The organism is Nocardioides sp. IC4_145, assembly GCF_011250565.1.
GTDB lineage: Bacteria > Actinomycetota > Actinomycetes > Propionibacteriales > Nocardioidaceae > Nocardioides.
This window is the reverse complement of sequence record NZ_JAANMS010000022.1, coordinates 1-55,647: the sequence shown is the minus strand read 5'-3', so window position 1 is coordinate 55,647 and position 55,647 is coordinate 1. Positions and strand designations below refer to the sequence as shown.

Genomic DNA, 55,647 nt, shown 5'->3' with positions numbered 1-55,647 from the left:
TCGGCCTCGTCCCCGGACTCGTGCAGCCCGCCCCCGGGACGGCTGGGCATCGACTGGATCTTCGGCGCCGGCCCGATGACGTTCTCCCGCTACACCGTGCTCGAGGGCAGCGCCGTGCGCGCGGCGAGCGACCACCCGCTCGTCCGGGCGACTGTCACCCTGCGCCCCCGGCGGCGCTGATCGGGGCGCTGACCCGGGCGCGCCGCCGCACGGCGGGGCGGTTGCTGGACTGGACCACTCGTGGCTACGGTCCCCGGGTGCCCCGAGCCAGGACCGCAGGACCGACCCCACCCGGGGCCAGGTCCCTCGCCGCCTCGCTCGCCGCGGCCCTGGTGCTGACCCTCGCGGCCGGCCTCCTCCCCGGAGCCGCCGCTGCGTCCGCAGGTCCGCCCGCCGGGACCGACGCGCGCCGGTCGGCCGTCTTCGGCTTCAAGATCGCCACGTTCAACGTGCTCGGCAGCCAGCACACGCGCGGCAGGGGCGGGTTCGCCCCGGGCACCCAGCGCGCCCGGTGGACGGCCGGAGCGATCAGCCAGCGCGGCATCGACGTCATCGGCCTCCAGGAGGTCCAGCGCGACCAGCTGCGCGTGCTGCGCAACCGTCTCCCGGGTCACCGGTTCTGGCCCGGCCGCAGCCTCGGCGACCGGGGCGTCCGCCTGCAGATCGCCTTCCGGGCCAAGCGGTTCCGCCTCGTCGACCACGGCGGGATGATGACCACGTTCGACCGCCAGACCCGGCCGATCCCGTGGGTCGAGCTGCGCGACCGGCGCACCGGCCGGTCCTTCTACGTCGTCGACGTGCACAACTCCCCGAGGCGGATGGAGCGCGAGCGCGACCGGGCCACCCGCAAGCAGGTCCGGCTGGTCCAGAAGCTCCGGGCACGCGGTCGACCCGTCTTCGTCACCGCCGACGCGAACGAGCGTCGGGAGTTCTATTGCCGGATGACTCGGCGCACCGACCTCAGGTCTGCCAGCGGCGGCAGCACCCGGGGCCGCACCTGCGTCCCGCCCGAGGGCCGCCTGCGCATCGACTGGATCCTCGGCGGCGGACCGCGCGTGCTGTTCTCGGGCTACCGCGAGGACCGGGGCTACCGGGTGCGCCGCTCCAGCGACCACGCGCTGCTCCAGGCCCGGGTCCGCGTCCGCGCGCCCCGCCGAGGCTGACCCGCCGGCTGTCCGCCGGCTGTCCGTCGGGGCTGGCGACCGCCGCCGCGGCGGTTACCCTGCTCCGGTGCGTCACCGTCCCACCGCCCCCGTCGTCCTCGTGGTGGCTGCGCTCCTCACCGGCCTGGCGGTCGTCGCGGGTCTCGGGCTCGCGCCGCGCGAGGTGCGCGTTCCGATCGCGGTCGGTGCGCCGGTCGAGGTCGCCGGCGCGCAGGTCTCGGCCCGCGGTGAGCGGGTCTCCCGCGACGCCGACCGCACGCCTGCGGCCTCCCGCGCGCGGACCGAGGCGGTGTCCGGGCTGGTCGCGCCGAAGGCGCCGCCGTACCGCCTGGAGCGCGCCGGCGCCCCGCTGCGTCGGGTGCCTGTCCGCGAGATCCCGCCCGGGCCGGTCCCCGGGGACCCGTTCACGTTCCAGGTGGGCACGCTCAACGTCCAGGGCAGCCAGCACCGCCGCAACGGCACCGGTCGCGCCGCCATGCACGCGAGCACGATCCTCGGCCGCGGCGTCGACCTCGTCGGCCTCCAGGAGGTCCAGGACGACCAGCTCGCGGTGCTGCGCTCGCGGCTGCCCGGCTGGACGATCTGGCCCGGCCAGGCGCTCGGCAACCAGGGGGTCCGGCTGCAGATCGGCTGGCGCGACGACCTGTTCGAGCTCGTCGACACCGGCTCGATCATCACGACCTTCGACCACCAGTCGCGGCCGATCCCGTACGTCCTGCTGCGTGACCGCGCCACGACCGGCGAGTTCTGGGTGATCAACCTCCACAACTCCCCGCGCGACCAGGAGGCCGACCGCGACGCCGCCACCGGTGCACAGATCGCGCTGGTCGAGCGGCTCAAGGCGACCGGCAGGCCGGTGCTGCTGATGGGCGACACCAACGAGAAGACCGAGTTCGGCTGCCGGGTCTCAGCGGCCACCGGGATGATCGGCTCGAACGGCGCGACGCCGTCGTCCTGCGTCGGTGCCGGCCCGATCAAGATCGACAAGATCATGGGTGTGGGGGGAGTGGCCTTCAGCGGGCACGTCGTCGACTACGGCGCTCCGGTGCGTGCCGCCACCGACCACGCGTTCATCCGCGCGACGGTCACCGTCACGCCGATGGTCACGCCGGGCGGCTGATCCGCACGACGCAGTCCCAGGCGGTGCGCCCGGGGGCGTCGCCGTGCCCGGGCTCGACCTCCCGCGCGACCCGGCCCGCGCGCACGACCTCGTGCGGCAGGTCGGCCAGGTCCGCGAGCACGTCCTCGGCGGTCATCAGCACCTCCGGGTCCTGCGGACCGCCGGTGCCCTCGGTGAGGTTGGTCCGGTCGTGGGCGACCAGCAGCAGCGTCCCGCCGGGCGCGAGTGCCCCGTGCGCGGCCCGGACCGCCGCCCGGCGCTGCGCGGGCGGCAGCTGCAGGTAGGCGAGCAGCACCAGGTCGTACGCCGTGCCCGCCGGCGGGTGCCAGGTGGTGGCGTCGGCCGGCACCCACTCGACCGGGCCGGTGAGCGGGGTCGCCTCCGCCACGCGGCGGCCCTTCGCCAGCCCGACGGTCGAGAAGTCGACCGCGGTCACCCGCCACCCCCGGGCGGCCAGCCAGAGCGCGTGCCGGCCCTCCCCGGCGGCCAGGTCGAGGGCCCGGCCCGGCGGCAGGTCGGCGCACTCGGCGGCCACGAGCGCGTTGGGTCCGGGCGACCAGACCAGCTCGCTGGCGGCGTACCGCTCGTCCCAGGCGTGCGCGTCCACGCCCCGAGTCAAGCACCGGACTCCGCCGGCGGCGACCCGGGTACCGGGCCCGCGAACCATCGCCGAAGCGGTCGACGACCGCAGGAACGAGGTGACGTCTCGTGGAGGACACGACACAGCAGCAAGACCAGCCGCTGGCGCTCGGCGCCGCCGCCACCGCGTTGGGGGTCGCCCTGACCGTGGCCGCGCCGGCCACGCCCGCCGAGGCCGCGACCGCGGCCGGCGCGGGCGGCTACGCTGCCGACGCCCGGGCCGCGACCAACGCCCAACGGGTCGACCACGGCCGGACGCGCGTGGGCAAGAACGGCTGCTTGCAGCGCAAGGCCGTCCAGCAGGCCGAGCGGATGGCCCGCGCGGGCCGGATGTGGCACCAGGACCTCCAGCGGGTCCTGCGCGACTGCGACATGCGGGTCGTGGGGGAGAACGTCGCGCAGGGCTACCGGAGCGGCAAGGCGACCGTGGACCGCGGCTGGATGCGGTCGGCCGGCCACCGACAGAACATCCTGGAGCCCGACTTCCGCTCCATGGGCCTCGCCGCCCGCAAGGGCACCGGCGGCCGGTGGTACGTCGCGCAGGTGTTCGGCGCGCGCTGACCCGTCAGGCCTCCTGGGCCTGCTGCGCCTGCCGGGCCCGGGACGAGCGGGCCGGGGCGGCCGTCAGGCGGACGCGCCGCCCTGGTCCGCAGCGGCCGCCTGGCGGCGTACGTCCGCCATGTCCAGGCCGCGCACCGCGCCGATGAGCTGCTCGAGGCCCTGCGGCGGGAGGGCCCCGGGCTGGGCGTAGACGAGGATCCCCTCGCGGAAGGCCATCAGCGTCGGGATCGAGGTGATCCGCGCGGCCGCGGCGAGCTCCTGCTGCGCCTCGGTGTCGACCGAGCCGAACGTGATGTCGGTGTGCTGCTCGGACGCCGCCTCGTAGGTGGGCGCGAACTGCCGGCACGGGCCGCACCAGCTCGCCCAGAAGTCCACGAGCAGGATGTCGCTGCCCGCGACGTGCTGCTCGAAGTTCGCGCCGGTCAGCTCGATGGTCGCCATGACCCCACGGTACGTCGCGGGCGGAGGGCGGACGAGCCCGCGTGCGACCGCAGGACGAGACCCACTGGTCCAGACCTGTGGAAGCGTTTCCACGGGAGGCTCCGCGGAATGACGCTCGCGTTACAGAATCGTGACGCGACGCCCCGTCGGTGACCTTGACCACCGGGTGCGCAAGCGCTTGCATCGGGGTCCGGCACGGTCGCCGCGAGTCCGACGCAGGTGACCGACCACGGGACTAGATAGGGAGAACGCATGCGTTCGTTGAAGAGATCCGGCCTCGCAGGCGCGGCCGTCCTGCTGGCCGCCAGCGCGGCGCTCGCGGGCTGCGCCGACGACAGCGAGAACGACGGCGGCGGCAGCGCCGGCGGCACCGCCCCCGGCGACGGCAAGGCCGAGTGCGAGGGCATGACCGAGTGGGGCGACCTCACCGGTCGCGACGTCACGGTCTACACCTCGATCGTGGCCCCCGAGGACCAGCCCCACATCGACTCCTGGAAGGTCTTCGAGGACTGCACCGGGGCCGACGTCAAGTACGAGGGCTCCAAGGAGTTCGAGGCGCAGCTGCAAGTGCGCGTCCAGGCCGGCAACCCGCCGGACATCGCCTACATCCCGCAGCCGGGCCTGCTCAAGACCCTGGTCGGCACCGGCAAGGTCGTCGAGGCGCCCGAGGGTGTCGCGGCGAACGTCGACGAGTTCTTCGGCGAGGACTGGAAGGGCTACGGCAGCGTCGACGACACGTTCTACGCCGCCCCGCTCGGCGCGAACGTGAAGTCCTTCGTCTGGTACTCCCCGAAGATGTTCGCCGACAACGGCTGGGAGATCCCGGAGACCTGGGACGACATGATGGCGCTGACCGACGAGATCGCGAAGGCCGGCGACATCAAGCCCTGGTGTGCCGGCATCGAGTCCGGCGAGGCCACCGGCTGGCCGGCCACCGACTGGCTCGAGGACGTCCTGCTCCGCACCGGCGGCCCGGACGTCTATGACCAGTGGGTCAACCACGAGATCCCGTTCAACGACGACGCCGTCGTCGAGGGCCTCGACACCGTCGGCGAGATCCTCAAGAACGAGGACTACGTCAACGGCGGCATCGGCGACGTGAAGTCGATCGCGACCACCCCCTTCCAGGAGGGCGGCCTGCCGATCCTCGACGGCGAGTGCGCGCTGCACCGTATGGCGAGCTTCTACGCAGCCAACTGGCCCGAGGGGACCGACGTGTCGGAGAACGGCGACGCGTTCGCCTTCTACCTCCCGCCGATCGGTGACGAGTTCGGCAGCCCGGTCCTCGGTGGTGGCGAGTTCGTCGCCGCGTTCTCCGACGCGCCGGAGGTCCAGGCCTTCCAGACCTTCCTGTCCAGCGACACCTGGGCCAACGAGAAGGCCAAGGCCACCCCGGGCGGCGGCTGGGTGAGCGCCAACACCGGTCTGGAGATCTCCAACCTGTCCAGCCCGATCGACCAGCTGTCGGCGGAGATCTTCCAGGACCCTGAAGCGGTCTTCCGCTTCGACGGCTCCGACCAGATGCCCGGTGCCGTCGGCGCCGGCTCCTTCTGGACCGAGATGACCGCCTGGATCGCGCAGGACCAGAGCACCGAGGACTCCCTCACAAAGATCGAGGAGTCCTGGGAGGACTGATCCCAGCAGGTGACACGACTCCTCCCGGTCGGCCGCTCGGCCGGCCGGGAGGGGCCTGTCCCACCAGCTGCGTCCCGCCCCGTCGTACGTCCGGCCGGTGAGCCCTCGGGCCCGGCCCCAGCCCTCCGGAGTGCCCCATGTCCACCGGTGAGAAGTTCACCCAGATGGTGATCGCGGTCGCGGTGTTCTTCGCCGTCGTCGCGCTGATCCTCCTGCTGACCCAGCGCCTCCGGTCGCGCCGCGGCGAGATGGTGCAGTCCGCCGCGTTCGTGCTCCCGGCGATCCTGCTCATCGCCCTCGGCCTGCTCTACCCGGCCCTGACGAGCATCTACCAGTCCTTCCGGGACAACACCGGCAGCGAGTTCGTCGGCCTCGAGAACTACCAGACGATCTTCACCGACGCCGACCAGGTGCGCGTGCTGCTCAACACCGCCGCCTGGGTCATCCTCGTGCCCCTCGTCTCCACCCTCGTCGGGCTGGTGTACGCCGTGCTGGTCGACCGGTCACGGTTCGAGAAGGTCGCCAAGGCGCTGATCTTCCTGCCGATGGCGATCTCGCTCGTGGGCGCCTCGATCATCTGGAAGTTCGTCTACGACTACCGCGACAGCAGCAAGCAGCAGATCGGCCTGGCCAACGAGCTGCTCAACCTGGTCGGGATCGACTCCTACCGGTTCCTGCTCACCGAGCCCTGGAACACCGTCTTCCTCATCATCATCCTGATCTGGGTCCAGGCCGGCTTCGCGATGACCATCCTCTCGGCCTCCATCAAGGCGATCCCCGAGGACATCATCGAGGCCGCGCGCCTCGACGGCGTCGGCGGGCTGAAGATGTTCCGCCACATCACGATCCCGAGCATCCGGCCCTCGCTCATCGTCGTGCTGACCACCATCAGCATCACCACGCTCAAGGCCTTCGACATCGTCCGCACGACCACGGGCGGCAACTTCGACACCAGCGTGCTGGCCTACCAGTTCTACGTGGAGTACTTCCGCTCCTACGACCAGGGCATGGCCACCGCGATCGCGGTGCTGATCTTCGTCCTCGTCATGCCGATCGTGATCTACAACGTCCGTCAGATGCGCAAGCTGGAGGCACGATGACCGTCATCCCGGAGGAGAAGGGCGTCGAGGCGATCGTCGCCCAGGAGTCGGTCGCCGCCACCGCCAAGCGGGGCCTCAGCTCGCCGTGGGCGTCCCTGGCCGCGGTCGTCATCGCGGTGCTGTGGACGATCCCGACGTTCGGCCTGCTGATCACGTCGTTCCGCCCGCAGGGCGACATCACACGCAGCGGCTGGTGGACCTTCTTCACGAACCCGAGCTTCACCCTCGACAACTACGACGAGGTCCTCAACGGGTCGACGACCAACCTGGCGACGTACTTCATCAACTCGATCGTCATCACGATCCCGTCGGTGCTGATCCCGATCAGCATCGCGACGATGGCGGCCTACGCCTTCGCGTGGATGAAGTTCCCCGGCCGCGACTTCCTGTTCGTGGCGATCTTCGCCCTCCAGATCGTCCCGATCCAGGTCACGATGATCCCGCTGCTCAAGCTCTACGTGCAGCCGCCCTTCGACCTGATGCCGCTCGCCGGCTCCGACGCCCCCGGCGGCGGCTTCTACACGATCTGGCTCTCGCACGCGATCTTCGCGCTGCCGCTGGCGATCTACCTGCTGCACAACTTCATGAGCCAGATCCCCGGCGAGCTCATCGAGTCCGCCCGGGTCGACGGTGCCGGCCACGTCCAGATCTTCACCAAGATCATGCTGCCCCTGATGGCGCCGGCGATCGCGGCGTTCGGCATCTTCCAGTTCCTGTGGGTGTGGAACGACCTGCTCGTCGCGCTCGTCTTCGGCAGCTCGGAGAACGCGCCGCTGACCGCTCGCCTCGCCGAGCTCTCCGGCACGCGCGGCCAGGACTGGTACCTGCTGTCCGCCGGTGCGTTCGTCTCGCTGGTCGTGCCGCTGATCGTGTTCCTCGCGCTGCAGCGCTACTTCGTGCGCGGCCTGCTCGCCGGAAGCGTCAAGGGGTGACCGACCTGCGGGTGGGGGCCCGATGACCAGCATCGACGACCTCGCCCGCGAGGTCGGGGTGTCGACCGCCACGGTCTCCCGCGCCCTGCGGGGCCTCCCGCGCGTCTCCGAGCAGACCCGGCAGCGCGTGGTCGAGGCGGCGGTGCGGCTGGGCTACGTGCCGAGCGCCAGCGCGAGCGGGCTCGCGACCGGCCGGACCCGCACCGTCGCGGTGGTGGTGCCGTTCGTGACCCGGTGGTTCTTCGCCACCGTCGTCCACGGCGCCGAGCAGGTGCTCCGCGAGCGCGGCTACGACCTGCTGCTCTACAACCTCGCCGGCGACCCGGCCGCCCGGCAGCGGCTCTTCGGCACCGGCCTGCTCACCAAGCGCGCCGACGCGGTCCTCGTGCTGGGGCTCGCCCCGACCGCCGAGGAGGTCCGACAGCTGCGCAGCGGCGGCCGCCCGGTGGGCCTGGTGGGCGCGTCCGTCGACGGCTGGCCCAGCGTGCAGATCGACGACCACGCCGCGGCCCGCTCGGCGGTCGAGCACCTGCTCGCGCTCGGCCACCGCCGGATCGCGTACGTCGGCGGGCTCGACGACAGCCCGGTCGACGTCGTCGTGCCGACGGCCCGCCGCGACGGCTACCGCGCGGCGCTGCTCGACGCGGGGGTCGAGCCGGACCCGGCGTACGAGGTGGAGGGGCGCTTCACCATGGCTGGCGGGCTCGCCGCGGGCCGTCGGCTGCTCGACCTCCCCGAGGGGCCGACAGCGGTGTTCGCGGCGTCCGACGAGATGGCGATCGGCGTGCTGCGCGCCGCACGCGAGGCCGGCCGCTCGGTGCCCGGCGACCTGTCGGTGATCGGCGTCGACGACCACGAGACGGCGCTGTTCTTCGACCTCTCCACCGTCCGCCAGCGGGTCGACGAGCAGGGCCGTACGTCCGCCCGCCAGGTGCTGGCGCTGCTCGGCGAGACCGACGAGCTCGTGCCGGAACGGGTGGTGCTGCCGACCGAGCTGGTGCTGCGCTCGACGACCGCCCCGCCCGCCTGAGGTCCTGGCCGGGCCGGCCCGGCTCAGCGCAGGGAGTACGTCGCCAGCGAGACGCCGACGTAGTGCGCGGCGAACGCCAGGATCGTGAAGGTGTGGAAGACCTCGTGGAAGCCGAACCACCGGGGCCACGGGTTCGGCCGCTTGAAGCCGTAGACCACGCCGCCGAGCGTGTAGAGCATCCCCCCGGCCACGATCATCACGAAGGTCGCGACCCCGATGCCCATCCCGAGCTCGAGGGCGCCCTCGAGGAGGTCGGGGATGAAGAAGACGGCGGCCCAGCCGAGCGCGACGTAGATCGGCACGTAGAGCCAGCGGGGCGCGTCGGTCCAGAAGACGCGGAAGCCCACGCCGAGGACCGCCCCCGTCCACACCGCGGTGAGCAGCGCGGTGCGCTGGGTGCCCTCGAGCAGCATGAGCGCGAACGGCGTGTAGGAGCCCGCGATGAGCAGGAAGATGTTCGCGTGGTCGAAGCGGCGCAGGAACGCCCAGACCGGCGGTGACCAGGTGCCGGTGTGGTAGATCGCCGAGACCGTGAAGAGCAGCAGGGCGGTGCCCACGAAGACCGCCGACCCGACCCGCGTCGTGGTGTCCGGGGAGAGCGCGACCAGCACGATGCCGGCGGCCAGGGTCAGCGGGGCGGTCGCCAGGTGCAGCCACCCGCGGAGCTTGGGCTTGATCTCGGCCAGGGTGTCCTGGATCGAGTCGCCGAGGTGCTCCAGGCGGTGCTCCAGCCCTGCACGCACGTCGTCCCTCCGGCTCATGGGACGAAAGTTACCGGGCCACCGGGCCGGGCCCCGCGGCCGAGCGGTGTGACGCTCCACGTCACCCGGCACAAGACCCGGTGCGACCGCTCGCCGCGCGGCCCACGGCGCCGCTCCGGCGGCGTACCCTGCTCTGCGTGGCGGACTGGAAGCGTGGGTTGCGCCGGGTGCTCTACCCGGCCTACGAGGCCCGGATGCTCCGCCGGCTGCCGACCGGACAGCTGCCGAAGCACATCGGCGTCATGCTCGACGGGAACCGTCGCTGGGCCCGCGCCGTCGGCCGCGACACCGCCCATGGGCACCGCGCCGGCGCCGCGAACATCGAGCCGCTGCTCGGCTGGTGCGACGAGGTCGGGATCGAGGTCGTCACCCTGTGGCTGCTCTCGACCGACAACCTGAACCGCCCCGCCGCCGAGCTCGCCCCGCTCCTGGAGATCATCGAGGACGCCGTCGACAGCCTGGCCGCCCAGCAGCGCTGGCGGCTCCACCCCGTCGGCGCGCTCGACCTCCTGCCCGCGCGCACCGCCGAGCGGCTCAAGGCCGCCGCGGAGTCGACCCGCGAGGTCGAGGGGATGCTGGTCAACGTGGCCGTGGGGTACGGCGGTCGCCGCGAGATCGCCGACGCCGTCCGCTCGCTGCTCCAGGAGCACGCCGAGCGCGGCACCACGCTGGAGGAGCTCGCCGGCCAGATCGACGTCGAGCACATCGCCGACCACCTCTACACCAAGGGCCAGCCCGACCCCGACCTGGTGATCCGCACCTCGGGGGAGCAGCGGCTCGGCGGCTTCCTGCTGTGGCAGAGCGCGAAGTCGGAGTTCTACTTCTGCGAGGCCTACTGGCCCGACTTCCGCCGCGTGGACTTCCTCCGCGCGATCCGCGCCTACGCCCAGCGCGAGCGCCGCTTCGGCGCCTGAAGCGGCCGGCGGCGCGTACGCCGTTCGGGTGATGTTCACCGAGGTTCACCCGCGCGGACGGGCGTGTCGCCCTCGCCGGAGGGGGCAGCGGCGTACGTTCTGGATCAGTGGCCGGTGGGGAAGCCGGCCGCGTCGGGAGGTCCGCTCGTGAGTGATCACGACTGCAGCGCACGACAGGCAGCCGCCTGCCGTGGGCGAGGGGGCCGGCACTCCGGCCTGCGGGCCCGGTCCCGGTCCAACCGCGTGAGCTAGGGACCGGGGCGTCGAGTGCGCGTGCCGTCCCGTGAGGGGTGAACCGTGCCGACCACGGCCAAGAAGACCCGGACCACCAGCAGCACCCGCACCTACGTCCTCGACACCAGCGTCCTGCTGGCCGACCCCGGCGCGCTCCGCCGCTTCGCCGAGCACGAGGTCGTGCTGCCGGTGGTCGTGATCACCGAGCTCGAGGGCAAGCGGCACCACCCCGAGCTGGGGTTCTTCGCCCGGACCGCGCTCCGGATGCTCGACGAGCTGCGGGTCACCCACGGGCGGCTCGACGAGCCGGTCCCGGTCGGCGACGAGGGCGGCACGCTGCGCGTCGAGCTCAACCACACCGACCCGGAGGCGCTGCCGTCGGGCTTCCGGCTCGGCGACAACGACACGCGGATCCTGGCCGTCGCCAAGAACCTCGCCGACGAGGGCCACGCTGTCACGCTGGTCTCCAAGGACCTCCCGCTGCGGATCAAGGCCTCCGCGGTGGGGCTGGACGCCGAGGAGTACCGCGCGGAGGCCGTCAGCGACTCGGACACGGGCTACTCGGGCATGGCCGAGCTGGAGGTCGCCGCGACCGAGCTGGACGAGCTGTACGACGACGGCGTGCTCGACCTCGAGGTGGCCCGCGACATGCCGTGCCACCAGGGGCTGGTGCTGCTGTCGGACCGGGGGACCGCGCTCGGCCGGGTCGGTCCGGACAAGCGCATCCACCTCGTGCGCGGGGACCGCGAGGCGTTCGGCGTCCACGGCCGCTCCGCCGAGCAACGGGTCGCGCTCGAGATGCTGCTCGACCCGGAGGTCGGCATCGTCTCGCTCGGGGGTCGAGCCGGCACCGGCAAGTCCGCGATGGCGCTGTGCGCCGGGCTGGAGGCGGTCCTCGAGCGCGGCCAGCACCAGAAGGTGGTGGTCTTCCGGCCGCTGTTCGCCGTCGGCGGGCAGGAGCTCGGCTACCTCCCCGGCTCCGAGGCCGAGAAGATGGGCCCCTGGGCCCAGGCGGTCTTCGACACCCTCGGCGCGGTGACCTCCAAGGAGGTCATCGAGGAGGTGCTCGACCGCGGGATGCTCGAGGTGCTCCCGCTGACCCACATCCGGGGCCGCTCGCTGCACGACGCGTTCGTCATCGTCGACGAGGCACAGTCGCTGGAGCGCAACGTGCTGCTCACCGTGCTCTCGCGGATCGGCGCCGGCTCGAAGGTCGTCCTCACCCACGACGTGGCGCAACGCGACAACCTGCGCGTGGGTCGCCACGACGGCATCGTCGCGGTCATCGAGAAGCTCAAGGGGCACCCGCTCTTCGCCCACGTGACCCTCACGCGGTCCGAGCGGTCCCCGATCGCAGCGCTGGTCACCGAGATGCTGGAGAACGTCACGCTGTAGGCACAGGTCTGGACGGGTGCGGCCGGCGGGGCTGCTGTGACGCGTGTGTCACACGCCGCGCCGGGCCGTCTCGGAGGACGTCGTCGCTTTGGCGGGTCCGCGGCACGTCGTGCATGGTGTCGGGGTTCCTGGCCTCTACCCCCGTGGATGACCCGCCTGTGTCGAAGCACGTCAAGCACGTCCCGAAGCACCGCCGCGCTCCCGAGCCCCGGCTCACCCGGGCACCGCGGCGGGCCCTGCGCACCACGGCCGTCCTGTCCGGCGTGGCCGTCGCCACGACCGGGGCCGCCGTCGCCGGCGGCGTCCTGAGCGGCCCGGGCGCGGTGAGCGCCGCCGCGGGCGACATCGCCGCCGTCGCGGACGGTGCCCGCCTCAGCGGCTCGTCGTTCGCCGAGGAGCGTGCCTCGTCGGTCACCCGGTCCTCGGACCGGCGCGAGCAGGCCGACCCGGCCAAGAAGGCGACCCTCGGCGAGGAGCTCGGCGCCGCCTCCGGTGAGGGGGCGACCCGCGCGATGACCCGCACCGAGGACCTCTCCGACGCCGACCCGCGCGACATCGCCCGCGCGATGCTCGGCGAGTTCGGCTTCTCCGCCGACCAGTTCTCCTGCCTCGACTCGCTCTGGGTCAGCGAGAGCGACTGGCGCGTCGACGCCGACAACCCCACCTCGTCGGCGTACGGCATCCCGCAGGCGCTCACCGGCCTGCACGAGCTGCCCGCGGACTACATGACCAACGCCGCCTCGCAGATCCGCTGGGGCCTGGGCTACATCCGCGACGCCTACGGCTCGCCGTGCAGCGCCTGGTCCTTCAAGCAGGGCCACAACTGGTACTAGGCCCGGTCCCGGCGGACGTCCGGGTCAGGGGTGGGTCATCGACTCCACGTCGAGCGCCTCGTCGAGCTGCTCCTCGGTGACCTCGCCCCGCTCGACGAAGCCCATCTTCAGGACCGTCTCGCGGATGGTCGCGCCGTCGGCGAGCGCCTGCTTGGCGACCTTCGCGGCGTTCTCGTAGCCGATGTGCTTGTTCAGCGGCGTCACCACCGACGGCGAGGACTCGGCGTACTGCCGCATCCGCTCGGCGTCCGCGGTGATCCCGTCGACGCAGCGCTGCGCGAGCACCGTCGAGGACGTGGCGAGCAGCCGCACCGACTCCAGCACGTTGCGCGCCATCACCGGCATCGCCACGTTGAGCTCGAAGCTGCCGCTCGCGCCGGCGAACCCGACGGCCGCGTCGTTGCCGATGACCTGGGCGCACACCATGAGCGTCGCCTCGGGGAGCACCGGGTTCACCTTGCCCGGCATGATGCTCGAGCCCGGCTGGAGGTCGGGCAGGTGGATCTCGGCCAGACCGGTGGTCGGCCCCGACGACATCCAGCGCAGGTCGTTGCAGATCTTGGTGAGGCCGACCGCGATGGTCCGCAGGACGCCGGAGAGCTCGACGAGCGAGTCCCGCGTGCCCTGGGCCTCGAAGTGGTTGCGCGCCTCGGTGAACGGCTGCCCGGTGCGCTCGCCGAGCACCTCGATCACCCGCGCCGCGAAGCCCGGCGGCGTGTTGATGCCGGTCCCGACGGCGGTCCCGCCCAGCGGCAGCTCGCGGACGCGGGGGAGGACCGACTCGAGCCGCTCGGCGGCGTACCGCACCGTCGCTGTGTAGCCGGAGAACTCCTGGCCGAGCATCACCGGTGTCGCGTCCATCAGGTGCGTGCGGCCGGACTTCACCAGCCCGGCGAACTCCTCGGCCTTGCCCTCGAGGCTGGTGGCCAGCACGTCGAGCGCGGGCAGCAGCTGGTCGGTGACCGCGAGCGCCGCGGCGACGTGGATGGCCGTGGGGAAGGTGTCGTTGCTGGACTGGCTGGCGTTGACGTGGTCGTTGGGGTGCACGTCGGTGCCGGCGCGGGCGGCCAGGGAGGCGATGACCTCGTTGGCGTTCATGTTCGAGCTCGTGCCCGACCCGGTCTGGAAGACGTCGACGGGGAACTCGCGGTCGTGCCGGCCCTCGGCCACCTCGGTCGCGGCGGCGACGACCGCGTCGGCCTTGGCGCGGTCCAGCACGCCGAGCTCGCCGTTGGTGGTGGCGGCGGCGGCCTTGACCAGCCCGATGGCGTGGATGAGGGCCGGCTCGATCGGCGTGCCGGAGATCGGGAAGTTCTCGACCGCGCGCTGGGTCTGCGCCCGCCACAGCGCGTCGCGAGGCACCTGGACCTCGCCCATGCTGTCGTGCTCGGTGCGGAACTCGCCGTCGGTCTGCTGCTCTGCGTCGCTCACGCCGGCTCCGGTACCCGGGCGACGTAGAGCCAATAGTGCTCGTCGCGGTCCTGCAGCCGCACCTCGTGCGGGTGCGCCTCCGCAGCGCCGAAGGCCGCCCGCATCGCCTGCTCGAGCTCCGGCGCCTCCGCCGCCGACCACACCACCAGCACGCCGCCGGGACGCAGCACCTCGCGGACGGTCGCCAGGAACGGCTCACGGTAGATCGCGGCATTCGTGTCGTGCACGAGGTAGCCCGGGCCGTTGTCGACGTCCAGCAGCACCAGGTCGTACGTCGCCGGGCGGGCCTCCGCGAGCGCGACGGCCACGTCGGCGACGACCACCTGCACCCGCTCGTCCGCGAGCAGCGCCGGCCCGTGCGGGATCGTGCCGTCGCGCATCCAGCCGACCAGCGCCTCCTCGATCTCCACGACCGCGCAGCGCTCGACCCTGCTGTCGGCCAGCACCTCGTGCATGGTGAAGCCGAGGCCGAGCCCGCCCACGACGACCGCCCGCGGGTGCTCGACCAGCGCGAGGGCCGCGGTCGCGAGTGCCCGCTCGGTGCTGGTCTCGAGGGTGTCCATCACGAAGACGCCGTTCGCGCGCAGCTCCAGCGACGTGGGTCCGTGCGGGTCGCGCCGCTCGCGCAGCACCAGCTCACCGCGCTCGGACTCCGCCCGTGCGACCTCGACCTGCTCGTGCTCGTCCGCCACTGGGCGTTGCTCCTCCGCCGGTCGTCCGTCGCTCGAACCCGGAGACATCGTGGCACGGGTCGTCGGAGCCCTCCTGCTGACCCGCGCTGCTTCGGGTACCGGTCGCACCGACCCGAAGGAGAGTGCATGAGCGAGAACAAGAAGCAGTCCGAGGGCCAGGTCTCCGAGGCCGCCTCCATGGACCCGGACGCCCTGGACCAGCCGATCTCCGACGACCAGGGCGTCGCCGGCAACCCCGACCAGCCGCACGGCGCTGACGGCGAGGGCGTCGAGGCCGGCCCCAACGCCAAGCCCCGCGCCAACCAGGAGTCCGCCCGCGAGGCCTGACCCCCTTCCGCTGGTCGAGCAGGGGGCCGCCGCTGTTCCGCTGGCTGAGCGTGTCGAGACCCGGTGACGTACCCAGGGCCGTAGCCACCGTCACCGGGTCTCGACACGGCTCGCTGGCGCTCGCCTGCTCGACCAGCGGGTCGGGCTACTGCGCCGAGCGCACCCGCAGGCCGGTGATCGGCACGGTGACCGACCCGGAGGGGTCGGTGAAGAAGTCGTTCCCCTGGTGGTCGACGACGATGAAGGCGGGGAAGTCCTCGACCTCGATCCTCCAGACCGCCTCCATGCCCAGCTCGGGGTACTCGATGACCTCCTGGGACTTGATGCAGTCCTGGGCGAGGCGGGCGGCGGGGCCGCCGATCGAGCCGAGGTAGAAGCCGCCGTGGGCGGCGCAGGCGTCGGTGACGGCCTTGGAGCGGTTGCCCTTGGCGAGCATCACCATCGATCCGCCGGCGGCCTGGAACTGCTCGACGTAGGAGTCCATCCGCCCCGCGGTCGTCGGGCCGAACGACCCGGACGCCATGCCCTCGGGGGTCTTGGCCGGGCCGGCGTAGTACACCGGGTGGTCCTTGAGGTACTGCGGCATCTCCTCGCCGGCGTCGAGCCGCTCCTTGATCTTCGCGTGGGCGATGTCGCGGGCGACGACGAGCGGACCGGTGAGCGAGAGGCGCGTCTTGACCGGGTGCTTCCGCAGCTCGGCGAGGATGTCGGCCATCGGCATGGTCAGGTCGATCGGGACCACCTCGCCGCTGGCGATGTCGTCGGCCACGCCGGCGTCGGGCATGTACTGCGCCGGATCGGTCTCGAGCTGCTCGAGGAAGACGCCCTCGGGGGTGATCTTGCCCAGCGCCTGGCGGTCGGCGGAGCAGGAGACGGCGATCGCGACCGGGCAGGACGCGCCGTGGCGAGGGAGCCGGACGACGCGGACGTCGTGGCAGAAGTACTTGCCGCCGAACTGCGCGCCGATGCCGAAGGACTGGGTCAGCTCGAAGACCTGCTGCTCGAGCTCCAGGTCCCGGAAGCCGTGCGCCGACATCGAGCCCTCGGTCGGCAGGTCGTCGAGGTAGTGCGCCGAGGCGTACTTCGCCGTCTTGAGCGCGAACTCCGCCGACGTGCCGCCGATGACGACGGCGAGGTGGTACGGCGGGCACGCGGCCGTGCCGAGCGAGCGGATCTTCTCGTCGAGGAACGACAGCATCCGCTGCGGGTTGAGGATCGCCTTGGTCTCCTGGAACAGGAACGACTTGTTGGCCGAGCCGCCGCCCTTGGCCATGAAGAGGAACTTGTACTCCGGCTTCCCGGACGTCTGGGGCGTCGAGTAGATCTCGATCTGCGCCGGCAGGTTGGTGCCGGTGTTCTTCTCCTCGTACGTCGTCAGCGGCGCGAGCTGGGAGTAGCGCAGGTTCAGCTGGGTGTAGGCGTCGTACACGCCCTGGCTGACGACCTCGCCGTCGTCGACGCCGGTGATGACGCCCTCGGACTTCTTGCCCATGACGATCGCGGTGCCGGTGTCCTGGCACATCGGCAGCACGCCGCCGGCGGAGATGTTGACGTTCTTGAGCAGGTCGAGCGCGACGAAGCGGTCGTTGCCCGACGCCTCCGGGTCGTCGATGATCCGCCGCAGCTGTGCGAGGTGCGCGGGCCGCAGGTAGTGGGCGATGTCGTGCATCGCCTCACGGGTCAGCAGCCGGATCGCCTCGGGGGAGACCCTGAGGAACGTCTGCCCGTCCACCTCGACGGTGGAGACGCCCTCGGTGGTCAGCAGCCGGTACGGCGTGCGGTCCGGGCCGAGGGGCAGCAGGTCGGAGTAGCGGAACTCGGGATCGCTCGACACGAGCGCCCAGGGTACGCCGCTGGGTCGGCGGCGCGGACGCCGGGAGTTCACCGGTCGGCCCCGTGGAGGCCGCGGGATAGTAACGTCCGCGACGGTCGTGCCCACAACGGTGCGCGAGGCGCGACCGCGCCTCGCCTCAGGAGGTAGACGTGAAGGTTCGTAAGTGGTTCGTCGTGCTGGCCGCGACGACGGCGTTGGCGGCGTGCGCGCCGCCGGCCGATGACGAGGGCGACGCCGGGTCGGGCGACGGTGGCACCGACGCCTCCGCCGCCACGTCGGCGGAGGACTTCGGCGGCATGGAGGGCCTGGTCGAGGCCGCCCAGGAGGAGGGCACGCTCAACGTGATCGCGCTGCCGCCTGACTGGGCGAACTACGGCGAGATCATCAAGGCCTTCGAGGAGAAGTACGACATCGAGGTCGACTCGGCGCAGCCCGACGCGGCGAGCCAGGACGAGATCAACGCGGCGAACACGCTCAAGGGCAGTGACCGCGCGCCGGACGTCTTCGACCTGAGCCAGTCCGTGGCGCTGGCGAACACGGACATGTTCGCGCCGTACCAGGTCGAGACGTTCGACGAGATCCCCGCGGAGTTCAAGGACCCGGACGGCGCGTGGGTCAACGACTACGGCGGCTTCATGTCGGTCGGCTACGACTCCAGCAAGGTGCCGGACATCGACTCCCTCGACGACCTGCTGGGCCCGGAGTTCCGCGGCAAGGTCGCGCTCAACGGTGACCCGACGCAGGCCGGTGCGGCGTTCAGCGGGGTCGTCATGGCGTCGCTGGCCAACGGCGGCACGGCCGACGACATCGCCCCGGGCGTGGAGTTCTTCAAGGAGCTGAAGGCGGCCGGCAACTTCCTGCCCGTCGACCCGACGCCGGCCACCATCGAGTCGGGCCAGACCCCGGTCGTCATCGACTGGGACTACCTGAACGCCACGGAGTCGGAGAAGCTCGACAGCTGGAAGGTCTTCGTGCCGCAGGACGCGGTCGTCGCGGGCTACTACTTCCAGGCGATCAACGCCGACGCGCCGCACCCCGCGGCCGCCCGCCTGTGGCAGGAGTTCCTCTACAGCGACGAGGGTCAGAACCTCTGGCTCGCCGGCGGTGCCCGTCCGGTCCGCGCCGAGGCGATGGCCGAGGCCGGCACGATCGACACCGAGCTCTACGACGCGCTGCCCGAGGTCACCGGTGACCCGGTGATCCCGACCAACGAGCAGACGGAGTCGATGGCGTCGTACCTCGCCGACAACTGGGCGAAGGCAATCGGCTGAGCACCGTCGCCCCCGTCACCGGCACGTCGACCACGACGTCCCGAGCACCCCGGTCGGCCCGGCGCGCGAGCGTCGGGCCGGCCGTCGGGCTGCTCCCGTTCCTGGTCTACGTAGCGATCTTCCTCCTCGTCCCGACGGTGACGGTGCTGGTCGGCGCCTTCTCCGGCGAGGAGGGCGGCTTCACCCTCGACCGGGTGCGCGCCCTCGGTGAGGAGACCCCGCTGCGGGCGCTGCGCGAGAGCGTGCTCCTCTCCCTGCTGTCGGCCGCCATCGGTGCCGTGCTCGGCGCGGTCCTGGCCCAGCTGGTCCTCAGCGCACCACCCACGAGCGTCGTACGCCGGGTGGTGACGTCGCTGTGCGGCGTGCTGGCGCAGTTCGGCGGCGTGACGCTGGCCTTCGCCTGGCTGGCCACCCTCGGCTTCGGCGGCCTGCTCACCGAGCTGCTCGCCCGCACCATCGGCACCTCCGAGGCCGGCTTCGCGTGGCTCTACGAGCTGCCGGGCCTGGTGCTCGTCTACACCTACTTCCAGATCCCGCTCATGGTGATCGTCTTCCTGCCTGCGCTCGAGGGGCTGCGGCCGCAGTGGCGCGAGGCCGCGGTCAACCTCGGCGCGACCCCGTGGCAGTACTGGACCCGCGTCGCCATCCCGCTCCTGCGGCCGGCCTTCCTCGGCTCGGCGCTGCTGCTGTTCGCCAACGCGTTCGCGGCGTACGCCACCGCCGCCGCCCTGGTCAGCCAGGGCGCCCCGATCACGCCGCTGCTGATCCGCTCGGCGCTGACCTCCGAGGTCGTGCTGGGCCAGCAGGACTTCGGCTTCGCGCTCGCGCTGGAGATGGTCGTGGTCGTCGCGGTCGTCATGGCGCTCTACGCGTGGCTGCTCAAGCGCACGTCGAGGTGGCTGCGGTGAGCGCCGTCGTGAGCCGGGTGGTCCGCTACCTGCTGCTGCTGGCGTTCGCGGCGTTCTTCGCGCTGCCGCTGCTCGCGCTGCTCGACTTCTCCACCACCGACCTGCGCACCGGTGGCCGCACCGGCGAGGCCTGGGCCTCGCTCGTCGAGGACCCGACGCTGACCGAGGCGATCCGCACGTCGCTGCTGCTCGCCGCGTTGACGGTCGTCGGCATGGTCGTCCTGCTCGTGCCCACCATGGTCTGGGTGCGGCTGCGGATCCCGCGGGCCACCCGGCTCGTGGAGTTCCTCTGCCTGCTGCCGCTGACGATCCCGGCGCTGGTGATCGTGGTCGGGCTCGGCAACGTCTACGCCTGGGTCGACTACCTGGTCGGCGACTCCCCGCTCACCCTCGCCTTCGTGTACGTCGTGCTGGTGCTGCCCTACGCCTACCGCGCGATCGACGTGGCTCTCTCCGCGATCGACTCGACCACGCTGTCCGAGGCGGCCCGCTCGCTCGGGGCGGGCTGGACCACCGTGATCGTGCGGGTGGTCGTGCCGAACATCTGGCCGGGCGTCCTCGGCGCGGCGTTCATCTCCATCGCGCTCGTGCTGGGGGAGTACACCGTCGCCTCGCTGCTGAACTTCGACACCCTGCCGGTCGTCCTCGTGCTGCTCCAGAAGAGCGACGCGCCGGCCTCGATGGCCGCCGCGCTCGCCTCCATCCTCTTCGCCGCCCTGCTGCTCGTCGGGCTCTCGCTGCTCGACCGGCGGCGCCCCACCACCGGGAGGAACTGACCCGATGACCACCACCCCTCCCGCCACCCCGCCAGCCACCACCGGCAGCACCGGCGTCGCCGTCGAGCTCGCCGACCTGCGCCGCTCCTACGGCGACGTGCACGCCCTCGACGGCCTCGACCTGCGGCTCGAGCCGGGCGAGATGGTCGTGCTGCTCGGGCCCTCCGGCTGTGGCAAGACCACCGCGCTGCGCATCCTCGCCGGCCTCGAGCGGCCCGACGCGGGCACCGTGCTCGTCGGTGACCGCGACGTCACCCGGGTGCCGCCGAACAAGCGGGACATGGGCATGGTCTTCCAGGCCTACAGCCTCTTCCCGCACCTCACGGTGCTCGACAACGTCGCCTTCGGCCTCAAGCTGCGTGGCCGGTCCCGCGCCGAGCGCCGTCGCCGGGCGGGCGACATGCTCGACCTGGTGGGCCTCGGCCAGCACCACGACCGCTACGCCCACCAGCTCTCGGGCGGCCAGCAACAGCGGGTCGCGCTGGCCCGCGCGCTCGCGATCGAGCCGGCCGTGCTGCTGCTCGACGAGCCGCTCTCGGCGCTCGACGCGAAGGTCCGCGTCCAGCTGCGCGACGAGATCCGGCGGGTCCAGCTCGACGTCGGCACCACCACGCTGTTCGTCACCCACGACCAGGAGGAGGCGCTCGCCGTCGCCGACCGGGTCGGCGTGATGAACGCCGGCCGGCTCGAGCAGATCGCGCCGCCCGCCGAGCTGTACGACGCCCCAGCCACGCCGTTCGTCGGGTCGTTCGTCGGGCTGAGCAACCGGCTGCCGGCGCAGGTCGTCGACGGCCGGGCGCGCGTGCTCGACGCGACGGTCGACGTGCTCCCCGGCTCCGCCACCGGGGCCGGCGTCGCGCTGGTGCGGCCCGAGGCGGTCCGCGTGACGGCGGACCCCGCCGGCACCGCCACGGTCGCCTCCGTGGCGTTCCTCGGCTCGGTCTCCCGGGCGAGCGTCACGTTTGCCGACGGCACGTTGGTCACCGCCCAGCTGCCAAGTGCCGCCGCCACCGCGCTGCAGGTCGGCCGGCGGGTGCGGGTGGACGTCGAGCCGGTGCCGGTCCTGGTGGTGGCCGACTGACCGCCCGGCCTAGGCTGACGCCCATGGAGGGAAGCCCCGGACCGCCGGACCCCGCGCGGCTGCGCGTCTCGGACGCCGACCGCCACCGCACCGCCGAGGTGCTGCGCGAGGCGGCCGGCGAGGGCCGCCTCGACCTCGACGAGCTGGCCGAGCGCCTCGAGGCCGCCTACGCCGCCAAGGTGTACGCCGACCTCGTCCCGCTCCTGGCCGACCTGCCCCAGGCCCCCGGCGCGGCCCCGGCCGTGCCGACCGCGGGGGTGCCCGCGCCGGCGCCCGCCGCCGGCGGCGTACCCGTCCCGGCGCAGCGGCACGACCTCTCCGTCGCGATCATGAGCGGATGCGAGCGTCGCGGCGTGTGGGAGGTCGGTGCGACCCACCAGGCGTACGCCGTCATGGGCGGGGTCGAGATCGACCTGCGCGAGGCGGTCTTCACCAGCCGCGAGACCGTCATCAACTGCGGTGCGTTCTGGGCGGGGATCGACATCATCGTCAACGAGCGCACCCAGGTCGTCGTCGACGGCATCGGCATCATGGGCGCCTTCGAGCACGGCCGCGACAAGGTCGAGGCGCGGATCGACGCGGACTCACCGGTCGTCCGCGTCAAGGGCGTCGCCCTCATGGCCGGCGTCACCGTCACCCGCAAGGGCCCGCGTCAGCCCCGCAGGCGCCTCCGCGGCGGCCCGGACCGCCCGCAGCTGCCCTGACCCACCGAGGTGGCGCCCCTGCAGGGCCGAGGTGGCACCCATGCAGGGCCGAGGTGGCACCCATGCAGGGCCGAGGGGCCCGTCAGTGGGCGGCGGCGTCCTGGGCGACGTGCTCGGCGGCGGCGGCCGCCTTCGGGTCCTCCTTGGCCGGGACGCGGCCGGCGCGCTCGAGGTCGATGGTGAGGTTGTCGCCGGTCTCGGGGTCGAAGAGGTGCATCTGCCGGGCGTCGACCCAGATCTCGGCCTCGTCGCCCTCGGAGATCCGGCTGGCCCCGTCGAGGGAGACGACCAGCTGGCTGCGCATCGTGTCGCCGTCGAGGTCGCGCTCGAGCTGCGTGAGCTGCTCGCGGACCGCGTCGTCGGCCTCGAAGGGGATGTAGGCGTAGGCCTCGTTGCCGAGCCACTCCACGACGTCGACCTTGGTGGTGAACGTCGAGCCCCGCTCGCGCTTGGAGTCGTCGACGACCGAGGCGTCCTCGAAGTGCTCGGGGCGGATGCCGGCGATGAGCAGCTTGCCCTCGGGCGCGAGCGAGGCCTTCTCCCGGGGCAGCTCGACGGTGCCGAACGGCAGCTCGACCGAGGTGCCGTTGACGGTCGCGGGGAGGAAGTTCATCGGCGGGGAGCCGATGAAGCCGGCGACGAACAGGTTCGCGGGGTTGGTGTAGAGCTCGCGGGGGGAGGCCAGCTGCTGCAGCACGCCGCGCTTGAGCACGGCCACCCGGTCGCCGAGCGTCATCGCCTCGGTCTGGTCGTGGGTGACGTAGACGGTGGTGATGCCCAGTCGCTTCTGCAGCCGGGAGATCTCGGTGCGCATCTGGCCCCGCAGCTTGGCGTCGAGGTTCGACAGCGGCTCGTCGAAGAGGAACGCGTCCGCGTCGCGCACGATCGCGCGGCCCATCGCGACCCGCTGGCGCTGGCCACCGGAGAGGTTGCCGGGCTTGCGCTCGAGGTGCTCGTCGAGCTCGAGGGTCTTCGACGCCTCGCGCACCTTCTGGTCGACCTCCTCGTTCGAGGCGCCGGCCAGGCGGAGCGGGAAGGCGATGTTCTCGAAGACCGTCAGGTGCGGGTAGAGCGCGTAGTTCTGGAAGACCATCGCGAGGTTCCGCTCCCGCGGGGCGAGGTCGTTGACGCGGCGGTCACCGATGACCATGTCGCCGTCGGTGATGTCCTCGAGGCCGACGATCATCCGCAGCAGCGTCGACTTCCCGCAGCCCGAGGGGCCGACGAGGATCATGAACTCGCCGTCCTGCACGTCGATCGACACGTCGTTGACGGCGGGGAAGCCGTCGCCGTACTTCTTGACGATGTTCTTCATGGTGATGGCAGCCATGGCGGGTCAACCCTTCACTGCGCCGGAGGTGAGGCCGGCGACGATCTTGCGCTGGAACAGCAGGACGATGATCACGATCGGGATGGTGGCGACGACCGCGCCGGCCGCGAGCAGGGACGCAGGCCGGCTGAACGGGTCGGGTCCGACGAAGAACGACAGCGCCGCCGGGATCGGCCGCGCCGACTCGGTCGAGGTGAGCGAGATGCCGAAGACGAAGTCGTTCCACGCGAAGAAGAAGGTCAGGATCGCGGCGGTGAAGACACCGGGCGCGGCCAGCGGCACGATGACCTTGCGGAAGGCCTGCCACGACGTCGCACCGTCGACCTGGGCTGCCTGCTCCATCTCCCACGGGATCTCGCGGAAGAACGCCGAGAGGGTCCAGATCGCCAGCGGCAGCGTGAAGGACATGTAGGGGATGATCAGGCCCAGCCAGGTGTCGTAGATGCCGATCGTGCGCCACATGTCGAAGAGCGGGCCGACGAGCGAGACGACCGGGAACATCGCGATCACCAACGCGGTGGTGAGCACGAACTTCTTGCCCTTGAACTCCAGGCGGGCGATGGCGTACGCCGCCAGCGTGGCGATCACGACCGAGAGCAGCGTCGCGATGAGCGAGATGCCGATCGAGTTCAGGATCGCGCGGCGGAACTGGTCGTCGCCGACGACGTCCGCGTAGTTCTGCCAGCCGGCGCCGCCGCCGGACTGGGGGAGGAACCCCTCGCTGCCGTTGCTGACGGCCTGCTGGGACTTGAAGGACAGCGAGATGATCCAGGCCACCGGGAGGAGGCACCAGACCAGGATGGCGGCGAGCCCGACGCCGAGGCCAATCTTCTGCTTCATGGCGCTCATCCCTCCTGCCGGGCCGAGGCCAGGTCGACGCGGAAGATCTTGACGATGAGGTACGCGACCACCAGCACCGAGAGGAACAGCAGCACCGAGAGCGCCGACCCGATGCCGAGCTGGAACTGCTCGATCACCTGCCGGTAGGTCAGGAACGAGATCGACTCGGTGCCGTTCGCGCCGGCGGTCATCACGAAGATGTTGTCGAAGATCCGGTAGGCGTCCAGGGCGCGGAACAGGACCGCGACCATGATCGCGGCCCGCATGTTCGGCAGGATCACCTTGAACAGCCGCTGGAACCAGGTCGCGCCGTCGACCTTCGCGGCCTCGATCATGTCCTCGGAGACCTGCGCGAGCCCGGCCAGGAGCAGCAGGGACATGAACGGGGTGGTCTTCCAGATCTCGGAGACCATGATCGCGATCATCGAGGAGCCGTACTCCCCGAACCAGTCGAAGTTGTCGCTGATGAACGGCAGCCAGCCGTTGACGAAGCCGTTGTCGTTGGAGAAGGCGAACTGCCAGGCGAAGCCGGAGACGACGGTGATGATGCCGTAGGGGATGAGAATCGAGGTGCGGATCACGCCGCGGGCGAAGATCACACGGTGCATCACCATCGCGAACGCGAAGCCGATGACCAGCTCGATCGCGACCGTGACGACCATGATCATCACGGTGTTGGCGGTGTCGCGCCAGAACAGGCTGTCGGAGAGCGCGGTCGCGTAGTTCTGCAGCCCGACGAAGCTGCGCTCACCGGGGTCGGTGAGGCTGTAGTCGAACAGCGAGAGGTAGAGCGCCCGGAGCATCGGGAACGCCGTCACCAGCAGCATCAGCACGATGGCCGGGGCCACGAGCTTGCGGCCGAGGCTGTTCTCCGACCGGGTCCGGTCGGAGTCGGGCGGCTTGGCCTTGGTCCGAGGTTCCTTCGCCGTCGCGGTCTGCACCGTCGAGGTGGTCACAGCAGGGCCTTCCCGTCGAGGACGGCACGGAGGAAGTCCGCCGACTCCTGCGGGGTGGAGCCGGGGTCGACCCCCGTCGGGGAGTGCCAGACCGACTGCACGGCGCTGGAGATCTGGCTGTAGTAGGCGCTCTTGGGGCGCGGACCACCTGAGTCGATGCTGTCGCGGTAGAGCTTCAGCAGGTCGGGCGGGTAGGCCTCCTGGAGCTCGGGGGAGTCGTAGACCGAGCCGCGCGAGGGCATCAGGCCGTCGGTCACGGCGAGCTGCGTCTGCGCCTCGGGGGAGGTCACGCAGACCGCGGCCTCCTGCGCCAGCTCGACGTCCTCGGTGAAGGCGCCGACGCCGATGTCGATGCCGCCGACCGGGGGCTTGGACTCCTCGCCCTCGACCGTCTGCGGGTAGCGCGCCCAGCCGAGGTCCTCGAGCGCCTGCTCGTCCGGGGGCCCACCGGGCTGCCCGACGGTGCCCTCGTAGTTCTTGTAGGCGAACGTCCAGTTGACCATGAACTCGCCGGGCCCCTCGTCGGGGTACATCGCGCCGAGGCTGCTGCCCTCGTTGGAGGTCGAGTAGCCCGGTTGCGTCGCGCCGGAGTCGGTGAGCTTCTCGATGACCGCGGCGGCCGCCTCGCCGGCCTCGGAGTCGATGGTGACCTCGGCGTCGCGGCCCGCCTCGGTCTTCTCGACGATGGAGCCGCCCGCGCCCTGGATCATCGCGTTGATCCACACGACGTACGCCTCGTAGCGGTCGGCCTGCACGCCGACCGTGCCGCCCTGGTCGGCGGCGGCCTCGATGACCTGGTCCCAGGTGACCGGCTGGCTCATGTCGAGGCCGGCGGCCTCGGCGAGGGACTTGCGGAACCACAGCACCTGGGTGTTGGCCCACTGCGGTGCCGCGACGACCTCGTCCTCCCACTTGACGGTCTCCGCGGCGCCGGCCAGCACGTCGTCGTCGACGACCTGGTCGGCCAGCTCACCCTCGAAGGGCGCGAGCCAGCCGGCGTTCGCGAACTCCGGCACGAAGACCGGGTCCAGGCTCATCAGGTTCGTCGAGGAGTCCTCGGCCGCGAGCCGGCGCGCCAGCTGGGTGCGCTGGTCGGTCGCGCTCGTCGGCAGCAGCTGGATCTCGATGTCGTACTCGTCGGTGCTGCAGGCCTCGGCGATCTTGGCCAGGGTCTCCTGGCCGTCGGGGTTGATGTACCAGTTCAACGTCGGCTTGCCGCCGTCGCCGCCGGAACAGGCGGTGAGCAACGCCGAGGCGCACACGAGGGCGCCGACGCCGGCGAGCGCTCGTCGTCGAGATGGTCTGGTCAGTCGTCGTCGATCCATCGTGCCCCGCTCCGGAAGAGAGGTGTGGTCACGGTCACGTGCCCACTCCGAGGCGGTTCAACACCTGTCTCGGACCGCGCTCGACCAGCGGGTCCCGCCACCCCGGTCCGCACCCCGGTCCGCACCCCGATCCACACGTCGACGCGCGCTCCGCCCGGCGCTCCCAGGCACTACTGTGAACGCCGTCACTTCACGACGGATCGTCCGGCACGTACCTGCCGGTGAAGGAACGAGGAAAATTTCATGGCAACAGTGACGTTCGAGGGTGCCCAGCGCTGGTACCCCGGCGCGGACAAGCCCGCCGTCCCGGGCATCGACCTGCAGATCGAGGACGGCGAGTTCATGGTGCTCGTCGGCCCGTCCGGCTGCGGCAAGTCCACCACCCTGCGCATGCTCGCAGGGCTGGAGGAGGTCAACGCCGGCAAGATCTTCATCGGGGACCGGGAGATCACCCACACCCCGCCGAAGGACCGGGACATCGCGATGGTGTTCCAGAACTACGCGCTCTACCCGCACATGAGCGTGGCCGACAACATGGGCTTCGCGCTCAAGATGGCCAAGGTGCCGGCCGACGAGCGGCGCCAGCGCGTCGAGGAGGCGGCCCGGATCCTCGGGTTGACCGAGTACCTCGACCGCAAGCCCAAGGCGCTCTCCGGCGGTCAGCGCCAGCGCGTCGCGATGGGTCGCGCGATCGTCCGCAGCCCCCAGGTCTTCTGCATGGACGAGCCGCTGTCGAACCTCGACGCCAAGATGCGCGTGCAGACCCGCACCGACATCGCCAAGCTCCAGGCCGACCTGGGCGTCACGACCGTCTACGTCACCCACGACCAGGTCGAGGCGATGACGATGGGCGACCGGGTCGCGGTGATGAAGGAGGGCATCCTCCAGCAGGTCGACAGCCCGCTGCGGCTCTACGACAAGCCGGTGAACCTCTTCGTCGCCGGCTTCATCGGATCCCCGCAGATGAACCTCATCGAGGCGACCGCCGTCGACGGCCAGGCCAAGATCGGCGAGTACCTCGTCCCGGTCGACCCGACGGCTGCGAAGACCATGGAGGGCCGGATCACCGTCGGTGTCCGTCCCGAGGCGTGGCGGGTCGTCTCCGCCGCGGAGGGCGGCCTGCCGGTGCAGGTCACCGTCGTCGAGGAGCTCGGCTCCGACGCGTTCGTCTACGGCACCAGCGGGGTCGAGGGCACCCCGCACAACATCATCGTGCGCGTCTCCGGTCGCGACAAGGTGCGCAAGGGCGAGACGCTCCACGTCACGACCGACCCCTCCGACGTCCACGTGTTCGACACCGAGACCGGGGAGCGGTTGTCTGACTGAGCGAGCAGCGGCGCGCGAGGAACGAGCGCGGTGCGTGGCTCGCGAAGGTCGAGCAAGCCCCGCGGCTGAGGGACGAAGCCGCGACGGGCGGGTCGAGACCCGGTGAGTCGAGGCAGGGGCGGTGACCACTCCGGTCACCGCCCCTGTCACGTCAGGAGCGCGGAGCGCCGGCCCGATCAGCCGTCCGCCGGATGGCGGCGGTGAACGTCTCGAAGAGGGCGGGCGGGGTGTCGTGGCCCATGCCGTCGATGAGCAGCAGCTCGGCGCCGGGCACGGCGCGGGCGGTGGCCCGGCCGCCGGACACGTGCACCATCCGGTCCGCCAGCCCGTGGATGACGGTGGTGGGCACGCGCACGCTGCGCAGGCGGGCGCTGCGGTCGGGCTGGGTGAGGATCGCGAGCATCTGCCGCATCGTGCCCTCGGCGCTGATGCCGCGGTCCCACGTCTCCTCGGCCCGGCGGCGGGTCTCCTCCTCGGGCTCGGGATAGCCCGGGGAGCCGATCAGCCGCCACATCTGGCGGCTCGCCCTGACGTAGGCCTCGCGGGAGCCGCGCTTGTTGCCGATCAGCGCCGGCAGCAGGTTGGGGTGCTGCCAGCCGACGGTGCGCCGGCCGGTGGTCGACATGATGCTCGTCATCGACAGCACCCGGCGGGGCTCGGAGATCGCCATCGTCTGCACGATCATCCCGCCCATCGACACGCCGGCGACGTGGGCGGCGTCGAGGCCGAGGTGGTCGAGGAGCCCGAAGGCGTCGGAGGCGAGGTCCGCCATGGTGTACGGCGGGCGGACGCGCCGGCCGGTGAACGCCCGCACCAGCGCCACCCGGGTGACCCGACCCTCGAGCCGGGAGGACCGGCCGGTGTCGCGGTTGTCGTACCGGATGACGTAGAAGCCGGCGGCGGCCAGCATCCGGCACAGCTCCTCGTCCCACCAGGTCATGGGCCCGCCGAGGCCCATGACGAGCAGCAGCGGCTCGTCGTCGGGGTCGCCGAAGGTCTGGTAGCACAGCTCGACGTCGGGACGGACGGGCGCGAACAGCTCGGGGGAGGCGGCCACCGCCGAGGTCTCGGACGATCCGGCAGACATGTCTGTCAGTCAAGCAGACGGCTCGAGGACACCGCTCGTCCGGAAAGCGGGGTGAGCCAGGTCACTTCCGGGTAACGTCGGCGTGTGAGCCAGTCGACCATGGGAGCGTTCCTGCTCCCCGAAGGATTCGCGCCCCCGCCGCTGGTGGCGCTGGTGCGCGAGGGGAGCATCGTGGGCGAGGCCGGCCGCTACGCGATGCGGACCCGCGCCGAGCGCCGCGCCCGTCGGGCGACGCCGTACGTCGGCCGCGTCCCGGCCCGCCTGGCCGACCCGGTCCTCCTGGTCCCGGGGTTCCTGGCCGGCGACACGTCCCTGGCGTTCATGGGCCGGACGCTGCGGGCGCAGGGCTTCCGCACCTACCGGTCGACGATGCGGGCGAACATCGGCTGCACGCTCGGTGCGGCCGGCCAGCTCGAGGCGCGCCTCGAGTCGATCGCCGCTCGTCGCGGGACCCGTGTGCAGGTCGTCGGGCACAGCCTCGGCGGCATGCTGGCGCGCGGGGTGGCCGTGCGCCGGCCGGACCTGGTCTCCGGGATCATCACGATGGGCAGCCCGATGATGGCGCCCGGCGCGCACCACGGCGTCCTGACCCGGAGCGTCGACGTGCTCATCCGGCTCAGCCGGGCGGGCCTGCCCGGCCTGATGTCGGAGGACTGCGTGGCCGGCGACTGCGCGCGGCAGTCCTTCGAGGAGAGCCGGCTGCCGCTCGCCCCGGACATCGGGTTCACCGCGATCTACTCCCGGCGCGACGGCATCGTCGACTGGCGCGCGTGCATCGACCCGGCGGCCGAGCCGGTCGAGGTGACCGCCTCGCACGTCGGCATGGCCGTCGACCCGCGGGTCATCGACCACGTCACCTCCGCGCTGCGGCGGCGGACCGTCGACTCAGTGGTCGAAGTCGATCGCGGAGTAAGCGCGTAGCTTCTCCAAGCGGTGCTCGCTCGTGATCGAGCGGATGGTGCCGCTGCGCGAGCGCATCACCAGGGAGTGGGTGGTGGCGCCGCCGGAGCGGTAGCGGACACCCCGGAGCAGCTCGCCGTCGGTGATGCCGGTGGCGACGAAGAAGCAGTCGTCGCCAGTGACCAGCTCGTCGGTGGTCAGCACCGCGTCGAGGTCGAGCCCGGCGTCGACGGCGCGCTGGCGCTCGGCGTCGTCGGTGGGCCAGAGCCGGCCCTGGATCGTGCCGCCCAGGCACTTCATCGCGCAGGCGGTGATGATGCCCTCGGGCGTGCCGCCGACGCCGAGCAGCAGGTCGATGCCGGTGTCGGGCCGGGCCGCCATGATCGCGCCGGCGACGTCGCCGTCGCTGATGAACTTGATGCGCGCGCCGGTCGCGCGGATCTCCTCGACGAGCTCCGCGTGGCGGGGGCGGTCGAGGACGACGACGGTCACGTCGCTCGGGCTGCTGCCCTTGGCCTTGGCGACGGCGTGGATGTTCTCCGCGACGGACTGGCGGATGTCGACCACGTCGGCGGCCTCGGGGCCGGCGACCAGCTTGTCCATGTAGAAGACGGCCGAGGGGTCGTACATCGTGCCGCGCGGGGCCACCGCCAGCACCGAGACCGCGTTGGTCATGCCCTTGGCGGTCAGCGTGGTGCCGTCGATGGGGTCGACCGCGACGTCGCACTCGGGGCCGGTGCCGTCACCGACCTCCTCGCCGTTGTAGAGCATCGGGGCGTTGTCCTTCTCGCCCTCGCCGATCACCACGGTGCCCTGCATGCCGATCGTCGAGATCATCACGCGCATCGCGTTCACCGCGACGCCGTCGGCGCCGTTCTTGTCGCCCCGGCCGACCCATCGGCCCGCCGCCATCGCGGCCGCCTCCGTCACGCGGACGAGCTCGAGGGCGAGGTTGCGGTCGGGCGACTCCGGTGCGACGTCCAGGCTCATGACCCGAACCCTAGTGGTCTGCTCCACTCCGCCGACACACCCGTTCGCCCGCGGGATCAGCGGGCGTAGACGTCGACCTCGGTGGCCTTGACGGAGAAGGTGACGGGGGTGCCGGGGGCCAGGTCGAGCTCCGCGGCGGCGTGGGCGGTGACGTCGGCGGCGAGGTCGCCCGCGCGGACACGTACCTGGTCGCCGTGCGGCTCGAGGTGGGTAACGACGACGGCGAGCGCGGTGCGCGGGCTGCCGCCGGGGGCGTCGCGGAAGACCGAGACCGCCCGCGGCCGGAACACCGCCACGGCCGGGTCGCCCTCGCGCAGGGCCGGGCCCGACGGGGTGCCCGCGACCGCCCGCCCGGCGTCGGACCTGACCGCTCCGCCGGACCACCGGCCGGCGACCAGGTTCAGCCCGGCGATCCGGGCGGCGAAGGGGCTGCGCGGTCGGGCGAGCACCTCGGCGGCCGGCCCCTGCTCGACGACCCGCCCGCGGTCGAGCACGACGACCCGGTCGGCCAGCAGCAGCGCGTCGAGCACGTCGTGGGTCACCACGACGGTGGTGCGGCCCTCGAGCACCCGCCGCAGCGTCTGCCGCAGCGCCGGGGTGACCGCGACGTCGAGCGCGGCCATCGGCTCGTCGAGGAGCAGCAGCCGCGGCTCGGCGGCCAGCGCCCGGGCGACCGCCACCCGCTGGGCCTGCCCGCCGCTCAGCTCGCCGGGGCGTCGCCCGGCCAGGTCGGCCGCGCCCACCTCGGACAGCCAGCGGCGGGCGCGGTCGCGGGCCGCCCGGCGGCGTACACCTGCGGAGCGGGGGCCGAACGCCACGTTGTCGAGGGCGGTGAGGTGGGGGAAGAGGAGAGGGTCCTGCGCGAGGAGGGCGGTACGCCGTGCGTGCGGCGGCACGACGCGGCGCCCGGTCAGCTCGTGGTCGTCGAGGCGGACCGTGCCGGTGTCGGGCTGCAGCAGCCCGGCCGCGACGGCCAGGACGGTCGACTTGCCGGCGCCGTTGGGACCGAGCAGCGCGACGGTCTCGCCGGCGGCGACCTCGAGCGCGACGTCGACGCCGCGGTCGGCCACGGTGGCCTCGAGCAGCAGGGTCACGCCAGCCCCCGGTCGGCGGCTCGACCGCGGGTGGCGAGCCCGATGACGAGGACGGCCACGACGACGAGGAGCAGCGACAGGGCGACGGCGCCGTCGGCGTCGGTCTCGCGCAGCAGGTAGATCTGCGTCGGCATCGTGCGCGTGACGCCCTCGAGGCTCCCCGCGAAGGTGACCGTCGCGCCGAACTCGCCCAGCGCGCGGGCGAACGCGAGCACCGCTCCCGACAGCAGGCCCGGCAGCACGAGCGGGAGCGTGACCCGGCGGAACACGGTGGTCGGGCGGGCGCCGAGGGTCGCGGCGACCAGCTCGTAGCGCTCGCCGGCCGTGCGCAGCGATCCCTCGAGGCTGAGGACGAGGAACGGCAGGGCCACGAAGGTCTGCGCCAGCACGACCGCCGCCGTCGAGAACGCCACCTGGACGCCGAGCACCTCCAGCGTCTCGCCGAGCAGGCCGCGGCGGCCGAAGGTGTAGAGCAGCGCGAGCCCGCCGACGACCGGCGGCAGCACGAGGGGCAGGAGGACCAGCGAGCGCACGACGGCCCGGCCTGGGAACGACGTGCGTGCCAGCACGGCGGCCATCGGCACGCCGAGCAGCACGCACAGCACGGTGCTGGTCGCGGAGGTCCGCAGGCTCAGCAGCAGCGCCTCGCGGGACGCCTCGGAGGTCACCAGCTCGCCGAAGTCCCCCCATGGCACCCGGACGACGATCGCCACCAGCGGCAGCAGGACGAACGCGGCACCGAGGGCGGCCGGCGCCAGCAGCCACCGGGGGACGCCCGGGGTCACGAGGGCGGCTCGGGGGGACCGAAGCCGGCGTCGCGCAGCACCTGGCGGCCGAGGTCGCCGAGGACGAGGTCGAGGAACTCCTGCGCCAGGTCCGGCTCCGCGCTGTCGGCCAGCGCCGCGACCGGGTAGCGGTTGACGGCCTCGGCCGCCTCGGGGAGCACGATGCCCTCGACGGCGTCACCGGCGGCGCGGACGTCGGTCACGTAGACGAGCCCGGCGTCGGCCTCGCCCGAGACGACCTTGCCGAGGACGTCGCTGACCGAGCGTTCCTCGCTGACCGGCGACAGCTCCACGCCGGCGGCGCGCGCGACCCGCTGCGCTGCGGCACCGCAGGGCACCTCGGGTGCGCAGACGACGAGGGCGACGTCCGCGGACGGGTCGGCCGGGCCGTCGAGGTCGGCCAGCCCGGTGACGCCCGCCGGGTTGCCCGGCGGCACGGCCAGCTGGAGGACGTTGGTGGCGATCGTGCGGGGCGCGCCGTCGGTGAGCCCGTCGGCCACCGCGACGTCCATCGTCGCCGTGTCGGCGGTCGCCAGCACGTCGGCCGGAGCGCCCTCCCGCACCTGCGCCACCAGGTCGGTCGAGCCGCCTGAGGAGAGCTCGACCTCCACGCCGTCGTGGGTGCGCTCGAACTCCTCGGCCAGCTCCTCGAACGGCCCGGCCAGCGACGCGGCCGCGAGGACCCGCAGCGTGGTGCCGTCCTCGTCGCCGCCGCACCCGGCGACCAGGCCGACCGGCAGCAGCAGGACCAGCGCCAGGAGCGCCCGGGTCACGGACGCTCCACGACGACGTTGGTCGACTTCACCGACGCGATCGCCCGGGCGCCCGGCTCGAGGCCCAGCTCGTCGGCGGCCTCGGTGCTCATCAGCGACACCAGCCGGTACGGCCCGCAGACCATCTCGACCTGGGCCATCACGCGGTCGCGCACCACCCGGGTGACGATCCCGGACAGGCGGTTGCGCGCGCTGACCGACGCCGCGCGGGTCTGCTCGCGGTCGGGGTGCTCGGCGAGCGACTCCGCCAGCGCGGCCAGCTCGGTGCCGGGCACCACGGTGCGGCCGCCCTCGCTGTGGGCGCTGATCCGGCCGGCCTCGACCCACCGGCGCAGCGTGTCGTCGCTGACGCCGAGCAGCGTCGCCGCCTCGGCCACCCGGTACGTCGTCATGGTGTCGATCATGCCGCACCTGCGGGCGTGTGCGCCATCGATCGTCCGCAGGTGCGGCGTGACGCGGTCGTCGCGGCCGCGGGGTGCGGCGTACGCCGGGGCGGCTGAGAGGATGGCCCGCGTGAGTGAGACGGGCACCCCGGGCCGCTACCAGCGCACGACCAACGGCCTGATCGGGTCGATGATCGTCGCGGTGGTGGCCGTGATCGGCGTCGTGGTGTTCCGGTCGGTCTTCCGCAACGACCTCGAGGTGCAGCCCGAGCCGGTCGACTACCTCGAGCTGGTCGCCGCCGTGCAGTCCGCGGACCGCGAGCCGGCCTACCCGCCGGCGCTCCCCGCCGGTTGGATCGCCACGAACGTGGAGGCGTCCCAGGCGAACCAGATGCCGCGGTTCTTCCTCGCGGTACTCACCGACGAGGGCAGGTTCATCGGCCTGCGCCAGGAGGACGAGAGCGTCGAGGACCTGCTCGAGGAGCACGTCGACGCCGACACCGACGAGCAGGGCACCGCCGAGGTCGACAGCGCGGTCAGCCGGACCTGGGAGGTCCACACCGACGAGGGCGGGGACACGGCGTACGCCGCCGAGGTGGGCGAGGAGAACCTCCTCGTCTACGGCTCGGCTCCCCGGGAGGACCTGGAGCTGTTCCTCGGCCTGCTCAGCACCGAGCCGGTCGGGGCGACCGCGGCCGGCCGCTAGCCGTCCTGCTCCTCGTCGCCCTCGAGCGCGGCGTCCAGCCGCTCGCGCGCGCCGTCGAGCCAGCGCTGGCAGGCGGTCGCGAGGTGCTCGCCGCGCTCCCAGAGCGCGAGCGACTCCTCCAGCGTGGTGCCGCCGGCCTCCAGCCGCCGCACGACCTCGACCAGCTCCTCGCGCGCGGCCTCGTAGGACAGCTCCTGGGCGGGAGCGGGGTCAGCCATCGTTTCCTCCGGTGGTGTCGACGGGGTCGGCCTCGACCCCGGTGGTGGTGGCGTGGACCCGGCCGTCCGCGACCCGGACGCTGACCGTCGAGCCGCCCGCGACGCCGGCGACCGAGGTCAGCACGTGCCCGTCGGCGTCCCGGAGCACGGCGTACCCCCGCTGCAGCGTCGCCAGCGGCGACAGCGCCCGGGCGCGTGCCCGCTGGTGGCCGATGTCGTCGGCCGCGCGGTCCAGCCGGTGGCCGAGCGTGCGCCGAGCCCGGTCGCGCAGGGAGGCGACCTCCTCCACGCGGGCATCGACGAGCGAGCGCGGGTCCGCGAGCGCGGGACGGGACCGCAGCGCGTCGAGCCCCGCCTGCTCGCGGGTGATCCGGGCGGCGACCGACGCCCGCAGCCGTTCGCGCGCCGCCGCGACCCCGCGCAGCTCGTCGGTGACGTCGGGGACGACCAGCTTCGCGGCGTCGGTCGGCGTCGAGGCGCGGACGTCGGCGACAAGGTCGAGCAGCGGCTGGTCCGGCTCGTGGCCGATCGCGGAGACGACGGGCGTGCGGGCGGCGGCCACCGCGCGGACGAGCGCCTCGTCGGAGAACGGCAGGAGGTCCTCGACCGAGCCGCCGCCGCGGGCCACGACGATCACGTCGACCTCGGGGTGGCGGTCGAGCCGGGCGAGCGCCTCCATGACCTCCGCGCACGAGCGGGTGCCCTGCATGGCGGCGTACGCCACCTCGAAGCGGACGGCGGGCCAGCGGCGGCGCGCGTTCTCCAGGACGTCGCGCTCAGCCGCGCTGTTGGGCGCGGTGACCAGGCCGACGCGGGTGGGCAGGAACGGCAGCGGCCGCTTGAGGTGCCGCTCGAAGAGTCCCTCCGCGGCGAGCAGCTGCCGCCGCCGCTCGAGCCGGGCGAGCAGCTCGCCGAGCCCCACCATCCGGATCTCGCGGGCCTGCAGCGAGATGGTGCCGCGGGTGGGGTAGTACGACGGCTTGGCGTGCACCACGATGCTCGCGCCCTCGACCAGCGGCGCGTCGAGGGAGTCGTAGAGCGAGCGCGCGCAGGTGACCGTCACCGAGATGTCCGCGACCGCGTCGCGCAGCGTCATGAAGACCGTCGCCATGCCGGTGCGGCGGGTCACCTGGGTGACCTGGCCCTCGACCCACACCGCGCCCAGCCGGTCGACCCAGCCGGCGATCGCGTTCGCGATCTGCCGCACCGGTGCCGGTGCGGCGGGCGAGGTCTCCAGGGCCATGGCCGCGAGATTAGGGGATGCCACCGACGCCTCTATCCTGGGAAGCATGAGCACCGACATCGGCATGCCCCCGATCCTGACGCCGGAGGACGCCGAGAAGGCGGTCCTCCTCGCGGCGCCCCGGGGCTACTGCGCCGGTGTCGACCGCGCGGTGGTCACGGTGGAGCAGGCGCTGGACCTGTACGGCGCCCCCGTCTACGTCCGCAAGCAGATCGTCCACAACAAGCACGTCGTGGCCGACCTCGAGCGACGTGGCGCGATCTTCGTCGAGGAGCTCGACGAGGTGCCGACCGGGAGGACCGTCGTCTTCTCCGCCCACGGCGTGAGCCCCGAGGTGCACCGCCAGGCCGCCGAGCGCGAGCTGAAGACCATCGACGCCACCTGCCCGCTGGTGACCAAGGTGCACCACGAGGCGAAGCGGTTCGCCGCCGAGGACTACGACATCCTGCTCATCGGCCACGAGGGCCACGAGGAGGTCGAGGGCACCGCCGGCGAGGCGCCCGAGCACATCCAGCTCGTGCAGAGCCCCGCCGACGTGGCCGACATCGTCGTCCGCGACCCGGCCCGCGTCGCGTGGCTCTCGCAGACCACGTTGAGCGTCGACGAGACCCTCGAGACGGTCGCCGCGATCCGCGAGCGGTTCCCGCTGCTGCTCGACCCGCCGAGCGACGACATCTGCTACGCCACGCAGAACCGCCAGCTCGCGGTCAAGGAGATCGCCCAGGGCGCCGACCTCGTCATCGTCGTCGGCTCCGGCAACTCCTCGAACTCCGTCCGCCTGGTCGAGGTCGCCCTCGAGGCCGGCGCCAAGACGTCCTACCGCGTCGACGACGCCTCCGAGATCGACGAGGCCTGGCTCGACGGCGTCCGCACCGTCAGCGTCACCTCCGGCGCGAGCGTGCCGGAGTCGCTGGTCGACGGCGTGCTGGCCTACCTCGCCGAGCGCGGCTACCCGGACGCCAAGGCCGTGCACACCGCCGAGGAGAGCCTCATCTTCGCGCTGCCCAAGGAGCTGCGTCGCGACCTCAAGGCCGCCGCGCAGGCTCGCTGACCGTCGGCGGGAGCCGGGTCAGGTCGAGCCAGGTCTAGGCTCGCCGGGTGGCCCGCTTCGTCGACATCCATCCCGACAACCCGCAGCCGCGCCTGCTCCAGCAGGTGGTCGCGGCGCTGCACGACGACGCGCTGATCGCCTACCCGACCGACTCCGGCTACGCGCTGGGCTGCCGGGTCGGCAACCGGGAGGGGCGCGACCGGATCCTGCGCATCCGCGGGCTCGACGACCGGCACCACTTCACGCTGGTGTGCCGCGACTTCTCCCAGCTCGGGCAGCTGGTCCACGTCGACAACGCGGCGTTCCGCGCGATCCGCTCGGCGACCCCCGGCCCCTACACCTTCATCCTGCCCGGCACGCCCGAGGTCCCGAGGCGGCTGCTCCACGCGAAGAAGAAGACCGTCGGCGTCCGGATCCCCGACCACGTCTTCGTGCAGGCGCTGCTGGCCGAGCTCGGTGAGCCGCTGCTGTCGAGCACGCTCATCCTCCCCGGTGAGACCGAGGCGCGGACCATGGGCTGGGAGATCAAGGAGGAGCTCGACAACGACGTCGACGTCGTCGTCGAGTGCGGCGAGACGCCGGCCGAGCCCACCACGGTCATCGACTGGTCCGAGGGTGCGCCCGAGGTCCTGCGCCGTGGCGCCGGCGACCCCGACCGGTTCGAGGCCTGAGCCACGCCGGGATCGCTGCCGGGGTAGTAACGGTCGGAAACGTCCGTCACGGCAACCGTGGAGGACAGGAACGTCCGTTACTACCCCGCCGGGCGGCCGCGACCCGGACCGCGCGCGGCGAGCGCGGGACTCAGGAGCCGAGCAGGTCGGTGGGTCGACCGGTGAGGACGCGCTGGCGCACGAACAGGCAGGCCAGGCACAGCAGGTAGCCGGTCACCAGCGCGGCGCTGTGGGTGGAGAGCCCGGAGACGAGCGCCTGGACGACTCCGTCGTGCGGCTCGGCGATCGAGGCGGGGCGGGTGCTGCCGAGCATCGCGAAGACGACGAGCATCAGCAGCGGGGGCAGCACCCCGACGGCGAAGAAGTCCGACGGGCGCACCCGCAGGGCGAGCGCCACGCAGAGCGCGACGAAGGCCAGGTCGAACAGCCACCCGACGTCGCCGAAGAGCCACACGTCGAGGACGACCGCGGTGAGCGTGACGGCGAGGCCGAGCGCCACCACCTGGAAGGCGGGCTCGCGGCCCTCCTCCCACAGCGTCCTGGCTCGCTCCACGACCTCTCCTCGCCGCATCGGTGCTCGCGGGACCGAGGCCCCTCAGGCCACCGTAGGGCCGCGGTCGGCGTCGTCGGGCGCGGCACGCCGGTCCACCGCGCGCAGCTCGACCGCCCGCGGGGCGGGCAGCTCCTCGTCGGTGACGGCCAGGTCGGTGAAGCGGCGGGCGGAGACGAGCACCCGTGACTCCAACGACCCGACGGCGGCGTTGTAGTGCCCGACGGCCGCGTTGAGCGAGCGGCCGACGGAGTCGAGGTGGCCGCCGAAGGTCCCGAGCCGGGTGTGCAGGTCGCGCCCGAGCCGGTGGATCTCCCGCGCCTGCTCGGCCAGCGCCTCGTGCGTCCAGCCGTGGGCGACCGTGCGCAGCAGCGCGATCAGCGTGGTGGGCGAGGCGAGCACGACCTGCTTGGCCGCCGCATGCTCCAGCAGCCCGCCGTCGGCCTCGAGCGCCGCGGCCAGGAACGACTCGGCCGGCACGAAGAGCACCACGAACTCCGGCGTCTCCGGCAGCGAGCGCCAGTAGGCCTTCGACCCCAGCTGGTCGACGTGGGTGCGCAGCTGACGGGCGTGCCTGGCCAGGTGGTGGCTGCGCTGGACGTCGTCGTCGGCGGAGCTGGCGTCGAGGTAGGCGTCCAGCGGCACCTTCGCGTCGACCACCACCCGCCGGCCGCCGACCAGGTTCACGACCAGGTCCGGCCGCAACGCGCCGTCGTCGAGGCGGACCTGCTCGGCGAAGTCGCAGCGGTCCACCAGGCCGGCCAGCTCGACGGCGCGGCGCAGGTGCAGCTCGCCCCACCGGCCGCGCACCTGCGGCTTGCGCAGCGCCGTCGCGAGCGACTGGGTCTCCCGGCGCAGGTCGTCGACCTGCTGGTGGAGCCGGCCGGTCCAGCCCTCGCGCTGGAGGTCGAGGTGGCGCAGCTGGTCGCTGAGCCGGTCCAGGCCCTGCATCACCTCCGCGGACTCCAGCGCGCCCTCGACCACCGCCGGCCGCGAGCGCGCCCACAGCACGCCGAGCACGGCGCCGAGCGCCAGGCCGACCCCGAGGGCGAGGAAGAACGTCACCGACTGCATGGCCGCAGCATGACGCCCGCCGCCGACAGTCCGTCGCAGGCCGCGCGGCCAGCCACCTGCCCGCACGGCGTACGACGTCTCCCGCACGATTGACGGGCGCGGGCGCTGGCTACTGGCAGGTGAGTCCCACCCCATCACCGAGGAGTCCCCGTGCACCTGACCCATGTCCCGCTCCGTGTCGCCACCGGCGCCTACATCCTGAACTCCGGTGTGAGCAAGCTGGGCGCCGACGAGGGGACCGCGCAGTTCCTCCACGGCGCCGCCGCCGGCACCTACCCGGGCCTCTTCCAGGACATGGAGCCGAAGCGGTTCGCCAAGGTCCTGGCCTACGGCGAGATCGCCGTCGGCGCCGCGCTGCTCACCCCCAAGGTGTCGGCGACCGTCGCGGGCGGGGCGCTGACGGCGTTCGGCGCGAGCCTCCTCGGCATGTACCTGAAGACCCCGTCGATGACCCTGGACGACGGCATCCGCCCCAGCCAGGAGGGCACGGCGGTGGCCAAGGACGTCTGGCTCGTCGGCGCCGGCCTCACGCTGCTCACCCAGGGCATCACCGGAGCCGCCAGGTCCGGGGTCAAGTCGACCCGCAAGGCGGCGCGGAAGGCGACGAAGCAGGCGACCAAGAAGGCCGCGAAGGTCTCCCCGCTCGGCAGCTGACGCCCGTCCCGCGGAGCGGGCCGGTCAGACGAGGTCGACGACCACCGGGGCGTGGTCGGAGGCTCCCTGGCCGGCCCGCTCCTCGCGGTCGATGAACGCGCCGGTGACGCGCTCGGCGAAGGGCGCGGAGCCGAGCACGAAGTCGATCCGCAGCCCGCGGTTGCGCTCGTAGCGCTGCCGGTAGTAGTCCCAGTAGGTGTAGACCTCCGGGCCGGGCGCGTGCGGCCGGACCACGTCGACGTACCCGTCGTCGAGGAAGGCCTGGAACGCCGCGCGCTCCCGTGGCGTCACGTGCGTCGAGGTCGCGAACTGCTTGGGGTCGAAGACGTCCTCGTCGGTCGGCGCGATGTTCCAGTCGCCCACCAGCGCCGTCGGCGTCGTGCGCCACTCCTGCGCGGCCTGGCGCAGCCGGCCCAGCCAGTCGAGCTTGTAGTGGTAGTGCGGGTCGTCGACCTTGCGGCCGTTGGGCACGTAGAGCGACCACACGCGTACGCCACCGCAGGTCGCGCCCACGGCGCGCGCCTCGGACTCGGCCGGGTCGCCCCAGCCGGGCTGGCCGGGGAAGCCGACCTCGACGTCCTCCAGCCCCACCCGGCTGAGCACGGCGACGCCGTTCCACTGGTTGGTGCCGGCGTACGCGACCTCGTAGCCCATCGACTGCAGCCCCATGAGCGGGACCTGCTCCTCGCGCGCCTTGGTCTCCTGGAGGGCCAGGACGTCCACGTCGTGCCGCTCGAGGAAGGCCTCGACGCGGGCGATGCGGGAGCGGAGGGAATTGACGTTCCACGTGGCGATGCGCACGCACGCCACCCTAAGCACCTAGGTTCTAGGCATGGACCGGGCGGCTGCGTGGATGGTGCACGCCTACACGATGTCCGGGGCCGTGCTGGGCCTGCTGATGGTGCACCTGGCCTACCAGGGCGAGGTCGAGGCGGTGCTGTGGCTGTTCCTGGTCGCGATGCTCGTCGACGGCACCGACGGGTTCCTGGCGCGACGGTTCCGGGTCAAGCAGGTCGTGCCCGAGCTCGACGGCGCGCTGCTGGACAACATCGTCGACTACCTGACCTACGCGTTCGCGCCGATGGTGTTGCTCTGGGCGACCGGCCGGTTGCCCGACGGCGCCTGGGGCGGCGTGGTGGCGGCGGTGCCGCTGGTCGCGTCGTGCTACCAGTTCTGCCGCAGCGACGCGAAGACCGAGGACCACTTCTTCCTCGGCTTCCCCAGCTACTGGAACATCGTGGCCTTCCACGTCTTCGTGCTCGACCTGTCGGTGCCTGCGACGGTGGTGCTCCTGCTCGTGCTGGCGGTGCTGGTCTTCGTCCCGGTGCGCTACGTCTACCCCTCGCGCACCGAGGCGCTGTGGGGGCTCAACATGACGTTCGCGACGGCGTGGCTCGGCGTCTACGCGCTGCTCGTCGTCGACCTGCCGGACCCCTCGCCGTTCCTGGTCGCGGCCTCGCTCGCGTACGTCGCGTACTACGCCGCCGTCAGCGGCTGGCTGACGCTCTCGGGCCGCCGTCGGGGGGCGTCGCTACCGTCGGCGGCGTGATCGTCACCTTCGACCTGTTCAGCGCCCTCACCGACAGCCGCACCGGCGCCTCGCGCGTGCTGGCCGACCTCGCCGCGACGCGCGGGTGGGGGCAGTCGGGGGAGGAGCTCTACGACCGCTGGGACGGTCACAACAAGGCGCTCCAGCGCACCGCGGTCGCGCCCACCACGTTCCACGACGTCTCGCTCGAGGCGCTGTCGCGGGCCTGGCGCGAGCTCGGCCACGACCAGTCGTACGTCGCCGGCGACCTCGCCGTGCTGGAGGAGTCGGTCGCGGACTGGCCGCTGTGGCCCGACGTCGCCGCGGGGGTCGCCGGCGTGGCCGCGGAGCACCGCGTCGGGCTGCTGTCCAACGTCGACGACGCCCTCGCTCGGCGGACCCGCGCGCACGCGCTGGTCGACCCGGACCTGGTGCTGACCAGCCAGCGGCTCGGCGCGTACAAGCCCAGCCGCGAGATCTACGCCCGCGCCGCGGCCGAGGTCGCCCCGGACCGGCTGGTCCACGTGGCGGCGTCCGCACGCGACGTACGCGGAGCGCTGGAGGCGGGTCTGGCGACGGTGCGCCTGGCGCGGCCGGGCCACGTCGTGGACGAGACAGGGCCGCGGCCGCCGGTCGAGGTGACCGACGCCGCGGCCCTGGCCGAGGCGGTCGCCGGGGTCTGACCCGGCGGGTGGGACGGATCAGGCGGTGGTGACCACCAGCAGGCCCCAGGCGACGATCGGGGCGATGACCACGATCGACATGCCCCACTGCATGAGCCGCTTGAAGACCACCTCGCGGTCGGCGGCGTCGGCGTTGGCGACGACCAGCGCGCCGTTGGTGGAGAAGGGGCTGCAGTCGACCACCGAGCTGGAGATCGCCAGCGCGGCGATCAGGCCGACCGCGTTGACCTGGTCGGTGAGCAGGAACGGCACGGCGAGCGGGATGAGCGCGCCGATGATGCCGGTGGTCGAGGCGAAGGCGGAGACCACGGCCGCGATGAAGCAGATGAGCAGCGCGGCGACGAGCGGGGCGCCGACCTCGGCCACCTGCTCGCCGAGCCAGTCGACGACGCCCTGGTCCTGGAGCAGGTTCACGTAGGTGACGATGCCGCCGATCAGCAGGACGGTGCCCCAGCTGATCTTCTCGACCGCACCCTTGGCGGAGTCGGGGAAGGCGAGGGTGAGGACGACCGCGATGGTCAGCGCGGTGAAGCCGACGTCGAGGTCGAACCCGAGCGCGCCCACCATCAGCGCCACGAGGCCGCCGAGGGTGACGATGCGCTGCGCGTCGAGCGTGTGGTGCTCGTCGTCGCGGTCGGCGTCGCTCTTCGCGGAGGTCGCGCGGCCGGCCTCGACGGCCGAGTGCGGGACGCCGGGCCCGCCCGAGCGCATGACGGCGTGGCTCGCGGCCTCCGCCTCGGCGCCGAGCGCGGCGCCGGCGGTGGCCTCCTTGCCGCGGGCGATGAGCGCGCGGCCGCCGAAGGCGACGTAGGTGATCGCGGCGATGAGCGCGGCGGCGGTGAAGGTGGTGAGGAAGAGGACCAGCTGGTTGCCCGGCAGGTCGTTCTGGTCGACGACACCGTTGGTGATCGAGCCGAAGATGCCGATGGGGGAGAAGGAGCCCGCGGTCGCGCCCTGCACGACCATCATGCCCATCATCATCGGGTTGATGGAGTAGCGCAGCGCGAAGCCCATCGCCACCGGCGCGACGATCGCGACGGCGGCCGGGCTGACCGCGCCGATCGAGGTGACGGCCGCGCAGACGAGGAACATCGCCCACGGCACGAGCGCCACCCGGCCGCCCACGGCCCGGACGGCCGCGTGGACGATCCAGTCGACGGTGCCGTTGTTCTTGGCGAGCGCGAACAGGTACGTGACGCCGACGAGGATGACGAACAGGTCGCTCGGGAAGCCGGTCAGCACCCCGTCGACCTCGAGGTCGTAGACGGTGAGACCCACGACGAACGCCGCGACGAGCGCGAGCGCACCCATGTTGACGCCCCGGACGGTCGCCACGAGGAAGACGACCACGAGGACCGCCAGCGAGATGAGTTCGGTGGACACAGCAGTTTCCCATCCGGTTGTGATGCGCGTCATGCGCCGGGAGGAGCGACGATAGTCAGTGGCTAGGCCACCTGACAACCGGGCCACCGGTTCACTAGGATCCGGACCATGCCCGACGAGCCGTCCGCGCGCCGCCTCACGCCCCTGCGGCGCGAGCGCCTCTACGAGAGCCTGGCCGCGCACATCTCGGACTTCATCGAGGCCCAGGGGCTCGTGGGTGGCGACCGGTTGCCGCCCGAGCGCCAGCTGGCCGCCGAGCTCGGCGTCAGCCGGGCGACGCTGTCCCGGGCGCTCGCCGCGCTCGAGACGCGCGGCCGGATCGAGGTGCGCCACGGGGTCGGCGCGCTCGTCCGCGAGCCGGGGCCTGCCGGCGGCGTACCCACCTGGGAGGCGAGCCTCGCCGCCCGCCCCCGCTCGGAGGTGCTCGTCGCCCGCGAGGCGGTGCTGGCCGGCCTGGCGCGGACCGCCGCCGGCGCGGACAGCTCGCTGCGGACCGCGATGCTCGCGCCCGACGGTCGGCAGCGCACCTTCGACCACACCTGGCGGTGCGTACGCCGCCTGGCCGGCGACGGGCTGCTGGCCGAGCTCGACGACGCCCTCGCCGGGCACGCCCCCGGGCCGGGGGATTCCGCCGAGGTGCACCAGCGGCTCGACGCGCTCGCCGACGCGGTGCTCCGCGGGGACGCGGCCGCGGCGGCCACGACCTGCCAGGGCATGCTGGGCGGCTGACCGTCCGCCGTCGACGGACGGACGACACGGCCCGCCTCGGGCCAGGAGAGGGACGCACGTGGTGGACGGCCTGCTCGAGCACGTCTGGGTGGTGCTCGCCGGCTTCGGCGCGGGTCTGCTGACCTCGACGGTCGGCGTCGCGAGCCTGCTCAGCTTCCCCGTGCTGCTCGCGGTCGGGCTGCCGCCGGTCGTCGCGAACGTGTCGAACACCCTCGGCCTCATCCCCGCCGGCGCCGGCGGCGCGGTGGGCTTCCGCGACGAGCTGCGGGTCGAGCCGCGGCTGACCCGGCAGGTCATCGGGCTCTCCGCCGTCGGCGGCCTGGGCGGGGCGGTGCTCCTCCTCGCGCTGCCGTCGAGCGTCTTCGAGGCGGTCGTGCCGTGGCTGATCCTCGGCACCTGCGTGCTCGTCGCCGCCCAGCCCCGGATCTCCGCCGCGCTGCGGGCCCGCCACGGCCATGCCGACCGACCGCCGCGGCTGCGGCTCACGCCGGTCGCGACGCTGTTCGTGGTGCTCACCGGGGTCTACGGCGGCTACTTCGGCGCCGGTGCGGGCGTCATGATGATCGCCGTCCTCGCGTTGAGCCTCGACATCGACTTCGGCGTGGTCGCCGGCATCCGCACCACCTCGCTGATGGCCTCGAACATCGTCGCCGGTGTCGTCTTCACCTTCGTCGCCGACGTCGACTGGACGGTCGTCGCGCTCATGGCCGTCAGCTCGGTCGCCGGCGGCTACCTCGGTGCGCGGGTCGCCCGTCGCCTGCCCGCGACCGTGCTGCGCACCGGCGTGCTGGTCGCCGGCATCGTCACCGTCGTGACGATGCTGGTCTGACGTCGCGCCCTCAGGCGCGGACGAGGCCCGCGACCGCCGCGACGAGGCGGTCGACGTCCTCGACGGTGGTGTACGCCGCCAGGCCGGCGCGCACGCCGCCGGTGTCCCCGAGCCCGGCGTGCCGCGACGCCTCGATCGCGTAGAAGTGGCCCGCCGGCGCGTTGACACCCTCCGAGGCCAGGTGCCGCGCGACGTCGACGGGCGCGTGGCCGGCGAGGGTGAACAGCACGGTCGGCGTCCGGTGCGCCGGCGCGCCGTGGAGCGTCACGACGTCGATCTCGCGGAGCCCGTCGACGAGGTGGGCGAGCAGGTCGTCCTCGTGCTGCTCGGCGGCCGCCATCGAGCGCACCAGCCGCTCGCGCCGGGTGCCCTGGCCCGGCTCGAGACCGGCCATGAAGTCGACGGCCGCGGTCACGCCGGCCAGCAGCTCGTGGGGGAGCGTGCCGAGCTCGAACCGCTCCGGCACGACGTCGGTCGACGGCAGCAGCTTGTCCGGGTGCAGGGTCTCCAGGAACGCCGGGTCGCCGGCGAGCACCCCGAGGTGCGGGCCGAAGAACTTGTACGGCGAGCACGCGAGCAGGTCCGCCCCGAGCTCCGACCGGTCGACCGGTGCGTGCGGGGCCAGGTGCACCGCGTCGACGTACGACAGGGCGCCGGCCTCCCGGGCCAGGGCCGCCAGGCGGCGTACGTCGGGGCGGGTGCCGAGCAGGTTCGACGCCGCCGTGACCGCGACGAGGCGTGTGCGGTCGGTCAGCAGCGGGGCGACGTCGTCCAGCTCGCCGGTCGCCGGGTCGAAGTCGAGCCAGCGCACCGTCGCGCCCGCGCGCTCGGCGGCGACCACCCACGGGCGGATGTTGGCGTCGTGGTCGAGCCGGGTCACCACGACCTCGTCACCCGGGCCCCACGAGCGGGACAGCGTGCGGGCCATGTCGAACGTCAGCTGCGTCATCGAGCGACCGAAGACGACGCCGCGGGCGTCGGTGCCGAGCAGGTCGCCGGCGGCCGCGCGGGCCTCCGCGACCACGCGCTCGGTGCGGGCCTCGGCCTCGGTGGTCGTGCCGCGGTTGCCGAGGCCGGCCGTCATCGCCGCCGCCACCGCGTCGGCGACCTGACGGGGCACCTGCGAGCCGCCCGGCCCGTCGAAGTGGGCTACCCCGAGGTCGAGGGCGGGGAAGCAGGCACGGATGCGGGCGATGTCCACGCCGCGATGCTGCCACCCCGGGCGTGCCACGGATTGCGGTGGCCCGGCGACGGGCACCGGACGGGACCAGCACCTCGAGGGAGGAGAACGAGATGGGCATGTTGAACCAGGTCGTGAGCAGGGTGGCCGGCGGAGCACGGCGTACGCCGCGGACGGGCGGCGTCGGAGCCGGCGGCCTCGGCGCCGGACGGGCGACGACCGGCGGCACCGGACGTCGTGCGCAGGACGAGGCGATCGGCCGCGGGGTACGCGGCCTGCTGCGCCGCTTCCGCTGAGCAGCCGCACCACCGAGGGACCCGGTCGTGATTCGGCCGGGTCCCTCGCCGCTCCGTAGAGTGGCCGCCCGTGGCTCTCACCATCGGCATCGTCGGGCTCCCCAACGCGGGCAAGTCCACCCTCTTCAACGCCCTGACCAAGAACGACGTCCTCGCGGCGAACTACCCGTTCGCCACCATCGAGCCGAACGTCGGGGTCGTGGGCGTGCCGGACGAGCGGCTGCCGGTGCTCGCGGAGATCTTCGGCAGCGCCAAGATCCTCCCGGCGACCGTGGAGTTCGTCGACATCGCCGGCATCGTGCGCGGCGCCTCGGAGGGCGAGGGGCTGGGCAACAAGTTCCTCTCCCACATCCGCGAGTCCGCGGCGATCTGCCAGGTCACGCGGGTCTTCCGCGACGAGGACGTCACCCACGTCGACGGCGAGGTCAACCCCGCCAACGACATCTCCACCATCCAGACCGAGCTGGTCCTGGCCGACCTGCAGACGGTCGAGAAGGCGATCCCGCGGCTGGAGAAGGAGGCCCGCGGCAACAAGTCGCTCGCGGCCAACCTCGACGCCGCCAAGGAGGCGCTCGGCCACCTCGAGGCCGGCACCCCGATCATCGCCACGTCGGTCGACCGCGATCTCGTCCGCGAGCTGTCCCTGCTGACCGCGAAGCCGTTCATCTACGTCTTCAACTGCGACGCCGACGAGCTCGCCGACGAGGCGCTCAAGGACCGGATGCGAGAGCTCGTCGCGCCGTCCGAGGCGATCTTCCTCGACGCGAAGTTCGAGTCCGAGCTGGTCGAGCTCGGCGACGACGACGAGGCCCGCGCGATGCTCACCGAGATGGGCGTCGAGGAGCCCGGCCTCGACGTGCTCGCCCGCGTCGGCTTCGACACCCTCGGCCTGCAGACCTACCTGACCGCCGGCCCCAAGGAGACGCGGGCCTGGACGATCAAGAAGGGCGCCACCGCCCCCGAGGCCGCCGGCGTCATCCACACCGACTTCCAGCGCGGCTTCATCAAGGCCGAGATCGTCTCCTTCGCCGACCTCGTCGAGGCCGGCTCCATGCAGAAGGCCAAGGAGGCCGGCAAGGTCCGCATGGAGGGCAAGGACTACGTCATGGCCGACGGCGACGTCGTGGAGTTCCGCTTCAACGTGTGAGCGGGCGCTGTTTGCGCAGGTCAGACGGGGTGTCGAGGCCTCTTAAGGCCGGTTTGCCCTCACAGTGCCCTCACCAGAGCCGGCGACTTCGGTGAACAGGTGCGCCGCGGCGTCCCGCACCCGGTCCTCCGCGGAGGGCCACAGGTGGGCGTAGGTGGTCAGCGTCGTGGTCGACTTCGCGTGGCCCAAGGCACGCTGGACGGCGACCACGTCGCAGCCCGCGGCGATCAACCCGGAGGCGTAGAAGTGCCGTAGGTCGTGCAGCCGGACACCAGTGACCCCCGCCCTCTTCAGGGTGGTGCGCCACCGGTGACCGACGGTGTTCTGGTGCGGCGGGACGTCCTCGACCTCAGCGAACAGCCAGTCGTAGGGCAGCCCCAGCGCAACGTGCTCGGAGAGCATCTCCAGCAGCGCATCCGGGACATGGACGGTGCGCTCGGAGCTGTACTTCGGCAACCGGATCTCGACAGCGCCGTCGAGACGCTGAACCTGCCGGCGCACGTGCACCTGCCGGCGCAGGAAGTCGACGTCGCTGACCTGAAGCGCGGCAGCCTCTCCCAGCCGCAGGCCCGCGAAGGCACACAGCCCGACGAAGGCGCGGAACCGCGGCTCCGAGGCCTCGAGAACCGCCCGCACGACCTCGGGGGAGGGAATCGTCATTGCCGCTTCCCGCTTGCGCAGCCGGGGAAGGCGGACCTGCGCGGTCGGGTCGAGGGCGATCATGCCGTCACGAACAGCCGCGCGAAACACGGACCGGACGTTGACGAACCGGGTCTTGATCGTGCCCGGCGCGAGCGGGCGCGGTCTGGTTGCTGTCGCCACCGTCATCGACTTCACCCACGCCTCAACGTGGCTAGGACGGATCAGTCGCAGGTCGACCTCAGCGAAGGTCGTGGACCGGGCGGCCAACGACATCGCCTTCCGCGTGCCATCGGTCCACAGCTGGTCCCGACCCCAAGCCTCGAAGTAGGCCAGGAACGACACCTTGCCCGCCTCCGGATCGACCCAGCGGCCCCGGTCCAGCGCGTCGAGCTGCTGCCGGCGCCACCGCACCGCGTCGACCTGCTTGTCGAATGACCGCTCGTGTTGCCGACCGGTCTCGGGGTTGCGGTAGCGAGCCCGCCAAGAGTCGCCGCGACGGCTGATCCCCTCAGGCATGGACGGCCCCCGGTGGCTGCTTGAACGCCATGGCCTACCTCTCTGACCTGATCACGGTAACCGCGCCGTCCGACAACGGTCGAGGTCGACGACTAGTGCCATTCCATCGGTCGTGGTCCCTTGCGGTCGCTGAGGAGGACGGGACCCGAACTGCTCGAGGTGATCGCCCGCGGGTGGTCGCCGCCCTTTGGTGACTAACGAGCCGCAACCACCATCGACCTCGGGAGATCCGACGCTATGCGACACAACAAGAAGGCCCAGGACCAGCCGACCCTCTGGGACCAGCCGCGGGACAGCCGCCCGCCAGTCCCGACGCCGCCTCCGCTGCCGACTCACCGTCCGACCAAGCCGATGGAGCACCAGGAGCTGTGGAACATCGAAGACGTGGCGAACTACCTCGGAGTGCCCAAGCAGACCGTCTATGCCTGGCGAACGACGGGCTACGGGCCTCAGGGCTTCCGGGTCGGGAAGCATCTCCGCTGGCGCGCCACAACGGTCATCGCCTGGACCCTGGGGCTGGAACAGCAGACGTAGGGATCCACCCGAGCGGCCGGCGGAGCAAGGGACGCGGCACGGTGAAGCGCTGCCAGAGACACGGGCCGCCACGCGGCCGATCGTTCCGGCAACGCGTTTGCACGGGCACTGTCGTCAGGCCCCTGGAACTCGCTACCTGCTACGACGGTTCTGGCTCGGCGGGCATCCCGCCCAGATTTGACGCGATCGCAGGGACGCGCAATCGAACACCAATGCCGAGCTCTGCCCCTCGAGGGGGCGTCAAACGACACGGCCCTGGCGCCCGAACCTAGTCACCTATCCAGCTGGCGGATGGTGGGCTGCCTTTCGGACGGCTTTGTACGCCAGCCCGTCGAGCGCCCTGACCAGACCCTCGAAGTCGCCAACGAGCGTCCTGGGCTCAGAATCGAGCTCGAACGCAGCGAACCAGGTGCGCATCTCAGCGCGGACGTCTTCAGCTTCCGGGCTGAAGTCGAGCTGGCTGCCTACTTCTTCGATGAGGGCGACAACATCTTCGCGGCGCGCCTGGGTTGGGTGAGTGCGGGTGAAATCCCGCTTGGCGCGATTGATGCGGCTCGAGATTTTCTCCACCGACTCAGCGCGTTCCGCGGCACGCTGGCACTTCGCGATCTCCGCCAGCAGGAGCCGAAAGTTGGCTTCAGCTACCTTTCTTTCGTCCGTTGAGACCGACCCAGGCACGACTCCGGTCAGCGCGTCCACCGTCGCGCGGGCGAATGCAACCTTGTCGAGATGGAACGACTCCGCGCCCGCCTTTGTGGCGATCGCCTTCTCGAGGAACTTCAGCGTTCCACCGTTGTTGACCGGCTTTTCGCCCCCAGTTGCGGCAGGCGTAAACACGGTCTCAGGCGTCAGTCCCATCGTGAGCGGATCGATGCTCGGGACGAACTCTTTGCAGTACAGGGATGCCGCGAGGACTGCAACGTTGAACGGGATGATGTCCTCGATGCCAACGAGCCCGTGCGGGTTGTCGGTCGCGAGCCCGTCCAGCGAGCCCTGACCGAGTTGAAGTACGAGGTCAGAGTCGAGGAGTTTGTCACCGTACGCGCCGCCCGCGGCCAAGTCTGCCTTCGCTTCAGTCCCGGCTTTGTCGTTGTCCAGGAGGGCGACAACCGGCGGCTTGTCGATGTCACGTCCCCGGGCCAAGTACACGAGGTACGGAATGTGGCGGGTCCCTCCCGCGGGAACGAGGGTGATGTGGTTCAGGTCAAGGCGGTCACGGGCAGAAACCCCGAGCGTCTTCAACCATCGCGAAGCTCCCGCGATGAGGACCTGATCGGAGGGCCCTTCCACAATCAGGTTGCAGTTCCCGATGAACGTCGTTTCCGCGACGAAACTACCGAATGCCGACCGCAGCGGCTCATAGTGGTTGGACGCGGCGCTAGTCACGACGCGGGTACCTTCGTCATGCTCGCCCTTTTCCAGAACGCGGATGCGATCGGCTTCGTTCTTGTCAATGAGGAACGGAGAGTGGGTCACGTACACGACCTGAACTGCCTTGCGGCCCTCTCGGCCGGGGTCGGCAAAATCGTCGAAGATGCGCAAGAGGTCTTGCTGACCGGACGAGGACAGGAACTGGTCAGGCTCATCCATCAGGAGGATCTCGGGTCGCCCATCCTCTCGCGGTTCGTGCGCAAGGTACTGCACGAAGTATGAGAGGAAGTACTTCAAACCAGCGCTGCGCTCGTCGAAGCCGTAGGTGCGCCCGGTTCGGTCACGGATCATGAAGATGAGGTCGAACTCGTATAGCGAAACGAATAGCTCGAACTGGGAGTCCTGGGACCACCAGTGGGGGAAGTCGAGGGCTTTGGCAAGCTCTGCATTGATGGTGTCGACCATACTGTTTGCGTAGCCGTTCTTCTTCTTGACGTGCTCTTGGAGCTCTTTGATGAGCTCCTTTTTGATGCCAGCCACCTTGAAGATGAGGTCGGCCGCGAGCTTGTACATCTCAAGCTCGTCCTCGGACGCCTGCCGCGCAGGCCGGATCATGGAAGCGATCGACGCCGCATTCGTCGATACTGCAGCGTCGGACTCGAACCAAGCATTGTTCTTTTGCAGACCGTCCCAAAGCTCGCGCAAGAAGTCGCGCCCCAACGGAGCGGACTTGTTGCCGGAGACCAAGTAGTCCAAGGGGACGCTGTCTGGGAGCGGAACGTCCGCGTCGATGCGGAACGGCACCGGAACCCCGAGATCCGCGAGCGCCGCGGCAGGCTTCTCGACGTTCGCAGGGCCTGTCCACCTTTCGCCCTGACGCACGTACACCCTTACTTTCGGAGTCTGGTTCATCCGGAAGATCGCAACCCTCTCGACATCGTCAAGATCCTTGTGCGCCGAGTTCTTCTCGATGGTCTTGATGTCATCTGCGGTGATGTCCGAGAAGACGGCCCCGAACTCGGGAAGCACGATGTCGTTGTGGATGCCAAAGAACTTCGAGTACCGACAAAAGTCGCTTCGCTCGTACCCCTTCCCGGTCAGCGCCGCCTCGATGGCGCTGAGCACTTGGGACTTTCCGGACTCATTGGCTCCCACAACGGTGGTGATACCGGGACGAAGCTTGATGCGCACGAAGGGGTACTCCCCGTCGGGGGTGCCGTCCCACGGATCCGCCTGGTACTTCTCGGCCGAAGCCCGGATGAAGTCGTAGTTCAGAGACCGGTAGAACCTGGCGTAGACCGAGTGCAGTTTCATGGTCGTCCTATCGTGGGAATGAGAGGTCTGACTTTGCCACGCGCCTCCGACACGTGAAGTCGTATCGGAACAACTCGCAACTCCTTAGGTCACTCGGCCCGGGCCGGCACCTGCGACCGCGGGGAGAGGCACCTGCCGCAAACGGTCTCCGGCGTCCAGATCCGTGTCACATTGGAGTTGCATCGGCGACTGCGGGTGCTGGAAGGATCCCTGGAGTGCGTGCCCGAAGGTTCGTTCTGCGTCGCCACGGCATTCACCGGCACTGGTCTCGACCCGCTTGACGTTTCCAGCCGAGGAGCACGGAGAGCTGATGTTCTCGGTTGTCCTGACGGTACCCGCGTCTTCTCGCCGCCTGTCAGCGCGAGCTGAGGGTCCATCTCGCGGACAGGCCTCGCTACCCCGCTCGCTCCGCCTGGACCCGTCCCAAGATCCACGTAGCGACCGAGGCAGTGACTGCGCCGACTAGGCCGATGCCGACCAGCATCAGCACGACCGCCACCACACGGCCTTCAATGGTCACAGGGAAACGGTCGCCATACCCGACCGTCGTGACCGTGGTGCAGGCCCACCACAACGCGTCACCAAACGTGGTGATGTTGGCCCCTGGGTGGTCTTGCTCGGCGTCGAGGACAACAAGTGCCCCTAACCCCACGGCCATGCCAGCAGCGGCCGCTACGTACACGAGCACCCGACCCGCTAGCGAGGACGCTGCCGATCGGTCGAGGATGCGAACTAGAGCTAGCAAGCGCAACAGCCGGAGGGGCCGAAGAGCCGGGAGCACCACGAGGGCAACGTCGTACCAGTGCTGGACGGCGTACCGGCGCCACTGCTCGGCTAGCAGGAGTCGTACACCCAAGTCGACGGCGAACGCTACCCAAACCGCCCATGAGACGGCGGTTAGGAATGCACGTAGGTCGGGGTCCAAGCGCGGGTCGAGCACCGGCCACGCGTATGCCCCGAGAAAGGCGAGCGCCAACAGGATTAGCGGGACCTCGGCCCGCCGTTCCCACCGCTCGACCGTCACGGCGGCAGTCTGCCAGCGCGAGGCCGTCGCGGGTCGCACTGGCTCCGCCGAGTGCAGTTCGTCGCCGTCCGGTGCGAACAAGGAGCCCCGGTTCGCACCCGGCAAAGACGCGCCGCAGAAATGACTGCTAGGTGTCGCCGTGCGGAGTCGGCGACCGGATAGCTTCCGTATCTCCGGCGAACTGGAGCACCTAACACATCAGAGCGCGCCGGGCCACCGATGGATCCACGGCTCCTTCGCCGAGCAACCGCATTCCACCAGCGGCGCCAGCCGGCGTGCGGTTGACTCGACTTCGTAGCCAGAGAGGAAGTCGAGTGACCAGGTTCAAGCCGTTCTCGCGTCGCAAGTTGAACAAGCTCCTTCGCGACTGGAGCAGGAAGCGTTGGAGGCTGTTGACCGGTCTCTCGTTTGTCATGCTCGGCCTGATCGCGGTTGTCACGTCCGTCACCATCGTGTTCGTGCCGCATACGCCCTTCATGTGGTGGGCTGTCGGCGCCACCCAGGCTGGGATGGTCGCGGCGTTCCTGTTGCTGATCCAGTCTGCGTTCTTCGCTCACGAACGCGAGGCCGTCAGTCAGCTCCGCGGGGCGTGGGGCGAGGACAACACTCGCAGCGAACTTCAACGCGCTAAGCGAAAGGGACACGTCTGGGGCTGGGTCGACAGCATCCAATTGCAAGGGAGCGACATCGACCACCTCGTCGTCACCAAATGCGGTGGTCTCGTCGCCATCGACAGCAAGTGGCGCAGCCACGGCAACGACGTAGCTCAGATGGCGGCCAGCGCTCGGAGAGCAGCGATGCGCGCCGAAGGCATCACCCGGACTCTTCTGGCGAACGAGCGCGGAGCACGCCACCGCTCCAAGGCGAAGCCGTTGACTGTCACGCCCGTGGTCGTCGTCTGGGGCGCGGCACAGCACGACGTGCCCGACGGATACAGTGCCGACGACGTCGCTTTTATCGCTGGGCGCCGGTTGCTCACGTGGCTCGCGACCCTCGAAACAGAACAGGTGTCCAAGGAGGCAGGCAGGGACCTAGTCACACGACTCGAGGACTACAGAGCGGGCAACTGGGCCAGCAACAGCACAATGTGACTACCTCGTACTCGCCGTCATTTGAGTAGCCGAGGAGCGCCATCCCGCTGCCCCGCTGCCTAGCTGTGATGTCCAGGGAGGTTGTTCAACCCGGGATCGGTGAGCCTGCCTGATAGACGAAGGCCTCCGGTTGTGAAGTGGAGCTGTCTAGTTCACCGCTTCACGGACCAGAGGCCCTCATGTCCCACGCTAACGCTGCTCTGACCCCGCGCGCCCGTCTACGTCTCGCCCAACTCATCGTCGACGGCGGGTGGACCTACGCCGCAGCAGCCAAGATGTTCATGGTCGCTCCGCGCACCGCGAAGAAGTGGGCTGATCGCTACCGCGGTGAAGGGCGCGCCGGGATGGTCGATCGCAGTTCCCGTCCGCGCACCAGCCCGACCAAGACCCCGCCCGAGGTCGTGCGTCAGATAGTGCGACTGCGCTGGCGGCACCGACTCGGACCCGTCCAGATCGCCGGCCAGCTCGGGCTGCAGGCCTCGACCGTGCACGCGGTGTTGGTGCGGTGTCGGATCAATCGCCTCTCCCACATCGACCGGGTCACCGGCGAACCGCTGCGGCGCTACGAGCACCCCCACCCGGGCTCGCTGATCCACGTCGACGTCACCAAGTTCAGCAACATCCCCGACGGCGGCGGACACAAGTTCCTCAGCCGTCAGCAGAGCAAAGCCAACGCCGTGGCTACGGCGCAACGCACTGGCAAACGCGGCAAGGAATCTCGTCCACTGATCGGCACAGCGTTCGTGCACACCGTCATCGACGACCACTCCCGCCTGGCCTACGCCGAGATCTGCACCGATGAGAGGGCCGCTACCGCGGTCGGTGTCCTTCGACGTGCGGTGGCGTGGTTTGCCGAGCGCGGCGTCACCGTGGAGCGGGTGCTGTCCGACAACGGCAGCTGCTACCGGTCATTCGCCTGGCGTGACGCGTGTGGCGAGCTAGGCATCATCCACAAACGAACCCGGCCCTACAGGCCCCAGACGAACGGCAAGATCGAGCGCTTCCACCGCACCCTGGCCGACGGCTGGGCCTACGCCCGGCTCTACGACTCAACCGACCAGCGCAACGCCGTGCTGCCCGCATGGCTGCACTTCTACAATCACCACCGCGCCCACTCCGCGATCGGAGGCCGGCCACCGATCACCCGGCTGACCAACCTGCCCGGACATCACACCTAGCCGAGATTGCTCGGACGTCTGCTCGTGCGATGAGCGGTCGAGTCACGCCAGTGACCCAGGCCCTGGGTCAGTCTCTTACGGGAGCGGCTCCCCTCCCTCGGGAAGCGCTGGCGGGAGTTCGGGCTCCCACGGCTCGCCGGCCATGTTGATGAAACTGGCGACCTCGCCCTCCCATCCCGCGCGCGTCGCATGCGCAGCCAACCACTCGCAATCGGCCTTTAAGCGGTCGAACGTGCTTGGAAACAGTTCCTTGGGAACGAGGGGACCCTTCTTGCCCTGCAGGTGAGTGATGCCAACAGTGGCCGGTCCACCGACGCGATAGGCCGGGCCGACGACACTAAGGGAGTGACCGACGAAGTCGCGCACCTGCTTGGCCCGGTTGTAGATCATCCGGGCGTGACTGAGATCGCCGGTGTAGCCAATCTCGTCGGCGAACGCCTCGAACAGCGGCATCCGCTGGTCGT

At 71.6% G+C, this 55,647-nt stretch carries 59 protein-coding genes (1 of these 59 only partly in view); 32 read left to right on the top strand and 27 right to left on the bottom strand.

Annotation, left to right across the window (positions count from 1 at the left end; genetic code table 11):
• The 3 genes from G6553_RS11055 to G6553_RS21195 form a co-directional block, all read left to right on the top strand.
• Positions 1–180: the 3' end of an endonuclease/exonuclease/phosphatase family protein gene (locus G6553_RS11055; RefSeq protein ID WP_166192288.1), read on the top strand. It extends 693 nt beyond the left edge of the window; only the last 180 of its 873 coding nucleotides appear in the window; its start codon lies beyond the left edge, outside the window; its stop codon occupies positions 178–180.
• 77 nt (positions 181–257) lie between these two features.
• The gene (locus G6553_RS11050; protein WP_166192285.1) at positions 258–1,163 is read left to right on the top strand and encodes an endonuclease/exonuclease/phosphatase family protein; all 906 of its coding nucleotides are present in this window, start codon (positions 258–260) and stop codon (positions 1,161–1,163) included.
• A 67-nt stretch (positions 1,164–1,230) separates the two neighbouring features.
• Complete coding sequence (locus G6553_RS21195) at positions 1,231–2,283, top strand: endonuclease/exonuclease/phosphatase family protein (protein WP_166192282.1); 1,053 nt, start codon at positions 1,231–1,233, stop codon at positions 2,281–2,283.
• Here G6553_RS21195 and G6553_RS11040 read toward each other — a convergent pair.
• Complete coding sequence (locus tag G6553_RS11040) at positions 2,267–2,890, bottom strand: class I SAM-dependent methyltransferase (RefSeq protein ID WP_347565647.1); 624 nt, start codon at positions 2,888–2,890, stop codon at positions 2,267–2,269. The two genes, G6553_RS21195 and G6553_RS11040, sit on opposite strands and share 17 nt — an antisense overlap.
• Positions 2,891–2,991: 101 nt before the next feature.
• Between G6553_RS11040 and G6553_RS21190 the strand changes: the two genes are divergently transcribed.
• A complete protein-coding gene (locus tag G6553_RS21190; RefSeq protein WP_166192276.1) occupies positions 2,992–3,483 on the top strand; it encodes a CAP domain-containing protein in 492 nt (163 codons plus the stop codon).
• A gap of 63 nt (positions 3,484–3,546) precedes the next feature.
• Here the strand turns inward: G6553_RS21190 and G6553_RS11030 are convergent, their stop codons facing one another.
• Positions 3,547–3,924, bottom strand: a complete 378-nt coding sequence (locus G6553_RS11030; protein ID WP_166192273.1) for a thioredoxin family protein — start codon at positions 3,922–3,924, stop codon at positions 3,547–3,549.
• A gap of 252 nt (positions 3,925–4,176) precedes the next feature.
• Between G6553_RS11030 and G6553_RS11025 the strand changes: the two genes are divergently transcribed.
• The 4 genes from G6553_RS11025 to G6553_RS11010 all read left to right on the top strand — a co-directional run bounded on the left by G6553_RS11025 (position 4,177) and on the right by G6553_RS11010 (position 8,621).
• Positions 4,177–5,559 carry an ABC transporter substrate-binding protein gene (locus tag G6553_RS11025; RefSeq protein WP_166192270.1) on the top strand — a complete coding sequence of 461 codons (1,383 nt, stop codon included), beginning with the start codon at positions 4,177–4,179 and terminating at the stop codon, positions 5,557–5,559.
• 137 nt (positions 5,560–5,696) lie between these two features.
• Entirely contained in the window at positions 5,697–6,659 is a 963-nt protein-coding gene (locus G6553_RS11020) for a sugar ABC transporter permease (protein WP_166192267.1), read from the top strand.
• Positions 6,656–7,591, top strand: coding sequence for a carbohydrate ABC transporter permease (locus G6553_RS11015; RefSeq protein WP_166192264.1), 936 nt, complete (start codon positions 6,656–6,658; stop codon positions 7,589–7,591). The genes G6553_RS11020 and G6553_RS11015 overlap by 4 nt, the downstream gene beginning before the upstream one ends.
• Before the next feature lie 22 nt (positions 7,592–7,613).
• A complete protein-coding gene (locus G6553_RS11010) occupies positions 7,614–8,621 on the top strand; it encodes a LacI family DNA-binding transcriptional regulator (RefSeq protein WP_166192261.1) in 1,008 nt (335 codons plus the stop codon).
• A 23-nt stretch (positions 8,622–8,644) separates the two neighbouring features.
• On the opposite strand, the gene G6553_RS11005 is transcribed toward G6553_RS11010, so the two are convergent.
• Positions 8,645–9,382: a hemolysin III family protein gene (locus G6553_RS11005; RefSeq protein ID WP_166192258.1), complete on the bottom strand. Its 738-nt coding sequence runs from the start codon at positions 9,380–9,382 to the stop codon at positions 8,645–8,647.
• Between the two features lie 137 nt (positions 9,383–9,519).
• On the opposite strand from G6553_RS11005, the gene G6553_RS11000 reads away from it, so the two are divergent.
• The 3 genes from G6553_RS11000 (at position 9,520) to G6553_RS10990 (ending at position 12,758) form a co-directional block, all read left to right on the top strand.
• Positions 9,520–10,296: an isoprenyl transferase gene (locus G6553_RS11000; RefSeq protein ID WP_166192255.1), complete on the top strand. Its 777-nt coding sequence runs from the start codon at positions 9,520–9,522 to the stop codon at positions 10,294–10,296.
• Between the two features lie 297 nt (positions 10,297–10,593).
• Positions 10,594–11,925 (top strand): PhoH family protein, encoded by a 1,332-nt coding sequence (locus G6553_RS10995; RefSeq protein ID WP_166192252.1) that lies wholly within the window; start codon positions 10,594–10,596, stop codon positions 11,923–11,925.
• A gap of 158 nt (positions 11,926–12,083) precedes the next feature.
• Positions 12,084–12,758, top strand: a complete 675-nt coding sequence (locus G6553_RS10990; protein ID WP_166192329.1) for a lytic transglycosylase domain-containing protein — start codon at positions 12,084–12,086, stop codon at positions 12,756–12,758.
• Positions 12,759–12,782: 24 nt separating this feature from the next.
• On the opposite strand, the gene G6553_RS10985 is transcribed toward G6553_RS10990, so the two are convergent.
• Together G6553_RS10985 and G6553_RS10980 are read right to left on the bottom strand one after the other, a co-directional pair.
• A complete protein-coding gene (locus G6553_RS10985; protein WP_166192249.1) occupies positions 12,783–14,189 on the bottom strand; it encodes a class II fumarate hydratase in 1,407 nt (468 codons plus the stop codon).
• Positions 14,186–14,881 carry a hypothetical protein gene (locus tag G6553_RS10980; RefSeq protein WP_347565646.1) on the bottom strand — a complete coding sequence of 232 codons (696 nt, stop codon included), beginning with the start codon at positions 14,879–14,881 and terminating at the stop codon, positions 14,186–14,188. Before G6553_RS10980 ends, G6553_RS10985 begins: the two co-directional genes overlap by 4 nt.
• A gap of 126 nt (positions 14,882–15,007) precedes the next feature.
• Here G6553_RS10980 and G6553_RS10975 point away from each other — a divergent pair, with 126 nt between their 5' ends.
• On the top strand, positions 15,008–15,208 hold the full coding sequence (locus tag G6553_RS10975) for a hypothetical protein (RefSeq protein ID WP_166192243.1): 201 nt from the start codon (positions 15,008–15,010) through the stop codon (positions 15,206–15,208).
• A gap of 145 nt (positions 15,209–15,353) precedes the next feature.
• On the opposite strand, the gene G6553_RS10970 is transcribed toward G6553_RS10975, so the two are convergent.
• Positions 15,354–17,042 (bottom strand): fumarate hydratase, encoded by a 1,689-nt coding sequence (locus G6553_RS10970; protein ID WP_166192240.1) that lies wholly within the window; start codon positions 17,040–17,042, stop codon positions 15,354–15,356.
• Positions 17,043–17,191: 149 nt separating this feature from the next.
• Here G6553_RS10970 and G6553_RS10965 point away from each other — a divergent pair, with 149 nt between their 5' ends.
• From G6553_RS10965 to G6553_RS10945, 5 genes are all read left to right on the top strand, one after another.
• The gene (locus G6553_RS10965) at positions 17,192–18,313 is read left to right on the top strand and encodes an ABC transporter substrate-binding protein (protein WP_347565645.1); all 1,122 of its coding nucleotides are present in this window, start codon (positions 17,192–17,194) and stop codon (positions 18,311–18,313) included.
• Positions 18,314–18,450: 137 nt separating this feature from the next.
• Positions 18,451–19,221, top strand: coding sequence for an ABC transporter permease subunit (locus G6553_RS10960; RefSeq protein WP_347565644.1), 771 nt, complete (start codon positions 18,451–18,453; stop codon positions 19,219–19,221).
• Positions 19,218–19,997 (top strand): ABC transporter permease subunit, encoded by a 780-nt coding sequence (locus G6553_RS10955; RefSeq protein ID WP_347565643.1) that lies wholly within the window; start codon positions 19,218–19,220, stop codon positions 19,995–19,997. The genes G6553_RS10960 and G6553_RS10955 overlap by 4 nt, the downstream gene beginning before the upstream one ends.
• A gap of 4 nt (positions 19,998–20,001) precedes the next feature.
• Complete coding sequence (locus G6553_RS10950; protein WP_166192237.1) at positions 20,002–21,078, top strand: ABC transporter ATP-binding protein; 1,077 nt, start codon at positions 20,002–20,004, stop codon at positions 21,076–21,078.
• Positions 21,079–21,101: 23 nt separating this feature from the next.
• Complete coding sequence (locus G6553_RS10945) at positions 21,102–21,782, top strand: DUF1707 domain-containing protein (RefSeq protein ID WP_166192234.1); 681 nt, start codon at positions 21,102–21,104, stop codon at positions 21,780–21,782.
• Between the two features lie 82 nt (positions 21,783–21,864).
• Here the strand turns inward: G6553_RS10945 and ugpC (G6553_RS10940) are convergent, their stop codons facing one another.
• The 4 genes from ugpC (G6553_RS10940) to G6553_RS10925 are packed head-to-tail and all read right to left on the bottom strand — an operon-like array spanning position 21,865 to position 26,233.
• Complete coding sequence (gene ugpC, locus G6553_RS10940) at positions 21,865–23,112, bottom strand: sn-glycerol-3-phosphate ABC transporter ATP-binding protein UgpC (RefSeq protein WP_166192231.1); 1,248 nt, start codon at positions 23,110–23,112, stop codon at positions 21,865–21,867.
• A gap of 6 nt (positions 23,113–23,118) precedes the next feature.
• Entirely contained in the window at positions 23,119–23,961 is an 843-nt protein-coding gene (locus G6553_RS10935; RefSeq protein WP_166192228.1) for a carbohydrate ABC transporter permease, read from the bottom strand.
• A complete protein-coding gene (locus G6553_RS10930; RefSeq protein ID WP_347565642.1) occupies positions 23,958–24,908 on the bottom strand; it encodes a sugar ABC transporter permease in 951 nt (316 codons plus the stop codon). The genes G6553_RS10935 and G6553_RS10930 overlap by 4 nt, the downstream gene beginning before the upstream one ends.
• On the bottom strand, positions 24,905–26,233 hold the full coding sequence (locus G6553_RS10925; RefSeq protein WP_166192225.1) for an extracellular solute-binding protein: 1,329 nt from the start codon (positions 26,231–26,233) through the stop codon (positions 24,905–24,907). Before G6553_RS10925 ends, G6553_RS10930 begins: the two co-directional genes overlap by 4 nt.
• Before the next feature lie 243 nt (positions 26,234–26,476).
• On the opposite strand from G6553_RS10925, the gene ugpC (G6553_RS10920) reads away from it, so the two are divergent.
• The gene (gene ugpC / locus G6553_RS10920; RefSeq protein WP_166192222.1) at positions 26,477–27,559 is read left to right on the top strand and encodes a sn-glycerol-3-phosphate ABC transporter ATP-binding protein UgpC; all 1,083 of its coding nucleotides are present in this window, start codon (positions 26,477–26,479) and stop codon (positions 27,557–27,559) included.
• A 151-nt stretch (positions 27,560–27,710) separates the two neighbouring features.
• Here the strand turns inward: ugpC (G6553_RS10920) and G6553_RS10915 are convergent, their stop codons facing one another.
• Positions 27,711–28,646, bottom strand: coding sequence for an alpha/beta hydrolase (locus tag G6553_RS10915; protein WP_166192219.1), 936 nt, complete (start codon positions 28,644–28,646; stop codon positions 27,711–27,713).
• A gap of 84 nt (positions 28,647–28,730) precedes the next feature.
• Between G6553_RS10915 and G6553_RS21185 the strand changes: the two genes are divergently transcribed.
• On the top strand, positions 28,731–29,567 hold the full coding sequence (locus G6553_RS21185; protein ID WP_166192216.1) for an alpha/beta hydrolase: 837 nt from the start codon (positions 28,731–28,733) through the stop codon (positions 29,565–29,567).
• On the opposite strand, the gene glpX is transcribed toward G6553_RS21185, so the two are convergent.
• From glpX to G6553_RS10885, 5 genes are read right to left on the bottom strand one after another with little or no spacing between them, the layout of a single operon-like run.
• Entirely contained in the window at positions 29,532–30,536 is a 1,005-nt protein-coding gene (gene glpX, locus G6553_RS10905; protein WP_166192213.1) for a class II fructose-bisphosphatase, read from the bottom strand. The genes G6553_RS21185 and glpX overlap by 36 nt on opposite strands.
• Before the next feature lie 56 nt (positions 30,537–30,592).
• A complete protein-coding gene (locus G6553_RS21180; RefSeq protein ID WP_166192210.1) occupies positions 30,593–31,630 on the bottom strand; it encodes an ABC transporter ATP-binding protein in 1,038 nt (345 codons plus the stop codon).
• On the bottom strand, positions 31,627–32,415 hold the full coding sequence (locus G6553_RS21175; RefSeq protein WP_166192208.1) for an ABC transporter permease: 789 nt from the start codon (positions 32,413–32,415) through the stop codon (positions 31,627–31,629). Before G6553_RS21175 ends, G6553_RS21180 begins: the two co-directional genes overlap by 4 nt.
• Positions 32,412–33,188: a molybdate ABC transporter substrate-binding protein gene (gene modA / locus G6553_RS10890; RefSeq protein WP_347565641.1), complete on the bottom strand. Its 777-nt coding sequence runs from the start codon at positions 33,186–33,188 to the stop codon at positions 32,412–32,414. Before modA ends, G6553_RS21175 begins: the two co-directional genes overlap by 4 nt.
• Positions 33,185–33,580: a helix-turn-helix transcriptional regulator gene (locus G6553_RS10885; RefSeq protein WP_166192314.1), complete on the bottom strand. Its 396-nt coding sequence runs from the start codon at positions 33,578–33,580 to the stop codon at positions 33,185–33,187. The genes modA and G6553_RS10885 overlap by 4 nt, the downstream gene beginning before the upstream one ends.
• 121 nt (positions 33,581–33,701) lie before the next feature.
• Between G6553_RS10885 and G6553_RS10880 the strand changes: the two genes are divergently transcribed.
• Entirely contained in the window at positions 33,702–34,277 is a 576-nt protein-coding gene (locus G6553_RS10880; protein WP_166192205.1) for a DUF4245 family protein, read from the top strand.
• Here G6553_RS10880 and G6553_RS10875 read toward each other — a convergent pair.
• A complete protein-coding gene (locus G6553_RS10875) occupies positions 34,274–34,495 on the bottom strand; it encodes an exodeoxyribonuclease VII small subunit (RefSeq protein ID WP_166192202.1) in 222 nt (73 codons plus the stop codon). The two genes, G6553_RS10880 and G6553_RS10875, sit on opposite strands and share 4 nt — an antisense overlap.
• On the bottom strand, positions 34,488–35,738 hold the full coding sequence (gene xseA / locus G6553_RS10870; protein WP_166192199.1) for an exodeoxyribonuclease VII large subunit: 1,251 nt from the start codon (positions 35,736–35,738) through the stop codon (positions 34,488–34,490). Before xseA ends, G6553_RS10875 begins: the two co-directional genes overlap by 8 nt.
• Positions 35,739–35,784: 46 nt before the next feature.
• Here xseA and G6553_RS10865 point away from each other — a divergent pair, with 46 nt between their 5' ends.
• Both G6553_RS10865 and G6553_RS10860 read left to right on the top strand, forming a co-directional pair.
• Positions 35,785–36,789: a 4-hydroxy-3-methylbut-2-enyl diphosphate reductase gene (locus tag G6553_RS10865; RefSeq protein WP_166192196.1), complete on the top strand. Its 1,005-nt coding sequence runs from the start codon at positions 35,785–35,787 to the stop codon at positions 36,787–36,789.
• A 47-nt stretch (positions 36,790–36,836) separates the two neighbouring features.
• The gene (locus G6553_RS10860) at positions 36,837–37,460 is read left to right on the top strand and encodes an L-threonylcarbamoyladenylate synthase (protein ID WP_166192193.1); all 624 of its coding nucleotides are present in this window, start codon (positions 36,837–36,839) and stop codon (positions 37,458–37,460) included.
• Between the two features lie 130 nt (positions 37,461–37,590).
• On the opposite strand, the gene G6553_RS10855 is transcribed toward G6553_RS10860, so the two are convergent.
• Together G6553_RS10855 and G6553_RS10850 are read right to left on the bottom strand one after the other, a co-directional pair.
• Entirely contained in the window at positions 37,591–38,013 is a 423-nt protein-coding gene (locus G6553_RS10855; protein WP_347565640.1) for a DUF6542 domain-containing protein, read from the bottom strand.
• Between the two features lie 42 nt (positions 38,014–38,055).
• Positions 38,056–39,084 (bottom strand): DNA recombination protein RmuC, encoded by a 1,029-nt coding sequence (locus tag G6553_RS10850; protein WP_166192187.1) that lies wholly within the window; start codon positions 39,082–39,084, stop codon positions 38,056–38,058.
• Between the two features lie 150 nt (positions 39,085–39,234).
• On the opposite strand from G6553_RS10850, the gene G6553_RS10845 reads away from it, so the two are divergent.
• Complete coding sequence (locus tag G6553_RS10845) at positions 39,235–39,738, top strand: hypothetical protein (RefSeq protein ID WP_166192184.1); 504 nt, start codon at positions 39,235–39,237, stop codon at positions 39,736–39,738.
• A gap of 24 nt (positions 39,739–39,762) precedes the next feature.
• On the opposite strand, the gene G6553_RS10840 is transcribed toward G6553_RS10845, so the two are convergent.
• Positions 39,763–40,539: an exodeoxyribonuclease III gene (locus G6553_RS10840; RefSeq protein WP_166192181.1), complete on the bottom strand. Its 777-nt coding sequence runs from the start codon at positions 40,537–40,539 to the stop codon at positions 39,763–39,765.
• 31 nt (positions 40,540–40,570) lie between these two features.
• Here G6553_RS10840 and G6553_RS10835 point away from each other — a divergent pair, with 31 nt between their 5' ends.
• Positions 40,571–41,287, top strand: a complete 717-nt coding sequence (locus G6553_RS10835) for a CDP-alcohol phosphatidyltransferase family protein (protein ID WP_166192178.1) — start codon at positions 40,571–40,573, stop codon at positions 41,285–41,287.
• A complete protein-coding gene (locus G6553_RS22160) occupies positions 41,284–41,949 on the top strand; it encodes an HAD-IA family hydrolase (protein WP_166192175.1) in 666 nt (221 codons plus the stop codon). Before G6553_RS10835 ends, G6553_RS22160 begins: the two co-directional genes overlap by 4 nt.
• A gap of 18 nt (positions 41,950–41,967) precedes the next feature.
• Here the strand turns inward: G6553_RS22160 and G6553_RS10825 are convergent, their stop codons facing one another.
• A complete protein-coding gene (locus G6553_RS10825; RefSeq protein ID WP_207619632.1) occupies positions 41,968–43,332 on the bottom strand; it encodes an SLC13 family permease in 1,365 nt (454 codons plus the stop codon).
• A gap of 108 nt (positions 43,333–43,440) precedes the next feature.
• On the opposite strand from G6553_RS10825, the gene G6553_RS10820 reads away from it, so the two are divergent.
• Positions 43,441–44,061 carry a GntR family transcriptional regulator gene (locus tag G6553_RS10820; protein ID WP_166192169.1) on the top strand — a complete coding sequence of 207 codons (621 nt, stop codon included), beginning with the start codon at positions 43,441–43,443 and terminating at the stop codon, positions 44,059–44,061.
• A 61-nt stretch (positions 44,062–44,122) separates the two neighbouring features.
• The gene (locus G6553_RS10815; RefSeq protein ID WP_166192166.1) at positions 44,123–44,890 is read left to right on the top strand and encodes a sulfite exporter TauE/SafE family protein; all 768 of its coding nucleotides are present in this window, start codon (positions 44,123–44,125) and stop codon (positions 44,888–44,890) included.
• A gap of 10 nt (positions 44,891–44,900) precedes the next feature.
• Here G6553_RS10815 and G6553_RS10810 read toward each other — a convergent pair whose 3' ends face one another.
• Entirely contained in the window at positions 44,901–46,091 is a 1,191-nt protein-coding gene (locus G6553_RS10810; RefSeq protein WP_166192163.1) for a cysteine desulfurase-like protein, read from the bottom strand.
• A gap of 92 nt (positions 46,092–46,183) precedes the next feature.
• Between G6553_RS10810 and G6553_RS21165 the strand changes: the two genes are divergently transcribed.
• Both G6553_RS21165 and ychF read left to right on the top strand, forming a co-directional pair.
• Positions 46,184–46,366, top strand: a complete 183-nt coding sequence (locus G6553_RS21165; protein WP_166192160.1) for a hypothetical protein — start codon at positions 46,184–46,186, stop codon at positions 46,364–46,366.
• Positions 46,367–46,436: 70 nt separating this feature from the next.
• The gene (gene ychF / locus G6553_RS10800) at positions 46,437–47,513 is read left to right on the top strand and encodes a redox-regulated ATPase YchF (RefSeq protein ID WP_166192157.1); all 1,077 of its coding nucleotides are present in this window, start codon (positions 46,437–46,439) and stop codon (positions 47,511–47,513) included.
• 42 nt (positions 47,514–47,555) lie between these two features.
• Here ychF and G6553_RS10795 read toward each other — a convergent pair whose 3' ends face one another.
• The gene (locus G6553_RS10795) at positions 47,556–48,671 is read right to left on the bottom strand and encodes a site-specific integrase (protein ID WP_166192154.1); all 1,116 of its coding nucleotides are present in this window, start codon (positions 48,669–48,671) and stop codon (positions 47,556–47,558) included.
• 351 nt (positions 48,672–49,022) lie between these two features.
• Between G6553_RS10795 and G6553_RS10790 the strand changes: the two genes are divergently transcribed.
• Positions 49,023–49,205 carry a helix-turn-helix domain-containing protein gene (locus G6553_RS10790; RefSeq protein WP_166192308.1) on the top strand — a complete coding sequence of 61 codons (183 nt, stop codon included), beginning with the start codon at positions 49,023–49,025 and terminating at the stop codon, positions 49,203–49,205.
• A gap of 276 nt (positions 49,206–49,481) precedes the next feature.
• Here G6553_RS10790 and G6553_RS10785 read toward each other — a convergent pair whose 3' ends face one another.
• Positions 49,482–51,890, bottom strand: coding sequence for an AAA family ATPase (locus tag G6553_RS10785; RefSeq protein ID WP_166192151.1), 2,409 nt, complete (start codon positions 51,888–51,890; stop codon positions 49,482–49,484).
• Between the two features lie 394 nt (positions 51,891–52,284).
• Positions 52,285–52,914 (bottom strand): potassium channel family protein, encoded by a 630-nt coding sequence (locus G6553_RS10780; protein WP_166192148.1) that lies wholly within the window; start codon positions 52,912–52,914, stop codon positions 52,285–52,287.
• Positions 52,915–53,228: 314 nt separating this feature from the next.
• On the opposite strand from G6553_RS10780, the gene G6553_RS10775 reads away from it, so the two are divergent.
• A complete protein-coding gene (locus G6553_RS10775; RefSeq protein ID WP_166192145.1) occupies positions 53,229–54,005 on the top strand; it encodes an NERD domain-containing protein in 777 nt (258 codons plus the stop codon).
• Between the two features lie 179 nt (positions 54,006–54,184).
• Positions 54,185–55,183, top strand: a complete 999-nt coding sequence (locus G6553_RS10770; protein WP_166192142.1) for an IS481 family transposase — start codon at positions 54,185–54,187, stop codon at positions 55,181–55,183.
• Between the two features lie 75 nt (positions 55,184–55,258).
• Here the strand turns inward: G6553_RS10770 and G6553_RS10765 are convergent.
• The coding region (locus tag G6553_RS10765; protein ID WP_166192139.1) for a hypothetical protein at positions 55,259–55,647 on the bottom strand (389 nt) is incomplete at its 5' end.

Excerpts from the sequence above, each read along its gene's own strand:
- G6553_RS10975 (WP_166192243.1), top strand. The coding sequence starts at position 15,008 with ATGAGCGAGAACAAGAAGCAGTCCGAGGGCCAGGTCTCCGAGGCCGCC.
- G6553_RS10950 (WP_166192237.1), top strand. The coding sequence starts at position 20,002 with ATGACCACCACCCCTCCCGCCACCCCGCCAGCCACCACCGGCAGCACC.
- G6553_RS10820 (WP_166192169.1), top strand. The coding sequence starts at position 43,441 with ATGCCCGACGAGCCGTCCGCGCGCCGCCTCACGCCCCTGCGGCGCGAG.
- G6553_RS10790 (WP_166192308.1), top strand. The coding sequence starts at position 49,023 with ATGGAGCACCAGGAGCTGTGGAACATCGAAGACGTGGCGAACTACCTC.
- G6553_RS10935 (WP_166192228.1), bottom strand. The coding sequence starts at position 23,961 with ATGAGCGCCATGAAGCAGAAGATTGGCCTCGGCGTCGGGCTCGCCGCC.
- G6553_RS11025 (WP_166192270.1), top strand. The coding sequence starts at position 4,177 with ATGCGTTCGTTGAAGAGATCCGGCCTCGCAGGCGCGGCCGTCCTGCTG.
- ugpC (WP_166192222.1), top strand. The coding sequence starts at position 26,477 with ATGGCAACAGTGACGTTCGAGGGTGCCCAGCGCTGGTACCCCGGCGCG.
- G6553_RS10915 (WP_166192219.1), bottom strand. The coding sequence starts at position 28,646 with ATGTCTGCCGGATCGTCCGAGACCTCGGCGGTGGCCGCCTCCCCCGAG.
- G6553_RS10945 (WP_166192234.1), top strand. The coding sequence starts at position 21,102 with ATGGAGGGAAGCCCCGGACCGCCGGACCCCGCGCGGCTGCGCGTCTCG.
- G6553_RS11030 (WP_166192273.1), bottom strand. The coding sequence starts at position 3,924 with ATGGCGACCATCGAGCTGACCGGCGCGAACTTCGAGCAGCACGTCGCG.
- G6553_RS11005 (WP_166192258.1), bottom strand. The coding sequence starts at position 9,382 with ATGAGCCGGAGGGACGACGTGCGTGCAGGGCTGGAGCACCGCCTGGAG.
- G6553_RS10925 (WP_166192225.1), bottom strand. The coding sequence starts at position 26,233 with ATGGATCGACGACGACTGACCAGACCATCTCGACGACGAGCGCTCGCC.
- G6553_RS10785 (WP_166192151.1), bottom strand. The coding sequence starts at position 51,890 with ATGAAACTGCACTCGGTCTACGCCAGGTTCTACCGGTCTCTGAACTAC.
- ugpC (WP_166192231.1), bottom strand. The coding sequence starts at position 23,112 with ATGGCTGCCATCACCATGAAGAACATCGTCAAGAAGTACGGCGACGGC.
- G6553_RS10885 (WP_166192314.1), bottom strand. The coding sequence starts at position 33,580 with ATGACGACGTACCGGGTGGCCGAGGCGGCGACGCTGCTCGGCGTCAGC.
- G6553_RS10875 (WP_166192202.1), bottom strand. The coding sequence starts at position 34,495 with ATGGCTGACCCCGCTCCCGCCCAGGAGCTGTCCTACGAGGCCGCGCGC.
- G6553_RS10835 (WP_166192178.1), top strand. The coding sequence starts at position 40,571 with ATGGACCGGGCGGCTGCGTGGATGGTGCACGCCTACACGATGTCCGGG.
- xseA (WP_166192199.1), bottom strand. The coding sequence starts at position 35,738 with ATGGCCCTGGAGACCTCGCCCGCCGCACCGGCACCGGTGCGGCAGATC.
- G6553_RS11010 (WP_166192261.1), top strand. The coding sequence starts at position 7,614 with ATGACCAGCATCGACGACCTCGCCCGCGAGGTCGGGGTGTCGACCGCC.
- G6553_RS11020 (WP_166192267.1), top strand. The coding sequence starts at position 5,697 with ATGTCCACCGGTGAGAAGTTCACCCAGATGGTGATCGCGGTCGCGGTG.
- G6553_RS10770 (WP_166192142.1), top strand. The coding sequence starts at position 54,185 with ATGTCCCACGCTAACGCTGCTCTGACCCCGCGCGCCCGTCTACGTCTC.
- G6553_RS10865 (WP_166192196.1), top strand. The coding sequence starts at position 35,785 with ATGAGCACCGACATCGGCATGCCCCCGATCCTGACGCCGGAGGACGCC.
- G6553_RS10850 (WP_166192187.1), bottom strand. The coding sequence starts at position 39,084 with ATGCAGTCGGTGACGTTCTTCCTCGCCCTCGGGGTCGGCCTGGCGCTC.
- glpX (WP_166192213.1), bottom strand. The coding sequence starts at position 30,536 with ATGAGCCTGGACGTCGCACCGGAGTCGCCCGACCGCAACCTCGCCCTC.
- G6553_RS21165 (WP_166192160.1), top strand. The coding sequence starts at position 46,184 with ATGGGCATGTTGAACCAGGTCGTGAGCAGGGTGGCCGGCGGAGCACGG.
- G6553_RS10795 (WP_166192154.1), bottom strand. The coding sequence starts at position 48,671 with ATGCCTGAGGGGATCAGCCGTCGCGGCGACTCTTGGCGGGCTCGCTAC.
- G6553_RS11015 (WP_166192264.1), top strand. The coding sequence starts at position 6,656 with ATGACCGTCATCCCGGAGGAGAAGGGCGTCGAGGCGATCGTCGCCCAG.